We start from the raw sequence: 57671 nt of genomic DNA on the forward strand, positions 1-57671 counted from the left end.
CCAGTTGTCCCGCCAGGGGCACCGCTGGTTGGCTACGTTCGGGTTGGATAACCGCTGAAAGCATCTAAGCGGGAAGCCATCTCTGAGATTAGGTTTCCAACACCCATTTGGGTGTGAAGGCCCCCTAAAGACTATGGGGTAGATAGGCCAGGAGTGGAAGCATCGTAAGGTGTTCTAAAGCTAACTGGTACTAATCGGCCGACACTACAAACAAACACAACACAAAACAAAGTGTTACGAGCATAAGCAAACAACCCACACAATCATTCAGATTTGCAAGCAATCACTATGCAAATTCACTAATAATCCACACACAAAGAATAGTGATAACCCCAAAGGCATAACGAATCAGCCTGGGGTTGCCACACCAACAACAAAACACCCACAAGTTACCGGGCTGCTACTAGCAGCCGGTGGGTGGGTAGTGTATGAACAACAAGTTTTGCGGGGGGCATAGCACAAGGGAAACGCCCAGTTCCATTCCGAACCTGGAAGCTAAGCCTTGTAGCGGCGAAGATACTCCACTCCATAGGGTGCGGGAAAATAGCACCCCCCCGCAAATCAACAACAATGTAGTGCCCCTGAACCAACACAAGTTCAGGGGCACCACTTGTTTAACCAGCAACCATCAAAACCTGGGCGGCCAACAAAAAAGTTCACGCCACCAGCAATGACCGCCACCCCGAAATGTATACGTGGGGGCGAAATGTTTGCTTGGGGCAGGCACCCCACACAGGCTGCCTGACCAACCTGACACCAAAGTGTGCAGCAGTCCCACCGCCGCGGCATCGCCCTAGGATTCAGAAGCCTCCAAACCCACATCCACCGCAGCCTTCTCCACACCGGAGGATTGAAACACCACCTACAACTTCTTTTATGATGAGCTTGGTTTAAGCCCAGCCCGCCAGATCGGCCCTCACCAACGCTGCCAAGGCCTGCAACCAGGGGGCGGAGTTGTCCCCCCAAGGCACGTAGTTGAACTCGCCGCCACCTGCGTCCTCGTAGGCAGCACGATTGAGTTCATCGATTTCCTCCAACGTCTCTAAGCAGTCACTGACAAAACCCGGGCAGATCACATCGACCCGATCTGTCCCTAGTGCTCCAAGCGCCGTGACCGTGTCGATTGTGGCGGGAGTCAGCCACGGGGCCGGGCCAAACTTAGATTGGTACGCCCTCACCACACCGCCATCAGGGATGGCTAGGCGCCGTTGCAATGCTGCAGTCGTTGCCTCACACTCCTGCGGATAAGGGTCTCCGCCCTCCGCCATCGCGACAGGAATGCCATGAAAAGACAGTACTAGGCGGTCTCTTTCGGCGAAGTTGGGCCTGCCCATGGATTCCCAGCGATTCTCCAAAGCAGAGGCCAGAGCATCAATGTACTTTGGATCCGTAGGAAACGAGCGAGCGATTCGCACGGCAAACTGATCGCGACTTCTGAGCATCCACCGTGCGACCTCGTCAGTAATCGACGCCGTCGTTGAGGCCGCGTACTGAGGGTAAAGAGGTACGACCAGAACCTTCCGGAACCCATCATCGTGCAGGCGCTGGAGGCCGCTCTGCACCGAGCCACCCATTTTAGCTTGGCAAGCGGCTCGGCTCACATCTGCTGAGGGGTGCAAAAGCACTACGGTTAGACCTGTGGAGAAAACCTCAGACCCTGCAGGGCACAATCCCGCAGCACCCGATCCCGCGGTGCCCGATCTTGTCGGGCCCGATCCCGGATCCCCTGATAAAACCCCGATTGCCGCACCGCGAAAACGCATGTCCGGGAAGCCGAATGCGATTGTCACGGCCGGTGTCGTTGCAGCACTCTTAATCACGTACGTAGGAGCGGCGTGGCTCCTTTCTGACCGGGTGCCGCGCGGAACCACTGTTGCCGGTGTGGCGGTCGGCGGTATGTCGTCAGTAGCCGCTGAAGAGACTCTGGAATCCTCACTCGCCGATCTCACTTCCAAGCCCATGACCGTTGTCGCAGTGGGTGTAGAAGGTGAACTTGACCCCGCGCGAGCTGGCCTCATATTCGATGCGGATGCCACCGTCGCACATCTCACCGGGTTCACGCTTTCGCCGGCTCGCATGTGGAGCCATGTTGTTGGTGGCCATGATGCCGCTCCTGTCAGTCAGGTTGATCGTGAACTACTGACAACCACCCTTGAAGGGATGGCAGAAAGCTTCGCTATTGCGCCGGTTGATGGTGGAATCAGCTTTGTTGATGCACTGCCCCACCCCACGCCTGCGGAGCCGGGCCTTGAAGTTGATGTCGACGGAGCCGTCACGAAGATTGGCGAGCAGTGGCTCACCGAACCCAGACCATTAGCGTTACCCGTGATTTCCGTTGAACCCGCCATCGATGACGCCGAGGTCGAGCGGGCTTTGACCGAGGACGCCACACCTCTGGTTGAAGCTCCCATTACCGCCGTAGTTGGGGAAACCTCGGCCCAGTTGGCTCCGCCCTCCCTGGCCGCAGCGGCCAGTTTTGTCGCTCAGGGGTCGACCTTGGAGCTGATTCTGGATGGGAAGATGCTTAGTGAGGATCTGCGTGCTCAGATTCCCGAACTTGAACAGGCCCCAGTTAACGCGACTGTGCAGATTTCCGAGGGCGCCCCGCAAATCACCCCCGATGCCCTGGGAACCGAAATCAATGCAGAGACGCTAGAATCCGGGGTCCTAGCCGCATCTAAAAGCGAGACGCGCACTGTAGAAGTTGAGTTAGCGCAGGTAGAGGCGGACATGACCGTGGCGGACGTTGAAGCACTGGGAATCGTTGAGAGGATCTCAGACTTTTCAACAAACCTCACCAACGACGAGGTTCGCACAAACAATCTCCGCACGGGTGCCGCTGCAATCAGCGGAGTAATCGTGATGCCGGGTGAGACCTTCAGTTTGCTCGATACTCTTGGTCCCATCACCCCCGAGAACGGTTACGGCAATGCAGGCGTAATAATTGATGGTGTCGTTGTTGATGGGATGGGTGGCGGGCTTTCCCAGCTGGCTACAACCGTCTACAACGCCTCATTCTTTGCCGGTCTAGAAGACGTTGAACACCAGCCGCACTCTCAGTACATCAACCGTTATCCAGAGGGCAGAGAGGCAACCATCTATGTTCCTTCAATTGACCTCAAGTTCAAGAACGATTCCGATTATGGCGTGCTAATCGAATCCTGGGTGGCAGACGGTCAGTTACACGTCGCATTCTGGAGCACAAAGGTGTGGGAGATCCGCACTGAAACCGGCCCGCGTCAGGATATAGTCCAACCAACAACGATCATCTCAACCAGGCCAGGGTGTGTGCCGTCCGGAGCCGGCAACCCCGGGTTCTTCGTCAACGTGGACCGCCACTTCTACCGGGACGGTGAGTTCGTCAAAACCGATTCGCGAGGCTGGCGCTACCAACCAGTGAATGCGGTGCAGTGTGGCTGAGGCATGCCTGCCGCGTGGGGATATGGACATACTGTTCCCATGAGTGAAACCACCCCCGGCGTCATCTACATGGCCGCTACTCCCATCGGGAACACTGATGACGCGTCTGCCCGACTCCGTCACCAACTGGAGACAGCAGACATTATCGCCGCTGAAGATACCCGCAGGTTGAAGGGCCTCTGTTCACGCCTGGGAATTGCGCCGCAGGGACGCATCATGGCGTTTCATGAGCATATTGAGAGCAAGCGTGCCGCAGAACTCATTGCTGCTGCCCAAGAGGGGCAGACGGTCCTGGTCGTTAGTGACGCAGGCACCCCAACCGTGTCTGACCCCGGCTATCGACTGGCCATCCTTGCTGCTGCCGAGGACGTGCGCCTTGCACCACTGCCTGGTCCCAGTGCGGCTCTTGCCGCACTCAGTGTCTCTGGCCTACCGTCTGACCGTTTCGTCTTTGAGGGTTTCCTCCCCCGCAAAGCGTCGGAACTAAAGTCCCACATCGAAAATCTCACGGTGGAGCCGCGCACCCTGATCCTCTTTGAGTCCCCTCGCAGAACCGCCGCTACCCTTGCTCAACTCAGTGATGTGTTCGGCGGCGACCGCCGAGCCGCGCTGTGCCGCGAACTGACGAAAACTTACGAGCAAGTCACCCGGGGCACCCTGGCGGAGTTGGCGGAGTTTGCGCAGGCCCAGCCCGTGTTGGGGGAAGTCACGCTGGTGATCGAGGGCGCCCCTAAACACGCGCAACAAAGCCTGCCTGATCTTGCCCAGGCAGCGTTGGCGCTCTCAGCGCGGGATGGAATCCGCCTCAAAGAGGCGGCTTCGCAGGTTGCCGAAGGTAGTGGTCAGCGCCCCAACGCCATCTTCAAGGCCGCGTTGGACGCCTCTTAGTTGTCCCCTAGGCGCTATGCACCAGCTTGATCCGGGTGCGGGCCATCTCTTCCAGCGCGGCCTCGCCCTGCTCAGGAGAAACAGGTTCCGTCAGGTCTACGAGGACACGAACACGATCAAGTGAACGCATACGTGCGGCATCCAGGGCGGTTTCCAGCACGCAGTGTGACAGCGCCAGTCCGACGATGTCAACGTCGTCAACGCCCTCGTCCGCGAGGATATCTTCCAGTGTCTCCCCGCTGGGGCATTCGGCTTCAAAGCCCGAGTATGCGGCCTCGTACTCGCCCTTCTTCAGGTGGTAGTCGATACTGACAGGCTCTAGGGACCTGTGCAGTTCGGCTTCCGGAGTGTCAGCAACGCCGTGCGGAGGCCAAGTATCGACAAAGTCCGGTGCGTCTGAGAAGTGTTCACCTGGGTCGATGTGCCAGTCCTGGGTGGTGATGATTACGTCGTAGTCGTCCTCGTGTGCGATGGCGTACTTTGCAATCTTTTTCGCGCACTCGTTCCCACCCTCAACCGCGAGTGCGCCACCTTCACAAAATGTCGGCTGAACGTCGACGATGATCAGTGCGCGGGCCATGGTAGTTCCTCCAGATATCTTCCACAGTTCGTTAGATCCGGCTCAGTCCACAAGCCTAGACTCTTCTCGGTTTTATTGGGAGGGGAAGCGCAACTAGGCTAGGGATATGAGTCATATTCTCTCCGCAGTTGCCTGGCCCTACGCTAACGGTCCCCGACATATCGGTCATGTTGCAGGTTTCGGGGTCCCCTCCGATGTCTTTTCTCGTTACATGCGAATGTCAGGCCATGACGTGCTCATGGTGTCGGGTACGGATGAGCACGGTACGCCTATTTTGGTCGAGGCCGAAAAGCAGGGCAAAACCCCGCGCCAGTTGGCGGATGAGAACAACCTGATTATTGCGCAGGACCTAGTCAAACTTGGCCTGTCATACGACCTGTTTACGAGGACGACGACCGCGAACCACCATGAGGTGACAAGGTCGATGTTCGAGGTCGTGCGCGACAACGGTTACATGATGGAGCAGACGGCGCAGGCCGCCATTTCGCCCTCGACGGGAAGGACCCTGCCGGACCGCTACATTGAGGGCACTTGTCCACTTTGTGGCTACGCGGGAGCGCGCGGGGACCAGTGCGACAACTGTGGAAACCAGTTGGACCCGATCGACCTGATCGATCCGCGTTCTTCAATCAATGGTGAAACCCCCGAGTTTGTTGAGACGACGCACTACTTCCTGAACCTGCCTGAACTGGCAACTGCGCTCAGTGAATGGCTCGATGGCCGTGAGGCCGCAGGCTGGCGTCCCAACGTCATTCGTTTCGCGAAGAACTTCCTTGAGGAGGTTCGCCCTCGGGCAATGACGCGTGACATTGACTGGGGTATCCCGGTTCCCGGTTGGGAAGACCAACCCACGAAGCGTCTCTACGTCTGGTTCGATGCGGTGGTTGGTTACCTTTCGGCCTCGATCGAATGGGCGAAACGCACCGGGGATCCGGAGGCGTGGCGGAAGTGGTGGAACGACCCGGAGGCGCTGACCTACTACTTCATGGGTAAGGACAACATTGTCTTCCACGCCCAGATTTGGCCCGCTGAACTACTGGGCTACAACGGTGAGGGCGCGCTTGGGGGAACCCCCGGGGTGTTCGGCAAGTTGAACCTGCCGACCGAGGTCGTATCCTCGGAGTTCCTCACGATGGAGGGCAAAAAGTTTGCCACTTCACGTGGGATCGTCATCTACGTTCGCGACATGCTGGAGCGGTACCAGCCTGATGCGCTGCGCTACTTCATTAGTGCAGCGGGTCCTGAAACGTCTGACGCCGACTTCACCTGGGAAGAGTTCCTGCGCCGCACCAACAATGAACTGGTTGCGGGGTGGGGCAACCTGGTGAACCGGACCGCCTCGATGATTCACAAGCGGTTCGGGCAGATCCCGGAGCCAGCGGAACTCCAGCAGATTGACGTCGACCTGCTGGGCTCGCTTGAGAGTGGTTTTGACGAGGTCGGAACGCTGATTGAAGGCCACCACCAGAAAGCCGCCATCGCTGCCGTGATGCGCCTGGTTGGTGAAGTCAACCGTTACGTTACTGACACGCAGCCCTTCAAGCTGAAGTCAGAAGAGGAGCTGCCGCGCCTGCGCACGGTTCTGTGGGTTCTGGCGCAGAGTGTTTCTGATTTGAACACGATGCTGGCACCGTTCTTGCCGCACTCTGCCAACGCAGTTGACGCGGTCATGGGTGGCGCGGGCCGCATCGCGCCGATGCCGCGGCTGGTGTGGGTATCTGAAGGGGGCGAGGACGGTCTGCTTGCAGAGGCCCCCGCCACGCCCGAGGACGTTGTGCCGGACTCAAACCTTGAGGTTGCCTCGGGCCGCTACCCGGTGATAACTGGCGACTACGCCGGTTACATGACGTGGGGCCGACATGACGTCGAAGTTGGTACTCCGATCGCCAAGCCGACCCCCGTTTTCACTAAGTTGGATCCCTCCATCGTTGAAGAGGAACTGGAACGGTACGCCTCGCGGTAGAAGCGTTAGTTCTGTTCTGATCCGGGCTGGTTCGCCCTCGCAGAAGCCGCGACGGGACCCCTGTTCTGTGAGGTGAGGTAGGCCAGGATCAGGAAGCCAATACCTGCCGCCGCGAAGAGAATCACGACGATCGCCTGGAATGTGTTGCCGCCAAAAATGGAGGTAAACACAAGGATCAGGCCGACGATGGCAAGGATTGCCCCCCACACCAGGAGGCCCACGTTCATCGTTTGGGGGCCGTCCTCGGAAACAGTTGTTGCACCATAGTGCGCTTGCGGCATTGCACTGTAAGGGGCCTGTGGCGCTGCCATTCCCGGGCCGTACTGGTTTGTTGGCGCAGCATAGGGGCCCGCGTAGTTCGGTGCGCCCCCCGGCATCGTCGATGTCGCGATGCGGCTGCCATCGGGAGCGACAAAGATGCGTTGGACAGGCGGCATCGGCTGGGTCGGACTAGGTTGTATGTTCGGCATTGGCTGGGTTGATCCCGGCTGGGTGCTCGGCATTGTGAACTTCTCCGTTGGTGTGTCTTGCGTGTTGTCAGCCATGATCAGTTTCCCTCTCCGCTCTGAGCTGTTTCGTTTGCGCCGGATTGGGCTTCTTTACCAGAAGACGCAGAAGCCAGGTTGTCAAGAATGACAAAGTGGACACTGGAGCTATCATCCAAAGTCAACCGGAAGGACACCACGTTGCTCGCGTCGGCTCCGTTTCGGCCCAGATCCCACGGGTAGTTGCTGGGGACCGGGTCCACGGTCCACGTGACTAGCGCCTCCTCGACCTCGTAATTCCCCAAGAAGGTGGTGGGTGATGTCGCTTGAATATAGGAAGTGTCGTCCAAGTTGAGCTTCTGGAACATGGGGAGCTGCTGGGAGGTCAAGAGGACAGTCAGGTTCGAATACTCCAAATCCACGTCAAAGTCAGGGTTCTGGCCCTCAGGCAGTGCCGTCAAATCGAGGAGCAGGTTCTCTTCGTAGCCCTCAATGCTGCTTTCGGACGGGTCCACCTCGCGACCATCCATGTAGTTGAAGTCGTCCTCGGTCTCATAGTCATAGTCCTCGGTCCACCCGAAGTCCGAGTCTTCCTCGAGGTATTCCGCCGATGAGCCGGTCGTGTAATCCCAGGTCGTGTTCCACGCACCGAGTGCAGCGCCCCCCATTAGGACGGGGAAGGACAGAACTGCGCCAACGATCGTAAAGGGTAGAAACCATCCGGGCTTCTGGTTCTTTAACGCCGCGTAAATGAGGACGCCGCCCGCAATCAAAATGATGAGGCCGGTTGACACGAGGACGGCTGTACCAGCGGTCCGTGTACCGGTAGAACCGGTCAGAACCAGGATGCCAACCGCGGCGATAAGGAGCATCGCGCCGACGGCGGACAGCGATATTGAGTTGCTCAGAGTTGAAGATTGACTGCGCGCCTTCGGCGCAAGGTTTGATAGTTGTTCGCTCATGGTTCAAGTTTGCCGCACGAACGGTGTCCCCTGTCATGGGGTAAGACCCTGATAATCCCCTCAAAATGCCCGTGGGGGTGGGATGGGCGGCGCGTGTCTGCCACGATGGAGTCGTGTCAAAAACAGAACGACCACCATTGCGTCTTGCGCAGTCCGACAGTGCGGACATGGACGCACCCTGGGTTGGAGGGGTAGCGTCCGGAGTTGCTTCCCGGTACGGGTTCCCAGTAGGGGCTGTCCGCGCCACATTCGGTGCGTTGAGTGCGGTTGCCGGCGCGGGCATCATCGCGTACATGTGGTTGTGGCTCACCACCCCCACAGACGAACAATCTTCGCTGGACACCGAAGGCCAGCCAAGCGCAACAGAGGCCTTCCGCTCCCCGATGAGGGCGGTGGGTGAACGCCGGGACTCTCAGGTGACAGCGGGACGCCTCTTGGTTGTGGGATCCCTTTTCTTACTGTTCGCTGCTTTCGTAGCCGTCATAGGTATTGCCTCCGGGACGTCGGGGCCGACTTTCTTCTGGTCAATCATCACCGTTCTCGGCCTGCTCATGGTGTGGTTGCAAGCACCACGCATTGCGGGTCGAGCAGTGCGACCAATCGGCTTCGTCGTGCTCGGAACGCTCATGGTCGTGGTGGGGACGGTAGCCGTCCTCGCGGCAAACGGGCAACTGGTTAACGTGGGGTCAGGGCTCATTGCTGCTCTGGCTGTCCTAGTGGTTGCGACAATCGCCCTCGCCCCCCTTGGTATGAGGGTGGTCAAGGACTTGACCGTGTCACGAAGCCGCGAGGCACGTGAAGTGGAACGCGCCGATATTGCGGCTCACCTGCATGACTCGGTGCTGCAAACCTTGACTCTGATCCGCGGCGCCGCAGACGATCCAGCCCGAGTCCGGGCCCTTGCACTAACCCAAGAGCGCGAGCTGCGTTCCTGGCTTTACACGGGAAGCGTTGAGGCAGCCGTGTCTGTTGCTGAGGCCCTCAAAGAACAGGCTGCTGACGTTGAAGCAACCTACGGGGTGGCGATTGATGTCGTCACCGTGGGGGACACGGTGCCGGGACCACGGCAACTCGCTGCAATTGCAGCGGCAGGTGAGGCAATGACGAACGCCGTGCGCCACGGAGCTGCCCCCATTACGGTTTTCCAGGAGGCGCGAGGGGGCGACCTCGAAATCTTTGTCAAAGATGCTGGAGATGGCTTCGACATGACAGCCATCCCGGACGATCGTCACGGGCTTCGCAACTCAATCCTCGGTAGGGTCTCTCGGGTCGGCGGCAAGGTTGAGGTGCGGTTCCTGCCCCCGGTGGAAGTCTCACCGTGGAGTGTGCCCGAGGCTGCAACGGCGCCCTCGGACACGGAAGCTAAGAAGAATGTCGGCGGAACGGAGATCCGCATCTTCCTACCGCAAGCGGCAGATGAGCGCTGGGTGAGCGTGGCGCGGGACAATAGTGTTGGAATGGCGCCCGTAGCGGCGCCAGAAACTGAGAAGAGAGAATCGGCATGACGATCCGCGTCCTAGTGATTGATGATCACCCTCTAGTGCGGGCTGGAGTCCGGTCCGAACTCGAGAAGAGTGACGTAATCGAAGTGGTGGGGGATGCCGCGGACGTGGATTCTGCGGTGGAGGCGTGTCACTCGTTGCAGCCGGACGTGGCCCTTCTTGATGTCCATCTTCCCGGAGGGGGTGGGGGAGGGGGCCCGGAGGTTGCGCGAAGGTGCGCAGACCTGACGCAGACGCGGTTCCTTGCCCTGTCGGTCTCGGACGTCCCAGCTGACGTTGTGGCAGTGATTCGGGCGGGTGCTCGCGGATACGTCACCAAGTCGATTTCCACGCCGGAACTGATCGCATCTGTGGAACGTGTCGCGGCGGGAGACGCTGCGTTTAGTCCCCGTCTTGCGGGGTTTGTCCTGGACGCCTTCGGCACTGAGTCAACGGTGTCGAATGCCGAGGACGAACTGGATCTTCTTACTACCCGTGAGGCAGAGGTGATGCGGCTGATTGCCCGTGGCTACACCTACAAGGAGGTCGCGTCCGACCTCTTCCTCTCTGTGAAGACCATCGAAACTCATGTTTCTGCGGTTCTGCGGAAACTGCAGCTATCGAACCGTCACGAACTGACCCGCTGGGCGTTGAAGCGCAACATCGTTTAGGTGAGGTGGGTGCGTTACTTGGTGGCTCTAGGGGTCATTGCATCCAGGATTGCGTCTGCCTGATCCAGGAGGATCCCCAAGTGGGTGGCGTCTGGATCAAAGATCAGCTCGCAGTCGGGCAGGGATTTGGCCAGCTCTCTGGTTCCGTCAATGTCGACGGAGGTATCGTGGCCGCCCTGCCAGATCGTGATGGGAAGGGGAGGGGAGGGTACCTCAAGTTCTCGTGCCACTTCTGTGACTGTGGTTCCCCAGTCGGTAAGTAGAGCGGCGTTGTCGTGAACGACCCCGCGGCTTGAGACCTCTTGGGCGTGCCGATGGGAGCGTGCGAAGACCCGTCGATAGATGCGCTGGTCTGGGCGCTTCTGTCGGTGCTTGTCGGACAGTCGGAAGGACAGTTCCAAAATGGATTCACCAACGCGTGGCACCCGAGTGAGTGCCTTGAGGGCTGGCATCCAGATTCTGCTTGCCCACCGCTCCAAGTCGTTGTTGAGGACCGCGCGTTCAGTCTGAGGGGCGACCAGGCCAATGCGGTAGAGGTGTTTGCGGAGTTCTGGTCCGCACACCAGCGCGTATGGCCCACCCCCCGACCAGCCGACAATGGAGAACTTCACCAGGTTGAGGTGGTCCGTGATTTGGCGGACGTCGCCCGGCCAATCGATCACCTGCCGGTCAAGAAGAAAGTCGGACCGACCGACGCCTGGGCGATCAACCGCGATGATGCGAACAGACCTGGCTAGGGCGGCGTCCTCGAACACCCCGCCCTCGACAGAAGAACCGGGGGTGCCGTGAAAGTAGAGGATCGGGAAGCCGTCCTCGGCCCCAAACTCCTGCCACTCAATATGGCGCCCATCTTGAAGCGTCATCCCGCTGCGGCGCCCCTCGAACGAACCCGTGTCTTCCTGGTGCAGTGGATTGGGGGCATTTGCTCTGTCAGTCAAAAACGTCACCCACCTTACTGGTCCACAGGCAAATCTACCCGCCCCGCGGCGGCAATGTGGGAGACCGTCATAGAATGCACTGGTAGACGCCCCCCCACACGGGTGCCCAGATCTCAACTAGCGGAGGAAACGCTGTGTCTGAAAACACTAGCCAGAATCCAGAAGCAACTGAACCTGACGGGAAGGGATGGGCCAGTCAGGTTGGCCCATGGATTATCCGCTACGGAAAATGGGTGTGGGCCGCACCAGTGTCGATGGCGCTTGCGGCCCTCATGGTCGTTGTTAGGGTGGCCGCCCAGATCGTTGGCTCAGATGCCCTGATGTGGAACGTCGCAAGCGGGGTGGGTGAGCCGTGGTGGACGGTCTTTACCTCCGTGGTGTGGACTTCGACTTGGGTTCACCTTGTTGTAGATGTGGTTCTACTCCTCAGTCTGGGCGCGTGGGTGGAACGCAAGATTACCTCTCAGTGGTACGCACTGGTGGGGCTTGGGTCCGCCTGGGCGGGAACCGCGCTGGCCCTGGGGGGTGCCCAGGTCATTTCCCTCGTTGATCGCCAGTGGGCCGAGGCATTGGCGCCCCAGTACATCTCCGGGATCACCGGACTTCTCGTTGGTACGGCGCTGGCGGTCTCCATCCGTTTGGACACACTGTGGCGCAGGCGAATCCAGATCGTCCTGTTCACCATCCTTGGCGTCACCGTGCTTTTCTCAGGGTCGATCGACTCAATCGCCTCCCTGCTCGCGGGCATCATCGGCTGGGCTATTGGCTTTGTTCTGTGGGGGAAGAGCCGCGACCGGCGTGGCCTGACAGGAACGCGACGTGAAGGGCGCGTACTGATTGCGCTCATCGTGGCCGGCGTGACGATTGGGACGTTGATGGCGCTGCGTTCCCCGGACATGGTGGGCGCTCTGGCAAACCTGCGAGGTGATCTGCTCCTTGACGTCAACGAGGAAGATGTCGCCCAGGTCTGTAACACGGCCGGCATGGAAGCCCAATGCGCTCATATGTCGTACATGCTGCGATCCACGGGCTTCGCCGCAAGGTTGTTGCCCATTTTGCCGCTGCTGGTACAGCTTGTGCTGACCTGGGGTTTGCGCGGCGGGCGGCGGGCTGCGTTCTGGGGCACCATGGTCATTCAGGGTGGATCGGCGCTGCTGGCCATCGCACACCTTGTGGTCGTCCGCGCCTCGGTCAGCGGCTTCGACGCTGTCGCGGAGTCGCTGGGGATGAACGAGGGTGGTGTGCCTTCCGCCCGTCTCATCATCCCGATTGTGGTTCCGTTGACCCTGCTGCTCCTGGTGGCGGCGAACCGCCGGCTCTTCACGGTGAAAGCAGCAGCTGGCACATACACCAAGTTCTGGATCCGATTGGGTGTGGTCACCACCATCGTCCTCGTCATTTATGTTGCCGTGGGCCTTGCGATGCGGCACACATTCACTCCGGAAGCCACGCTGTTTGGGTTGGTTGGGGACTTCTTTGTGAGGCTCCTGCCGGTTCCTGCCCTCTACCTGATATCCCCGCAGTTCCAGAGCGATTCTATGTGGCTGTCGCGCGCTACCGACTGGCTCGCTATTCTGCCTTGGCTGGCGGCGATCGTCCTTCTTTTGGTTTCCTTTGGAAAGCGGGCGCTGCCGAACGCGGCTGAGCGCGAGCGTTACAAGGAGATTGTTCGCGCCACCAACGCCGGGACCATGGCGTGGATGTCGACGTGGGAGGGCAACGACTTCTGGGAGTCGCAAAAGTACGAGGCCGGAGTGGCCTACCGTTCTGATCTGGGCGTTGCCCTGACAGTGACGGACCCGGCGGCGCATCCTGAAGACTTGGAAGAGGTAATGAAGGAGTTCGCGGACTTCTGTTCTTCCCAGGGCATGATTCCAGCTTTCTACTCCGTGCACGGACCGGTCACCGAGGTTACTGACTCGTGGGGTTGGCCCAGACTGCAGGTGGCAGAGGAAACCGTCCTCGAACTACCGGGACTCGCCTTCAAGGGGAAGTCATTCCAGGGGATTCGCACGGCGCTCAACCGCGGGACGAAAGAAGGGATCCGCCCGGTGTGGACGACCTGGCAGGAATGCCCGCCGGACCTGGCCATGCAGATTGAAGCGATGTCTGAGCAGTGGGCCTCCGGAAAAGGACTACCTGAGATGGGCTTCACCCTGGGTGGGGTCGATGAACTGGATGACCCCGATGTGATGCTGCTACTCGCGGTGGACGAGGACGACAAGCTGCACGGGGCGACCTCGTGGATGCCCGTCTATGAGCAAGGGAAAATCATCGGGTGGACGCTTGACTTCATGCGACGACGTGATGATGGTTTCCGTCCAGCCATGGAGTACATGATTGCTCAGGCGGCGCTGTGGGCGCAGCAGGAAAACTACCAGATTCTGTCGCTGTCGGGCGCGCCGCTTGCGAAGGCTCAGCCGGCTAAGAACGCGGATAGTGTGGCGGACGAGGACGTTGAGGCGGGGTCTTCGTCGGCCGCCCTCGACTTCATCCTTGAGATCTTGGGCAAGAACTTGGAGCCGGTGTACGGCTTCCGGTCACTGTTGCAGTTCAAGGCGAAGTTCCGGCCGACATACACCCCGGTGTACCTGAGCATGCCGGATGTGGGGTCGCTCGCGACGGTTGGGTTGGCTATTGGTCACGCCTATTTGCCTGACATGACCGTTGCGGATACGGCGCGGTTGGTGAAGGCCTTGCGCGACAAGTAGGGGAGTCCCAGCCGACCGGACCCAACTACCGCTAGGGTTGCCGCCGACGGCCTCGGCCGCCACTGTCTGCCGCCGCCGCCCTTGGCCTCGCCCACCTCGTCCACCTCCCCCCGCTTCGGCCTCGGCTGTCCCATCCGCGGTCGCCCTTGGCCTCGCCCTCGCCATTCCGCGGAATGTATGCGTTGGGGCGAAATGTGCGTCTGGGGTGCGTACCCCAGAGGTGGTTTGGTTCCCCACATATACATTTGGGCGCGAGTCGCTCCAGGGCGCGTGGTGCTAGGGGAGGCGCTCCAACGAGGGTGCCGACTGAACTTCGCCAGCGACCTTGGATACGACCCCGGCTGTGATCCTGTGACTACAACTTGGCCTCGGCTGAACCTGGTCACGGACCCGGTGAAGCACGCCCACCTCGCAGGAGTATCAGACTGCTTGGTCCCGTCTCGGCGCCTCGGTCCCCCGCAGGTCGAGTTCATTGCGTTGTTGAGTGCTCGTTTCTACCTGCGCAGCTCCGAGGAGCCTGCGGGGGACCGACCAGCTCGGTCTTCCTGCAGGGTGGGCTGAGGCGTGGGGCATTCCGCTGGCGTGGCCCTGGGTTGTGGGGTGGTCATCAGGGCATTCCGCGAAATGTATACGTTCGCGGGCTGCCAGGCTGTTTGGAGTCGGCGGGCTGGTGTTTTCTTGTTGTTGAGGTTGGTGCTGGCGCTACCCCACGTCATAACGGAGCGGGCTACGCCTAACGGAGCGGGTTTGGTATGCATAACGGTGTGATTCTAGGCCAAATGGAGCCAAACTCGCTCCGTTAGGCATAACCCGCTCCGTTAGGCGCACCCGGCTCCGTAATGCTCGGGTACCCCGAGCGGCCGGGCATCCAAGTCCCCGTCGCGGGCATCCAAGCGCCCGGCGGCAGCATCCAAGTCCCCGTCGCTGGCACTCAGGTTTCCATCACTGACGCTGCAGCCCCTGTGGCGAAGTGATGTGTGGGTGTGGGTGCCTGTGCGTAGGTAGAGTGTGGCGACGCGGTGCGAAGATGTCGGAAGCCTGCTCTAAGGTAGAGGGGCCATGGACATCCAGAACTTTCTTTTCGAAGCCCACCCCGCAGTCGAGGACGAGGTGTCGCCGTTTGGTGCCGCTACCGCCTCCCGCCCGGACGGAGTAGCGCCGTTTGGTGCCGTTACCGCCTCCCGCCCGGACGGGGCCTCATCCCTTGACGTGCTCACCGGCCTGAACGAAGCCCAAGCACGTGCCGTTCAACACAGCGGGACGCCGCTCCTGATCATGGCCGGCGCCGGCTCTGGGAAGACCCGCGTCCTCACACACCGCATTGCCTATATTCTGCAAAAGCACCAGGCCCGCCCTGGCGAGATCCTTGCAATCACCTTCACAAACAAGGCCGCCGCCGAAATGCGCGAACGAACAGCGAAGCTAATCGGGCCAGAGGGGCGGCGGGTTTGGGTGTCAACCTTCCACTCCGCATGCGTTCGCATCCTGCGCGAGCATCATGATGCCGTGGGCTTGAAGTCAACGTTCAGCATCTACGACATGCAGGATTCACAACGTCTCCTCTCCATGGTGCTCAAGGACCATGGCGTGGATACCAAACGCTTTACCCCACGCATGGTTTCGGGTCGAATCTCAGACCTGAAGAACGAACTGATCGAGCCCGGACAGTACATTGAGACCGCCCCATCAGACCCCATTTCGCAAATGGTCGCAAAGGCTTACAAGGAGTACAACAAGAGACTTCGCCAAGCCAACGCCCTCGATTTCGACGACCTGATCATGTTGACGGTCGAAATGCTGCAGAAGCATCCGGGGATTGCAGAGGCCTACCATCGCCGATTCCGCCAAATCATGGTTGACGAATACCAGGACACGAACCACGCCCAGTACGTCCTCGTTCGCGAACTTGTTGGTGACGGCAGCGACGGCGTTGAACCTGCACAACTGACTGTTGTTGGGGACTCAGACCAGTCGATCTATGCTTTCCGCGGCGCTTCCATTCGCAACATTGAAGAGTTTGAGCAGGACTATAAGGATGCGACAACCGTCCTACTTGAGCAAAACTACCGCTCCACCCAGAACATACTTGATGCCGCGAATGCCGTAATCTCTCGCAACCGAGGCCGCAGAGCAAAGAACCTGTGGACCGCCGCTGGCAAAGGTCCACTTGTCGCTCTGGAAGCAGGGGACTCGGAACACGATGAGGCTCGACTGATCATTTCTGAGCTGCGTTCCCTCGATGTCAAGAACGTTGACTGGGGCGACATCGCGATCTTCTATCGCACCAACGCCCAGTCACGTGTCATTGAAGAAATGCTGCTGCGCTCAGGGATTCCCTACAAGATTGTTGGGGGCACTCGGTTCTACGAGCGCCTCGAAGTCAAAGATGCCCTGGCCTACCTGCAGGCAGTTGTCAATCCTGACAACACCGTCGCACTGCGGCGCACACTCAACACCCCCAAGCGTGGCATCGGTGACAGTGCGCAAGCCGCCATCGCGGCACACGCTGACAGGTATGGATTGTCCTTTGGCGGCGCGCTTTCGGACACAACCGAGTCCAGCGAACGGCCAGTTGAAGGGCTGGCACCGCGCGCTCGCGCATCAGCCGCTCAGTATTGGGGCCTGCTTGAAGAGATGCGCGCCCTCGATGCCGCGGGTGAGACGCCCGCGGTGATTCTTGAGAAGATCCTGGACTCAACCGGGTACCTCGCAGGGCTTCGCGCCTCAACAGATCCACAGGATGCCTCACGCGTCGAGAACTTGGCTGAGCTGGTTTCAGTTGCGGAAGACTTCGCAAATGAAGGAAGTGTTGACGCCGCAGACCTCGGGGCCTTCCTCGAACGCATTGCACTGGTTGCCGATGCAGACCAGATCCCAGGGGAAGCGGAACGCAGGGGCCAAGTTACCCTCATGACCGTTCACACCGCCAAGGGCCTCGAGTTCCCCTACGTGTTTGTAACCGGACTTGAAGATGGAACCTTCCCACACAAGCGGTCGATGGATGACGAAAGTGAGCTGGCAGAGGAACGCCGACTTGCATACGTGGCTCTGACGAGGGCGCAAAAGCAGCTCTACCTGACGCGAGCCGCAACCCGTAGCGCTTGGGGCGCTGTTGAGCACATGCCTCCGTCGCGGTTCCTTGACGACCTTCCAGCAGAAGCAGTTGAGATTCGCAGCGAATCCACGCAGGAAAAGTTGTGGAAGAGCGCCCATGAGCGGGCGCGCCAACGCTCATTCGAGGCCAGCGAGTGGGGTGGTTACGGCGACGATGATGGCGGACCAATCATTGGGTCCGGGACTTCGGGGTCGTGGGGTTCAGGAAGTCGTGGTGGCTCCGGGGGCCGCGGTGGTTCCGGGAGTCGCGGTGGTGCAGGAAGCCGCGGGAGTTTCAGTGGAGGGGCCTCCGGGAGTCGCGGGAGTTTCAGCGGCGCAGGTTCGACGGGACGCGGCTCGAAAGGGTCGAGGCCAGGTGGATTCGGCGTGGAAACATCTGCGAGGTCCTCTTCCAGTGGCGGCTCCGGAAAGGCGTCCTCGGCTGAAGAAGACGCGCCGACACTGTCGCTGACTGTCGGGGATCGCGTCATGCACGCAACCCTCGGTGAAGGCGTTGTTGTTGGCACCGAAGGCTCCGGTCGCTCTGCGGTTGCCAAGATTGCCTTCGACAGTGCCACCAAGCGTCTCCTCCTGCGTATGGCTCCCCTCACAAAGCTCTAGGCTCTGGGACTTTTGTCGTGAAGAGTTCTGCAAAGACAGTCCCGAAACGCTATCTTTGAGGGGGCTAGAGGTGGCGCCACGATAGTTACGGGAGCGCCAACCCAACCGACGCGGTATGTCAACAGCCAAGAAGGGAACAACGGAGTGGACCTTTACGAATACCAGGCCAAAGATATTTTTGACGCCCACGGTGTGCCTGTCCTGACGGGCATTGTGTGCACCACCGCCAAGGAGGCGAGGGAAGCTGCCGAGACAATCGGGGAGTTCCCCGTGGTCGTCAAAGCACAGGTGAAGATTGGCGGCCGCGGTAAAGCCGGTGGGGTGAAGCTCGCCTGGAGCGCCGACGAGGCCGAAGAGTGGGCGTCGCAAATCCTCGGCATGGACATCCGCGGGCACACCGTCTACTCCGTCCTCGTCGTGGCTGGGGCCGACATCGCAGAAGAATACTACTTCTCAATCCTTCTGGACCGTGCTGAGCGGTGCGACATCGCCATGTGCTCCAAAGAAGGTGGCATGGACATCGAAACGTTGGCGAAAGAACGCCCCGAAGCGTTGGCCCGCGTCAAACTGAGTCCGACGGTTGGCATCAACGAGGTGGTTGCCCTCGACATCCTTGCCAAGGCTGGCTTCTCAGAAGATGAAGCAATCCCCCTTGCCCCCGTCCTCGTCAGCCTCTGGAAGGTCTACAAGGGTGAGGACGCGACCCTGGTTGAGGTCAACCCCCTGGTCAAGACAGTCGATGGCCGCATCATTGCCTTGGATGGCAAAATCTCCCTTGACGACAACGCATCCTTCCGTCATGCCGCCCACGCGGCACTTGCGGATCGCCGCTCCGACGACGCACTTGAAGTGCAGGCTCAAGAGGCAGGTCTGAACTATGTGCGCCTCGACGGAGAAGTTGGCATCATCGGCAACGGTGCGGGCCTCGTGATGTCCACCCTTGACGTTGTCGCCATGGCTGGCGAAGACTACGGCGTGAAACCCGCGAATTTCCTAGACATCGGTGGTGGGGCTTCCGCTGAGGTGATGGCTAAGGGCCTGGGCGTCATTCTGGGTGATGAGCAAGTCCAGTCCGTCTTCGTCAACGTCTTTGGCGGGATCACAGCGTGTGATGAGGTGGCGCGGGGCATTGTCGGCGCCCTCGAGATCCTGGGAGACAGCGCTACAAAGCCGATCGTTGTTCGTCTGGATGGCAACTCGGTTGTTGAAGGGCGGGAAATCCTAGCCCAAGCAGGTCTTCCACTGGTCACCATGGTTGACACCATGGACCTGGCAGCTGCAGAAGCTGCCCGCCTAGCGGGTCTCGCATTGGGGCGAGATGACGCGGAGGTTTCCGTAGAGTTCACAGCAAGCAGGGGGATGTAACCGGAGATGGCCATTTTTCTAACCGAAACTGACCGAGTCATCGTTCAGGGAATGACAGGCTCGGAAGGCATGAAGCACACACAGCGCATGCTTGATTCTGGAACCAAGGTCGTTGCCGGAGTAAACCCCCGCAAAGCCGGGGTATCCGTACAGTTTGACGTCGTTGGATACGGGCCCATGGAAGACATGGGCCTCGTCGAATCCGGGAGCGTCGACGTCCCCGTTTTTGGCACGGTTGCGGAAGCCAAAGAAGCCACGGGAGCCACGGTATCCGTAGTATTTGTGCCCCCCGCATTTGCCAAGGGCGCCGTGATTGAAGCGATCGACGCCAATCTGGACCTAGTTGTCGTCATCACGGAAGGCATCCCCGTCGCAGACTCGGTAGCCTTCGTCACCCACGCGCTGGAAAAGGGTGTGCGTCTGATTGGCCCAAACTGTCCAGGCATCATCAGCCCCGGTAAGTCGAACGTGGGAATCACTCCCGCTGACATCACGGGGCCGGGTGGCATCGGGCTGGTTTCCAAGTCGGGAACCCTCACTTACCAGATGATGTACGAACTCTCAGACATTGGCTTCACAACCTGTATTGGTATCGGCGGGGACCCCGTGGTGGGCACCACCCACATCGATGCTCTGAAGGCTTTCCAAGAGGATCCAGACACCGAAGTGATCGTCCTCATCGGTGAGATCGGTGGTGATGCTGAAGAACGGGCTGCCGACTACATCGCGGCAAACGTCACCAAACCTGTCGTTGGATACGTTGCCGGATTCACAGCACCCGAAGGTAAGACCATGGGGCACGCGGGCGCAATCGTTTCAGGCTCCTCAGGCACCGCCGAAGCCAAGAAAGAAGCGCTGGAAGCCGTCGGCGTGGCGGTGGGTCGAACCCCCAGCCAGACCGCCGATCTGGCACGCGCCGCATACCGGGAGATCCACCAGTAACAAGACATGCCGCGAGCAACGGTGCTCAAGCCCCCAAGCTGCAACGAAGATAGAGGGAATGAGTACTGACAGCGACACGCAGACACCCGTGGAAGCGGGCGCAGCGCAACCCACGTGGAAGAGCGAGCGCCCCACCTTCACGGTCACGCTGCCTTCAGGTTGGGCCCGCAGCGCCCTCGCAGGCATTGAGGCAGCCCTACTGGGGTGGCTGATCCCCGCGTTGGCAGTCGCCGTTGGCTTCTTGGCTGACTCTTCCAACGCCTGGCTCAGTGACACATCGATTGGGGAAGCAGGCCGTAGCGGCACCGAACTCTGGGCGATGACCCTTGGATCACCCGCGGTTTTCTATGGGGTGACGGTTAGCATCCTTCCGCTCCTGTGGACGCTGATACAGGTAGTGGTGTTCAGAGCCCTCCTCCTGTCGGGCCGCAACTTCGGGTCCGCAGCGCTGTGGACTTCGATCCCCTTCTACCTACTGACAGTGCTGATAATCCTCACCGCTTCCGGCGCCCAAGTCATCCTTTGGCGCTCACTGGTTGGCGCGGGACTCATCTCCTTGATCGCCGTGGGGTGGGCGGTTGCGCGGCAAACAGAAACCTTCCCACGCTGGGCGAAGAAGCTCCGTTGGGTGTGGTCGGGGATCCTCATCGGCCTTTCATGGCTGGGGGCGGTAGCCGCAGTTGGTCTGACAGTCCTTGTGATTGCATTGGCCGTATCCTGGCCGAAAGTTGTCGTTGCGACAGAGCTATTTGGGTTCAGCAGCGCCGGCAACTTCGGTCTTGGAGTCATGCAAGCCATGTACCTTCCCATGTTTATGGCTTGCGCCATTGCCTGGGTATCGGGCGCAGGATTCTCCGTGGTTGGGGGGTCGGTATCTTCTGCTCACGTTGTCGCCCCCAACGAGGCCGTCTTCCTCCCCATAGTCGCGACCGTCCCCACCACTGCGCCGGGGGCGTGGGTGCCCGTCCTGCTCGCCCTCGGCGGAGTAGGGCTTGGCGTAGTGTTTTCCGTTGTGACATCGCGGTTGTCCCTTGTTGACGCGTCCCGGCGTGGCGCTGTCGCCCTCGCATCCTTCGCTGCGGCGATGTACGTGTGGATGAGCGCATCGCGCGGTTCACTTGGGGAGAACCTCCTGGCCACCCTCGGCCCCACGCCTCACGCGTGGCTGGTGACGACAGGCCTGGTGGGATGCGTTGCGTTCGCTGTGGGGATTGCACTGCACCCGGAGACGCGCCAGCGTGTCAAGGAAGGGTTCGGCTCGTTCCGCGAAGCCCGCTCTGCGGACGAGGGCGAAGGTACTGATCGTGCCGACGCAGATGCCATCCAGGCGACAGTCGACGATACTGATGTTAGTGACAACGAAGCTGATGTGGATGAGGTCGGAAAGGGGAGCAATGGGAGATTCTGACCCGCCTGTAGTCCCCGACCCACCACCGGCGCAGGGCCTGGATCCTGACATCTGGCCCGATAGCAAGCACTCCGGGGCCGAGCCGAAGGCCGCGGGGCCCTCTAGAGAGGCCTCCATGATCTTCGGGATTGTCACCGCTGTCGCGGCAGTGCTCGGGGTGCTCGCCGTCGTCGTTCTTGCCCTATTGGAACGCCCTCATGTCGCTGCTGTCCTGCTTGGATCCGGCATGGTGATGATGGGGTTTCTTCGTGGAGCCTGGCCGGGACGCCCGTGGTTTTCTGCCCGCAACAGGTGGTTCGACGCGTTAGTGTTCGCCCTGGTGGGCGTGGCAATCCTCTGGCTCTCGCCGTGGACGGCGCAGATCCCGCCTGCTTAGAGTGCTGCGCCCTCGTCCTCCCAGTCGCCAACTTTGGTGAGCCACTTCCGTTTGGAGGCGTCAGACGCTCGGGAGGCTGTGATGCTGTCCCGCGCTAGGTCCGCGATCTGCCCCGCGCTGAACCCGTGCACATCGCGCACTGTGACGTACTGGTCGACAAGGCGTGACCGGAACAGTAGGGGGTCGTCCGCGCTCAGCGCGACCGTGGCTCCCGCATCAACGAAAGACCGCAGGGGAAGACTCGCGGGGTCAGAGAAGACGCCCAGCGAAACGTTCGAGGCCGGACAAATCTCAAACGCAATCCCGTCATCAACCAGCCGGTGCAGAAGTTCGGGGTCCTCACTTGCCCGCACGCCATGTCCTAGACGTTGGGGTGCCAGGTGGTTGACGACCTCGCGCACAGACTGGGGCCCCAGCAGTTCACCGCCGTGAGGTACCAGACTTAACCCTGCACGCTTGGCGATCTGGAAGGCGTTAGCGAACTCGGCGGTTGATCCCATGCGTTCATCATTGGAGAGGCCGAACCCGATCACCTCCCCGGGTTGATCCCCGGCGTACTGGGCAGCGAGCCGGGCCAGCACCCGCGCATCCAAAGGGTGCCGTGTCCGAGAGGCGGCGACAATCACGCCAACCTCAACTCCCGTTGCCTTCGTAGCCGCTTTGGCCTCGTCAAGGATGATTTCGAGGGCGGGCGTCAACCCCCCGATAAACGGGGCGTACGAGGTCGGATCAACCTGGATCTCCAAGCGCACAGACCCTTCGGCAGCATCGTCCTCGGCTGCCTCACGAACCACCCTGCGCATGACGTCCTCGGACCGAACCAGAGACCTGGCGGAGTCGTAGGAACGTTGGAAGCGGAACCACCCGCGGGCATCGGCGGGAACCGTGAGTGGGTCTTCTTCAAGCAGGTGCGCGGGAAGTCGTAACCCCTGCTTGTCTGCCAACTCCAGCATGGTGGCGGGCCGCATGGACCCCGTGAAGTGGAGGTGAAGGTGCGCCTTCGGAAGGCTGGTGAGCCGCGGCCTAGAAGTCTGTGGCCCTACGACCACTTGGCAAACCAGTCAACGATTGCCCGGGTGTAAGTGTCCTGCTCAGGTTCGTTGAGTAGTTCGTGGTAGGCGCCCTCGAACGTGACAAGTTCGACCAGATCACCGGCCCTTTCAGCGAACTCAACCGAACCCTCAAAGGAAGCCAAGCCATCATCTCCGCCGTGAAGGATCAGGGTGGGGCGGGCCAGAAGGTTCGCGTGGCGAATCACCTGGCGACCCTGCACCGCCATGGAAGCACCCGTGATGAGGGGGACTTTGCCGTGGTAGACGCTGGGATCTGCCTCGTAGTCCGCAACAACCTGGGGGTCGCGGGAGAGCAGCTCCGTGTCCAACGCGACCGAGTCGAGGAAGGGGAGCAGTGAACCCACCCTCGCCCCCAGTGTCGCAACCGTTTCATTGATGTGTGGCAGGGGGCGCAGCGCGGGCCCCGTCACCGCAACAGCACCCACACGCGCCGGTGAAAGTAGCGTGGAAGCCAGGGTGATGAGGCCACCCATGGAGTGCCCAAAAAGAAGAAGATCAGAGGTGCGGGACCGTTCGAGGACGTCCCGGCGCGCATCAAGGTGCTCACCGATGAGGGCGCCAACATCTACGCGTGAGCGTCTGCCGGGGGAGGTGCCGTGGCCCGTGAAGTCGAATGTCCAAGCGTCAAAGCCCGCTTTGTTGAGCGCATGGATGAACCGGTCATATCGTCCTCGGTGCTCGCCGAAACCGTGGGCTAGCAGGACGGTTCCGCGGGGGACGTCCTCGGGTGAGCGAGAAGAGAAAAGTTCCGGATGCCTATGCGCGTGACTCATGCGTCAAGTTTGGCACAAGAGGTGCCAGCAGGAAGTCGTGATCTTGCTGGCACCTTGCCGGTTAGGCGAACAGGGCTTGGAGGCGCGAAATGCCCTCAACGAGATCCTCGTCGAAAACCGCGTAGGAGAGGCGAATGTAGCCCGGCGTCCCGAAGGCTTCCCCGGGAACAACGGCGACTAGGGCCTCATCAAGGATCAGGTCCGCAAGTTCCGAGGACGTGTTGGCGACCCTCCCGTTGATTTCTTTGCCGAGGGCGCCCTCGACCGAAGAGTAAACGTAGAAGGCTCCCTGCGGCATCGGGGTGTCGAATGCTTCAATTTCCTGGAGCATTGAAACGATCAACTTGCGGCGGCGGTCGAAGGCCTCCCGCATTTCCCCAACCGCTTCCTGTGGGCCGGTCAGCGCTTCCAACGCGGCCTTTTGGGCGATGTTGTTGACGTTTGAGGTGAGGTGGGACTGCAGGGCGCCCGCAGCTTTGATGACGTCGGCTGGGCCAACCATCCAGCCCACGCGCCACCCCGTCATTGCGTACGACTTGGCGACACCGTTCAACACGATGAGCTGGTCGGCGATTTCGGGGACGGCGCGGTACATGGGAACGACCTCGACCCCATCGTATGCAAGGGCTTCGTAGATGTCGTCGGAGAGGACCCAGATGCCATTCTCAAGTGCCCACTCGCCAATTGCCTTGACCTCTTCGGGTGAATACACGGCGCCGGTCGGGTTGGATGGCGAACAGAAGACGAGGGCGATCGTCTTGTCGGTTCGAGCGGCCTCGAGGGCTTCGACAGTGACCTTGTAGTCGGAAGTGATGTCTGCGACGACGGGAACTGGTACGCCACCGGCCAGCTTGATGGTCTCCGGGTAGGTCGTCCAGTAGGGGGCGGGAAGAAGGACCTCATCTCCCACATCGATGATTGCTGCGCAAGCCTGGTAGACGGCCTGCTTGCCCCCGTTGGTGATGAGGACGTCGTTTGCTGAGGGAACCGCGTCACCGAAAACGCCGACCTTCTGAGCTACGGCTTCCCGCAGAGCCAGGAGTCCGTCGCCGGGGGTGTAGCGGTATGAGGTGGGATCTTTCGTTGCGACAAGTGCAGCATCGACAATGTTGGCGGGGGTATCGAAGTTGGGCTCGCCGGGCGCAAAGTTGATAACCGGCTCGCCGGCGGCCTTGAGGGCTTTACCTTTGGCGTCGATGGCGAGGGTTGCGGAAGGGGTGATGGCTGCAAGTCGCGTAGAAACGCGGTGAATCGGCTTTTTGCTCATGGGACTAGCGTGCCAGAATATGAGCGCCTTGGTGATGGACGTGACAGATTTCGGACCATGACTTCAGGAACGGCTCCACTGCAGCGGAAAAACTGGTGTGATTTCGCTCCGTTATTGGGGCCGCGTTGGACAGGGGGCGGAGGCATCATTACAATCAGACAGGCCGCTTCTGGTGATCCCAGTCGCGTGCGTAGGGCAGTGGCGCAATTGGTAGCGCACCGGTCTCCAAAACCGGCGGTTGCGAGTTCGAGTCTCGCCTGCCCTGCTCCCTGTAGGGAATTCCATTGCTATTCTTGGAGTCCACAGTTGGACGAACACTGGAGATACACGTGAGCCAGACGGCAAGTCTTCCGGGTGATGGTGAAAACCTGCCGGAACTGAAGTCCGATGGCGCCCTCGCGCCTAAAGACCGCACGAAGAGCGGTGCTACGCGGAAGCGTGATGATCGGCCTGCTGACAAGAAGCCCAACATCTTCCAACGCATTGCGCTCTTTGTTCGGCAGACAATTGCTGAGATGAAGAAGGTAACGTACCCCACTAAAGAGGAGCTTTGGACCTACTTCCTAGTCGTCATCGTCTTTGTGGCGCTGATGATGCTCTTCACGGGAGTTGTGGACCTAGGCTCATCGGAGCTTTCTAAGCTAGTATTTGGTTAGTAGACGAAGAACCCGCCAGCAGATTTCTGCAGGCGGGTTTTTTGAAACCATCTTGACGCGTGCGCGTGCTGTGCTTGGCTGAGGCCGATCTAGCTTGGTTGGCGCACCGACCGAACTGAAGGGACTGACTGTGGCTGAGAATATTTTTTCCGGGTTGGACATGGATGACGACGTGGATGCGGTCGTGCAGATCGACGGGGAACTAGAGGGCGTCCTCGACGACAGTGTTCCCGAGGGCGGGGCCGGGCTTGATGAGGCGGCTGAGGTCGCTGCGGAAGCACGTGAAGAGGCTGCAGATATTGACATCGCGGCAGCAGAGTCCGGCAGTGAGGGCATTCATGCTGCGCGTCCCGCGGATGACGAGGGCGCGGTTGCTGATGAAGCCGCTGCTGACAGTGAAGAGGTTGCGGGTAGCGAGGATCTCGACCCCATGGAGGCCCTCCGCGAAGAGTTCGAAGATCAGGGTGGCGACTGGTTTGTCGTGCACACCTTCTCCGGTCATGAGCGCAAGGTGAAGGAAAACCTTGAGCGCCGTGTTGAGAACGAGGACTTGCAGCACCTCCTCACACGTGTTGAGGTGCCGATGGAAGAGGTTACAGAGATCCGCAACACCGTTCGTAAGAAGGTGCTGCGCTGCGCTATTCCCGGGTACGTCCTCGTTCAAATGCAGGGCACCGGCTATGACGATGAGATGGATGAGCAGTTGTGGCGCGTGGTGAAAGAAACGCCGGCTGTGACCGGGTTCGTGGGGGATCAGTACAACCCCATGCCCCTCCCGCTCGATGATGTTTTGAAGATGCTGGCTCCGGGACTTCTGGTTGGTAAGGAAGCGAAACTGGCTGGCGTAGCCAAGAAGGCGCCTGCAGTGGTGGACTGGGAGGTTGGCGAGGTCGTTCGTGTTACCGACGGGCCGTTTGCGGAACTCACCGCTGAAATCTCCGAGATCATGATTGAGGGGCAGCGTCTCAAGGTCCTGGTGACTATCTTCGAGCGGGAAACCCCGCTGGAGCTTCGTTTTGACCAGGTGCAAAAGCTCGACAAGTAGCTGGTCGTTGAGCCGGAGGGGCGTAGGCCCCATTCCGGACTGTTAGTGAAGTCGCACACGGGCTGGCAAAACCGACCCCGTGAGACTAGTAGAATCGCAGCTTGCGTACGTCATTGTCAGCGTGCGCAGATGCCCCATCTGGGGCAGCTTCCCAGGTTTGAGTGGCGCAACCTGACTTAGGTTCGCCGTCAATCCAGGTGAAGTGTTGCAATAAGTAGTGAAGGACCCACAAAAACTATGGCACCGAAGAAAAAGGTAACTGGGCTCATCAAGCTCCAGATTCCCGCCGGTCAGGCCAACCCCGCACCGCCCGTTGGGCCGGCGCTAGGCCAGCATGGCGTGAACATCATGGAGTTCTGCAAGGCCTACAACGCAGCAACCGAATCACAGCGCGGCAACATTGTCCCCGTTGAGATCACGGTTTACGAGGATCGTTCGTTCACATTCGTGACGAAGACCCCTCCGGCTGCAGAGATGATCAAGAAGGCTGCAGGCGTTCCCAAGGGTTCCGCAACCCCTCACACCGCGAAGGTTGGCAAGCTAACCTCCGCTCAGGTGCGTGAGATTGCAGAGACCAAGAAGGAAGACCTGAACGCTAACGACGTTGAAGCAGCGATGAAGATTATCGCTGGTACTGCCCGCTCCATGGGCATCACCGTCGAAGCCTGATTCCACGCGCGGACTAAACGCCGCACGTCAACAGAACTTTAGGTGGTAGGGCTGCGCAGCCCGTTCACCACGACTGCAAGGAGAAAAGCAGAATGGCAAAGCGCTCAAAGAAGTACCGGGCAGCTGCTGAGAAGATTCTTCCCGGCATCCTGTACAGCCCGTTTGAGGCGATGAAGCTCGCTAAAGAGACTTCCACGACCTCGTTCCCGTCAACCGTCGAAGGCGTCGTCCGTTTGGGCGTCGACCCCCGTAAAGCGGACCAGATGGTCCGCGGCACTGTTAGCCTGCCGAACGGCACCGGCAAGACCGCTAGGGTCCTGGTTTTTGCTGTTGGCGAGCGGGCAACACAGGCTGAAGAAGCAGGTGCTGACGAGGTCGGTGGCGACGAACTAATCGAGAGGGTAGCCAAGGGCTACACCGATTTCGACGTTGCCGTTGCAACCCCGGACATGATGGGCAAGGTTGGCCGTTTGGGTCGCGTCCTCGGCCCACGTGGTCTGATGCCGAACCCCAAGACCGGCACCGTAACCATGGATGTTGCGAAGGCAGTCAAGGACATCAAGGGTGGTCGTATCGAGTTCCGTGTGGATAAGCACGCGAACGTCCACTTCGTCCTCGGCAACACTGACTTCACAGCGAAGGCACTGACGGAGAACTACGCGGCGGTCTTGGAGGAAATCCTCCGACTGAAGCCGACCACTGCGAAGGGTCGCTACCTGCTGAAGATCACAGCAGCAACGACAATGGGTCCGGGTATCCCTGTGGATCCCACCAAGACCCGCGCCCTGGTTGATGAGGTTGAGGCCGAACACCAGGCATAAGTAGTCACGCATCAAGAACCCCCGCAACTACCGGTTTTCCGAGGTTGCGGGGGTTCTTTGCGTGCTCGGCTACCGCCCCTGTTGGGTGTCGTTGTTCCGGTACACGGCGTAGAGGATGGCGGAGATCGCGCCGAACGCAACGCCCGCGATCGGCCAGAGGATCCACGACGTACCCCACGCGTCCCCGATGAAACTCCAGGTCAGGTAGATCGTCACCATGATCGGCCAGTACCCGGCCATGAAGGCTCGCACCCAGGTCGGGTAGGCCGCCATCTCCCAGTCGCTGGTATCTTCACGGGCTTCAGCCATGCCATCTTCCGAGAGTCGGTTTGCCACGGAGTTTGCCCAGTTCGCAGGCAGAAACAAAAGCAGACCAATCGCAACCATGACCAGGGTGATCGCCATGCCCACTGCCAAGTACTGGTCCGCCTCCGGCTGGGGCATGTCCTGCGTGAAGACGCCCATGGAGATAAGCGGAATGCCAGCCAGTATCCACAGAACGATCGCGATAATGAGGGCCATGGTGCGCGAGTTTGAGTGCTCCCGGCGAACCGCCGCGCCAAACACCTCAACTTCCGGCGTGATGTGCCCCTGTCCCTGGGTGATGAGGTTGAAAGGTTCGAGCTTCTGATTGCGCCACACAAGAAGACCCACCCCGATGGCAACGAGGGGGAGCAAAATGACGATCCCGATCGTGGAGGCCAGGGCTTTGGATACCGGCAGGTTCGGATCGGAAGTTGCGATGCTGAGCGACACCAGAGGAGCGGGTGCGAGGACGAAAATCGCGACAGCCCAGCCCAGCAGCCAGCGTGTCTTCTCACTCACCGCCGCGAAGTTGCGTGCCTGCGCCATCGATACTGCGGGTCGGCTCCGGTCAAACTGGGCGGCGATCTCGATGGGTGCGCCGCTCGGGTCGCCCAGAACCGCAGCGACTTCCTCCATGTTGCCGAACTCAGCGAGTGCTTGGCCAACGGCCTCGTTCCTACTTTGGCCAGCTGCGATTGCGCCGTTGTAGATGTCCTCCATCATGGCGCGCAGCTCCGACTTGGCTTCGACCGTCCTCGGCGTCAGGGGATAGGAGGCAAACATTGTGTCCAAGTAATTGTCGATGATGTCCATTAGGAGATTCCTTCCACAAAGCGGTCAACGACCTCTTTGGTTTGCTGCCATTCGGCAGACTTTGCTGCGAGCATTTCCCGCCCGGACGAGGTGATCTGGTAGTAGGTCCGTGGCTTGCCTGACTCAGATTGGGAGGCAAAGGCCTCCACATGCCCGGCACCTTCGAGGCGTTTGAGGGCGGAGTAGAGGGTGGTCTGCTTCATGGCGTACCCGCCGCCGGCGACCTCGGAGATCGTTTTGCCCATTGCGTAGGCGTACGAGGGCGCGTCAACCAGTTGCGACAAGATCAAGATGTCGATGTAGCCGCGCATGGCCTCGGTGCTGATCATGGGTCCCCCTTTTCTGTGTTGAGTAGTGTCGGCTTGTGTGTGGAGCAGTGCTCGTGTCGGTGAGACGCCCCGGTTCGTGGCGGTGTGCCTTCGCTTGCGGTCGAGGACGAGTCCGCCTGGTCGCGGCTCCCTGTGTGTCCCCTGGTCGCGTCGAGGGCTCGTCTGCTTCAGTACGTCAAACATACTACGAGCAACGTAGTACGTGTCAAGTGGCGATTCTGGCGCGTCGTTGCCTTGCGGGTTGCGCACGTTCGAGTGGCGTGCCGTGCTGGCGGCCCGCCCTCGGCCAGGCCCGCCGTCAGCCAGGGCTCCCATCGGCTTGGCCCGCCGTCAGCTCGGCAGCCGTCAGCCAGGCCCGCCGTCAGCTCGGCAGCCGTCAGCCAGGGCCTTTCTTCTAGGCGCCCTCGGCCCGGACCATCCTCCCGCACCACGCCATCCTCTCGCCCCACGCCCATCTCTAAGGTTGCCGGTATCCCCTAAGGTTGCCCGGAATTCGTAAGGAATGGCGGCAACCTTGGCGGACGGCGGCAACCTTAGCGGACGGCGGCAACTTCAGGCTGGGGGTATTCGCAGCTGCCCGTCCGCGTGCACCGCTCGGAGGTACCATCACGTCCCGACTCTTCTTCCTCCGCGGGCTGCCAGGCTGTTTGGAGTCGGTGGGTTGTTGTTGGCTTGTTGTTGAGGTTGGTACCGGCGCTATCCCGTGTCATAGGGGTGCGGGTTGTGCCTTACGGAGCGGGTTTGGCTTGCATAACGGTGTGATTCAAGGGCAAATGCGGCCAAACTCGCTCCGTAAGGCATAACTCGCTCCGTAAGGCATAACTCGCTCCGTAAGGCATAACCCGCTCCGTAATGCTTGGGTGCCCTGCGCGGTCGGGCACGAGTGCCCGTCGCCAACGCCCAGGTCCCCAGCGCCAGCACCCAAACGCCCTGCGCCAGCACCCAAACGCCCGGCGGCAGCACCCAAGTTCCCGTCACTGACGCCACAGCCCCCGCGGCAAAACAGTCATAGGCCCCAATCTCTCAACCCAGACTCACAGACAGTCTGACCCACGCGGCTCGGTCCCCTGCAGGCCCCTTGGTCCCCCGCAGGGCGTTTCCACCCTCGTTTTCGGCTACCTCTCCTACCTGCAGGGGACCAAGGAGCCTGCCGGGGACCAACGGGACGTACGGAGGGCAGGGTAGGGCGAGCAGAGGTCGGGTTGTTGGGGGAGATGGGCCGGTCGTGAAAAGCCGGGCCGCGTTGGGCCGGTTGGCAATGATGTGGGGCGGGGTCCTAACTCGGCGTGCCGCGCAGGTGGTCCAGACCGACCGGCAGCCACTCGTTCCAGAACATGTAGTCGTGACCGCCGGGCCCCTCGCGATAGGTCAGGTCGAGACCGATCCCTTCTGCGCTATCTCGGAAACGCCTGTTCTGCTTCAGCAGACGGTCCTCGGTTCCGCATACCGCGAAAAACCGGACGTCAAGGGGCAGTGCAATGACTGGAGCCGCGGGGCTGTGGGTTGTCACGCCGGGAGTTGGCGCGTCGGGGGTTGTCCCGCCGGGGGTCGGGAGGCTGTGGGGTGGCCCCGCGGCCATCCGAGCAACCAGATCATCGCTCCGCCGAGGACGCTCGAGGTCCCCAAACCCGATCTCGTAGAGATCGAGGTGGCGCGACCTGAAGGCCCGTTCCGCAACATCGAGTGTTCCAGACAGCGAGATCACTCCGCCGAAGGTGCGCGGGTAGTCGAAGGCCGCGCGCACCGCACCATATCCTCCCATCGACAACCCGCCGATGAACGTCTCAGACCGGGCGGCCGAGACCCGCAACACGGAACGCAGGAGCGAGGGCAGTTCACTTCCAACCCAGCGCCCCCACTCAAGACCCACAGCCTGGTCAAGCCAGAACGACCTCGCCCCATCCGGGAGTGCAACCACCAGGTTGTGCAGGTCAGCCAGGGATTGAAGGTCCGTCCTCATCGACCACACCGCATGGTTCCCCGTCAGTCCGTGTAACAGGATGAGGAGTCCCGGAACTGGCGAATCCTGGCGGGTCATGGCCTCCGGGGTGAATACTGTAAGGGACGTCGCCATGCCCAAGGCTTGGGAGCGGACATCGCTCCATGTCTGCATAGTCATACACCCACGGTAGCCTGTGGCAGTAACGGAAAGGTGGTGCGAAATGGCGGAAACACTGATCAGTACTACACGCACGCCGACCAGAGTGGAGCTGCTCGACCTGTACGGCTCGGTCGGGTGGACGAAGTACACGGCGGATCCTGACTCGTTGGTTGAGGGCGTTGCCAATTCGCTTCGTGTGGCAACCGCGTGGGACCAGAGCGGTGTCCTTGTAGGACTCGCCCGCGTCGTCGGAGACGGGCACACGATTGCGTACTTGCAGGACGTCCTCGTTCGGCCCGAATGGCAGCGCACCGGGGTTGGGCGCTGGCTCATGGATGAAGTGTTTGCCCCCTACATGCACGTGCGGCAGCAGGTGTTGATGACAGATGATGAGCCAAGGCAGAGGGCGTTCTACGAGGCTCTCGGGTTCGCTGAAATCCGCGACCTCGAGAACGAGACGCGTGTCTTTATGAGGTCGGGTGCGCAGGCGTGACGGAAATCCAATCTGAAGTGGGAAGCGGAGTGGGGCGCGTGGATCTGGGAAGCGCGCAGGGTTTGGAAGCGGCGTCGGGCGCTGGCTCTCAGCCGACCCACGCGCAGATGGTCGCTAGCGCCCTGGACGCAACAGTGGGGTCCCCGACACGGGACAGGGCTGCATCAATTGGCACCGTCACCGACCTCGACGAAATCTTCCGCGACTTCAACGACCCACGGCGGAAGTGGCGGCGCCTCCTCGCGGAGTTCGTCGGCACATTCTTCCTGGTACTAGTCGCCGCGGGCGCGCCCATGATGAACGTCGCAGTCGAAGGCTCCGTCTCAAGGCTGGCCGCCGTTGTCGCCCCCGGGATGATGGTGATGGCCGTCATCATGGCGATGGGAAAAGTGTCCGGCGCTCACCTTAACCCCGCCGTGTCCATAGCCTTCGCGCTACGCGGCGACTTCCCCTGGGTGCGGGTCGCGCCCTACATCTGCACGCAACTCCTAGGCGCAACCGCCGCCGCATACTTCCTGCAGTTTGCGCTGGGGGTTTCCGCCCAGAACGGTGGCACCTACCCGGCGGGAGGCTACGGCGCGGGCGCCGCCTTCCTCATGGAGTTCATCCTTACCTTCGGTCTTGTCACAGTGATCCTAGGGACCGCCTCCGGTGCGCAGAACATCGGCATCATCGGTTCTCTCGGCGTTGGCGCTTACATCGCCCTCGCCGGCATGTGGGGGTCACCAATCTCCGGCGCTTCCATGAACCCGGCCCGAACCTTCGGACCCAACATGGCCAGCCTCACCTTCACCGACTTCTGGATTTACGTGGTGGGACCGCTTGCGGGTATGGTGCTGGCCGTCCTCGTCGGCTATGGATTACGAGGGCGTGGCGGGGGATGGGATGGTTCGACCGCCGCGCAAGGGACGCTCGCCCAAGGGAGGCCGAGGCGCGTTTCGATACCCGAGGGGACTGGTCACGCGGCGTCCTCGTCCTCGCCCGAGGCCTAGACGCAAGCGGGTCCTAGCGACGCATCCTGAGGATGTTGTGCGCAGACTCACGCGGGAGAATCTGCCCGGGCGTAGGGCAAAGCGCCCTCGTCCTGCTACGCTACTGGAAGCCGAAGACCGTAGGTGTGTTTCTGCTGACTTCAGAAATGAAGGCATCAGGAACCTGAAAATACCCACGTAGGTGTGAAACGACCAGCAGGATCCCGGAGTAATCTGAGGAGCAACTGCACGGACCCGGAGCGCATCTGCGTTCCGGGATTTTTGCATTTACGGAGGCACAAGCCGTTTGGTGAAAGATTGAATGTCAGGAGGTGGAAGATGGCGAAGATGGATAAAGATGCTGTAGTAGTCGAGTTGACGGACAAGTTCCGCGACTCCGGGGCAGTCCTTCTGACTGAATACCGTGGGTTGAGTGTTGGTCAGATGAAGGATCTGCGTCGTGCGCTCGGCGACGGTGTCGAATACCGCGTTGTCAAGAACACCCTTGCAACTCTGGCTGCCAAGAAGGTTGGATTCGATTTCCTCGAAGAAGACCTCAATGGCCCGACCGCTATTGCTTTCGTGACCGGGGAACCGGTTGAGGCTGCAAAGGCACTGCGCGATTTTGCGAAGCAAAATGAGGCGCTGGTCGTCAAGTCAGGTGCGATGGATGGTGCATTGCTCTCGCAAGAGGCAGTGAACAAGTTGGCTGATCTTGAGTCCCGTGAGGTGCTGTTGGCTAAGGCCGCCGGCGCCATGAAGGCCAAGATTTCCCAGGCCGCATACGCATTCCAGGCGCTCCCCGTCAAGGTGGTCCGTTTGGCCGATGCTCTGCGGGAAAAGCAGGAAGAAGCCGCGTAAGGAACTGCTGTTCCCGGATCGTTCCCGTCTGGTGACGAGGGCGGTCGTGGCCTGAAAAAACCAAGTTTCGTTTTGTGGGAGGAAAAATCATGGCGAAGATGACAAATGAAGAACTGATTGCAGTTTTCAAGGAAATGACGCTGCTCGAGCTCTCTGAGTTCGTGAAGCTGTTCGAAGATGAGTTCGACGTTACCGCTGCTGCTCCGGCTGCTGTTGCAGTTGCTGCTGCTCCGGGCGCCGAGGCCGCTGCCGAGGAAGAGAAGACCGAATTTGACGTCGTTCTCGAATCCTTCGGTTCCGAGAAGATCCAGGTCATCAAGGCCGTTCGCGCCCTGACCGGCCTGGGCCTGAAGGAAGCCAAGGAGAAGGTTGACGGCGTTCCGTCAGTCCTGCTCGAAGGCGCCAAGAAGGAAGATGCCGACAAGGCCAAGGCTGACATTGAAGCCGTTGGTGGCACCGTAACCCTGAAGTAGTTTCGGCCGCGCCGCACCGGCGCAGTGCAAACTCTTCGAAGCCCCGTTCGACCCGCCCAGTGCGGATCGGACGGGGCTTTTCTGTGCGCGGTGAACCTGGTATGGCGATATAGGCGATTGTGCGCGTCTGGCATGGCTTGCTTGGTCCCCCGGAGGTGCCTCGGTCCCCTACAGGTAATGAAAGAGGCCCACCGGGGTGCGAAATTTCCCCTCTGGGGGACCGAGGCACCTCCGGGGGACCAAGGTACAGGCTTGCCAGGTATTAGATGATTTTGGAATCGCAAGGGAGTAGGTAGGGAGGCTTGGAAGGTGGGTGGCTTCAGCGCCGCCCAGCATCAACAGCCCCGGATAGTATGGTCCCGAAGGCACTGGCGCTTGAGAGCGCCGGGCATGACGAGGAGGTCACTGTGGGCCAGGTACTTGCAATCGATGTGGGGGGAACGTTCATCAAGTACGCCCTCGTCGACGAGGGCGGGATGCTCACCAGAAAAGGTAAGGTCCCCACGCCACTGGAAGGCCTAGATGACTTCATCGATACAGTTGAGTCGATATATCAGGTCTTCCACGGCCAGGTGGAAGGGATTGCGCTGAGTGTTCCTGGAGTTGTGGATCGTGACGCGGGGTTCATGCGTTCGGGTGGCGCCCTTGAATACAACTACGGGGTGCCGCTTGCCGCGTTGCTCCAAGAGAGGATTCCCGGCGTCAACGTCTCGATAGAGAATGACGCAAAGGCGGCGGTGTGGGCAGAGATGACAAGTGGGGCGCTCGAGGACTGCGACAGTGGGGCCGTCGTGATTTGTGGGACCGCAGTTGGGGGAGGGGCATTCGTCAACCGGGAGATCCTCCGCGGGCGCAACCTTTTTTGCGGGCGAGTACAGCTACATATCCGTTGGTAAGGCGCACGAAACTGAGAAGACTAGGTGGTTTGGGTGGGCGACAGGGGTGCCTGGACTCATCGCGGACTACCAGCGCAGGTCGGGTGCGACCGACATCGACGAGGAAGAGCTGTTTGCCCGGGCCGGTCAGGGGGACGAGGACGCCCTGGTAGCACTGCGCCGTTACTGCTCCGAATTGGCCGTCCAGATCCTCAACATTCAGTGCGTCCTCGACCCGGAAAGGTTCGTGGTTGGAGGCGGGATCAGCGCGCAGCCGCTGTTCCTGGAGATCCTCAACGAAGAGATCCGCGCCGCCAAGAAGTTCTCCGACGAGGTGTTCCCCTTGCCGCACGTTGTAGCGTGTCGGTATTTCAACGATGCCAACCTGCTTGGGGCTGTCTACAACTTCAGGGGGCAGTTCGGGTCAGCCTGATCGCCGCCTAGAGGCGGGGTCCGAAAATTGAGGAGCCAATCCGCACCGTTGTTGCGCCCTCTTCGATCGCGATTTCGAAGTCGTGGGACATGCCCATGGAGAGATCAGGGAGTTCCAGTCCCGACGTTGTCCTGAGTGCGTCGCGCAGTTCCCGCAGGCGGGAGAAGGTTTGGCGCACCACGCCCTCGTCATAAGTCAGCGGTGCCATGGTCATGAAACCACCGACGGTCAGGCCCGGCAGGTCCGCAACTTGTTCGAGGACGGCCCCGACTTCATTCGGGGCGAGGCCGTACTTTGCTTCCTCCCCGGACGTGTTGACCTGGAGCAGGACCTTCAGTGGGGCGGCGGCTGCGTCCTCGCCTGCCGCTGCGTCCTCGTTCTGAAGTCTGACCACGGCATTGCTGAGGAAGGTGGCGACGCGCAGTGAGTCGACTGACTGGACCTCTTGTGCGACTCGCGCGGCCTGTGTCGCCTTATTGGTCTGGACATGACCGATGAGGACCCAGTTGATGTCGAGGTCGCTCATAGCCGCCGCTTTGGCGCGAAGCTCCTGAATCCGGTTCTCGCCAAGGTCGCGGAAACCGAGGGCATAGATGGCGCGGAGTTGGCTCTCCGGGTGGTACTTGGTGACGGGAAGCAGGCGGATATCCGCGGCACTGCGGCCGGAGTGGAGGGCGGCAGCGTTGATCTGCTCTTGGACGGCGGCAACGTTGGCGCTTAGCTGGTTGGCGGTGGCCTCGGCGTGGTCGGCTCCGGTTACGGGGTGGGAGTCTGAGGCCGAGTCTACGTGCGGATCCACGGGTGTCCCTCCGGTGTCGGGGAAAGATTGCGCGTCCAGTCTAGACTCTCCCGCTAACTGCACTGAAGTGGCGGGAATTTGCAGGGATTTCGGGGGTTTTTGAGCCACAAGAGTGTAGCTAGTGGCGATGACGCATCCGGGGTCGGCATCGTTGGGTCTGGCTACGTTGGTTTCCTTGCGCGAGCGCGCTTCCGCGGCGACAGTGCCGTCCTGGCCTGACGGGAAGGTCCTTATCCACAGAACCGAGGAACTGCTGATATCCCCAGCCGGGGAAGTTTCACCTGCGCAGACATCTCGAGTCGCGCACGATGCAATTATGGACGTATCAAGCAAGCATCTTCTTCGCTCGACGAAGACCCGCCGCATCCGCAAGAGCAACAGTCTGGTGATGGTGGTGAGGGGGACATACATCGCCACCTCGTACCTCGAAGGCGAGAAGCCCTGGGACGTGCGGCGAAGGGTCGCACAAGCGCGGCTGCTCGCAACGACGAGGCACGGAGTACTGTTCACGGGGGAGTCTGCACTAGTCACCCTCGGGATAGAGCCATGGTGGAACAATCCAGACGTCACAGTACGAACTGACGCCAGGAGTGGGAAGCCCGCGTTGTTCCCCGCTGTCCGCGTGGGTGAGATCATCGTTCCTAGCGTTGCTTGGCATTGTCGTCGCAGCGGGCCAATGGTTGAGGGGCTTGAGGCCGAAGATTTCTGGGGCATGCCCCTTGCACCGATACCGCTACTGGCTTACGACCTGTGCCAGCAAGCTCATCCGCTGCAGGCATTCCACAACGTCTCCGCCTTCCTGCGGTTCATTGCGGGCTTTGATCGCTGGGACTTGGTGGGGTCGCGAATCCGCGAGGCGCGTTGGCGGGAGCACCTCATTCAAGAGGTTTGCAGTTTGGGAATGGAAAGAGGACACCGCAGGACCCAGGCAGTTCTCGAGAGTGCGAGTGGTGGGATCGAATCACCTGCGGAGTCAACTGTGCTGTGGGTGCTCGCGTGCCTAGTGCGAGGGCGACGGGAAGTCGTTTGCCAGCACGAAGTGCAGGTGCGAGGGCGGAGGTTTTTTGTTGATATCGCTCTGCCGGAGGAGATGATCGCGATCGAAGTCTCTGGGATGGGCAAGTTCGGGGGAACTGCAGCAACGGCGGATGAGGTCGCATTGCGATTCTCTAGACGCCAGCAGCTGCTCACCGATAGTGGGTGGCGCTTCATAAATGTCTACTACGAGCAGTGTCGTGACCTCTCAGCCCTGGTTGTATACTTGCGCGAGCGACTGTGTGCTTTGGATGTCACGGTGTCTCGACCCGGTGGAAAGCTCTGGGCGGCGCAGTCGCCGGAGCTTTTCCACAGGGACCGGAAGTTCTGAAAAAGACGGGGCTTTGAGAACCGGTGGGGACCGATGGGCAGCCGCCGCGGGCAGGGCGGTCGGGCCGCCGGCAGGCATTTCCGCTAACTGCACTGAAGTGGCAAGAATTTGCGGGGATTTCGGGGGCTTTTGAGCCACAAGAGTGTAGTTAGTGGCGGATGCGCCCGGCCAAGGGCCGGAGGTGCGGGGTCGGGCGCGGCCAAGGGCCGGAGGTGCGGGGCGGAGCCCGGGCGGCAGCGGATGCGCCCGGCCGGCAGCGTGCCCAACCTCACGCCGCGCGCCATTGCTATACACCACCGGCCCACATAAACTCAACATTTGCACCCATGTGTCCGAGGTGACCTGTATCCACACGCCGAATCAGCGCCAAGCGTGCAGGAGCGAGTCAGTTAGGGGCCGGGAGCAACGCGCGCAACGCATGCAGGCCCTGTAGGTAACCCTACAGTGTCAGAAACTTGCCGGGAAGGACCCCCTTTGGCTGCCAGTTCAAACGCGGCGAACGCCGTATACGAACCCACACACCGTATTTCATTCGCGAAACTTCGCGAGCCGCTCCAGGCCCCCAACCTCCTCGAACTGCAGATCCGCAGCTTCGACTGGCTGTGTGGGACACGCAACTGGAGCAAGTATTCCCAGACTGCCCTTCAGCAGGCCGTCGCACGTGGCGAAGAAGTTCACGGCGAATCCGGCCTCGACGAAGTGTTTGAGGAAACCTCCGGGATTGAGGACCCCCGCAAGGAAATGCTCCTTGAGTTCCGCGAGCCCACCCTGGAACCCCCCAGCAACTCCCCTGAGGAGTGCCGCGAACGCGACCTCACCTACTCGTCAAAGATGTACGTGAAGGCCGACTTCACCTACGCGGAGACCGGTGAGATCAAGTCCCAAACCGTCTTCATGGGTGACTTCCCCATGATGACCGAGGACGGCACCTTCATCATCAACGGCACCGAACGTGTCGTTGTTTCCCAGCTGGTTCGTTCCCCGGGTGTCTACTTCGACAAGCAGTCGGACCCCAACTCGGACCGCGACACATTCTCTGCGCGCATCATCCCTTCACGTGGCGCATGGCTTGAGTTTGAAATCGACCGCCGCGACGCAGTCTCGGTGCGTATCGACCGCAAGCGTAAGCTCCCCGTCACCCTGTTCCTCAAGGCGATCGGCCTCACCACCCCTGAGATTGAGGTGCTGTATGAGGATTACCCGCTGCTCCTTGAGACCCTCGCTAAGGACTCGATCGAGACCCGCGAAGAGGCCCTGGAAGAGATCTACAAGAAGGTTCGCCCAGGTGAGCCCGCTTCGGTCGAGGCCGGAGACGCCCTCCTCTACAACTTCTACCGTGATCCCAAGCGTTACGACATGGGCAAGGTGGGACGCTACAAGGTCAACAAGAAGCTGGGCCTTGACGTCCCAACCAGGGCTAAGACCCTGACCGAGGACGACATTGTTGCCACGGTCCGCTACATGCTTGCCCTGCAGAAGGGTGAGAAGGTTCTTCCTGGTATTCGCCATGGTGAGCCCGCTGAGATCCGCGTTGAGACCGACGACATCGACCACTTCGGTAACCGTCGTGTTCGTTCCGTCGGTGAGCTGATTCAGGCACAGATCCGCACGGGCCTGTCCCGCATGGAGCGCACGGTTCGTGAGCGCATGTCGACCCAGGATCCGAAGGCGATCACCCCGACCTCACTGATCAACATCCGTCCGCTGACGGCTGCAATCAAGGAGTTCTTCGGCACCTCGCAGCTCTCGCAGTTCATGTATCAGAACAACCCGCTTGCGGGCCTGACCCACAAGCGCCGCCTTTCCGCCCTCGGCCCCGGTGGTCTGTCGCGTGACCGCGCGGGCATGGAAGTTCGTGACGTTCACCCCTCTCACTACGGCCGCATGTGCCCGATTGAGACCCCTGAAGGTCCAAACATTGGTCTGATTGGTTCGCTTGCTGCATTCGCGCGCATCAACCCGTTTGGTTTCATTGAGACCCCGTACCGCAAGGTTGTTGACGGGCGTGTCACGGATGAGATCCAGTGGCTGACCGCTGACGATGAGATTGGGCAGTACATTGCTCAGGCATCATCGCCGACGAACCCGGATGGCACCTTCCGCGACGAACTCGTGCAGTGCCGTATTGCCGGCGAGGATCCCATGTTCGTCGAGCACGATGACATCACCTACATGGACGTTTCGGCGCGCCAGATGGTGTCCGTTGCGACCTCGTTGATTCCGTTCCTGGAGCACGACGACGCCAACCGTGCCCTCATGGGTGCGAACATGCAACGTCAGGCCGTGCCGCTGCTGGTGACGGAAGCTCCGCTGGTGGGAACCGGTATGGAACGTCGCACCGCGCATGACTCCATGGAGATTGAAGTTGCCGACAAGGCCGGTGTTGTCAGTTCTGTTTCGGCCGACGAGGTCGTAGTTGCGAACGATGACGCCACCCAGTCGCGTTACTCGCTGACCAAGTTCAAGCGTTCCAACCCCGGTAACTGCATCAACCAGCGCGTCCTCGTCAACGAGGGCGACGTGGTGGAACCCGGTGACGTCATCGCCGACGGTCCCTCCACGGATGGTGGCGAACTGGCGCTCGGCAAGAACCTCCTGGTTGCCTACATGTCATGGGAAGGCCTCAACTACGAGGACGCGATCATCCTGTCGCGCCGCGTTGTTGAAGACGACGTCCTCACCTCAATCCACATTGAGGAGTACGAGGTCGATGCCCGCGAAACCAAACTTGGTGTCGAAGAGGTAACCCGGGATATCCCCAACATCTCTGAGGAAGCCATGTCCGACCTCGACGAACGCGGCATCATCCGCGTTGGTGCTGAGGTTCGCGCGGGCGACATCCTGGTTGGCAAGGTCACGCCGAAGGGTGAAACCGAACTGACCAGCGAAGAGCGCCTGCTGCGCGCCATCTTCGGTGAGAAGGCGCGCGAGGTGCGTGACACCTCCCTGCGTGTTCCCCACGGTGAAGAGGGCATCGTCATTGATGTTCGCGAACTGAATGAGGACGACGGCGACCTAGGCCCGGGTGTCAAGCAGTCGGTACGCGTCCTCGTCGCACAGCGTCGCAAGATCACCATTGGTGACAAGATGGCCGGACGCCACGGTAACAAGGGCGTCGTCTCGAAGATTCTCCCGGTTGAAGACATGCCGTTCCTCGCGGATGGCACCCCGGTTGACATCATCTTGAACCCGATGGGTGTCCCCGGTCGTATGAACGTCGGCCAGGTTCTTGAGTTCCACACCGGCTGGATCGCGAAGCAGGGGTGGGATGCCACCAAGGCTCGCGAGGCCGGTGAAGAGTGGACAAAGACCCTCCACGCTGATGCGCTGAAGGCAGCTCCGAACTCCAAGGTTGCAACCCCCGCGTTCGACGGTCTGGATGCTGACCAACTGCTCGGTCTGCTGTCAGTTACCAACCCGAACCGTGACGGCGAACAGCTGGTCAACGCCCTGGGCAAAGCCCAACTGTTTGACGGACGCTCCGGCGAGCCTTTCCCGTATGAAATTGCGGTTGGCTACAAGTACATGCTGAAACTGCACCACCTTGTTGACGACAAGATTCACGCTCGTTCAACAGGCCCCTACTCGATGATTACGCAGCAGCCCCTGGGTGGTAAAGCCCAGTTCGGTGGTCAGCGTTTCGGTGAGATGGAAGTGTGGGCTCTTGAGGCTTACGGCGCTGCCTACGCGCTGCAGGAACTCCTGACAATCAAGTCGGACGACACTGCGGGTCGCGTCAAGGTTTACGAAGCGATCGTCAAGGGTGAAGACATTCCGGAGCCGGGTATTCCCGAATCGTTCCGCGTCCTCATCCAAGAAATGCGTTCGCTGTGCCTGGCCGTTGAGGCCCTGGATGCCGAAGGTAACGTCCTCGACATTCAGGTCACCGAAGAGGACATGCGTGCAGGTGAGGAACTGGGGATCACCCTGGACACCCGCCCGCTCTCCGCTGCCGGTTCCATCGACATCATCTGAAACGTGACCCACGGAAATAAGGAGTAAGTCTTGCTGGATGCAAAGACCTTTGACAGTTTGAGGATTTCCCTGGCCACGTCAGAAGACATTGCCAGGTGGTCTTTCGGCGAAGTGAAGAAGCCGGAAACCATTAACTACCGCACCCTGAAGCCAGAGCGTGACGGCCTGTTCTGCGAGCAGATCTTCGGCCCAACCCGTGACTGGGAGTGCGCTTGCGGTAAGTACAAGCGTGTCCGTTACAAGGGCATCACCTGTGAGCGTTGTGGCGTTGAAGTCACCCGTTCCAAGGTTCGTCGTGAGCGCATGGGCCACATCAGCCTTGCCGCTCCCGTCACCCACATCTGGTACCTGAAGGGCGTGCCTTCACGCCTGGGTTACCTGCTGGATTTGGCGCCGAAGGACTTGGAAAAGGTCAACTACTTCGCCGCCTACATGATCACTGAGGTCGACGAGGACGGCCGCCGCGAAGACACGGACATGCTCCGTGACGAGATGGCTGTGAAGAAGAAGCGCCTCGAAACCCGTCGCGATTCTGAGGTCAATGAGATCGCTGCGCGGCTGGAAGAGCGTCTCGCGGAACTTGAGTCCGAGGACGCCCGCGCCGACGCCATCAAGAAGGAACGTCGCCTCTTCGAGCGTGAAATGTCGCAGACCCGCAGGCGTTTCGACGACCAGATCAGTCGTATGGAGGACGTGTGGACGCGGTTCCGCGACCTCAAGGTTGGGGATCTGATCGACGACCAGCGCCTCTACCACGCCATGGTTACCAACTACGGCACCTACTTCAAGGGTGACATGGGCGCGGCAGCGATCCAGAAGCGCCTGCAGGACTTTGACCTTGCAGCAGAGGTTGAGATCCTCAAGGAGACGGTCCGCAGTGGCTCCACCCAGCGTAAGACACGCGCGCTCAAGCGCCTCAAGGTCGTCAACGCGTTCCTGTCAACTGGTACCTCACCTGCGACGATGGTCTTGGACAAGGTCCCGGTTATCCCCCCGGATATCCGCCCCATGGTGCAGTTGGATGGCGGCCGTTTTGCGACCTCCGACCTCAACGACCTCTACCGTCGCGTCATCAACCGCAACAATAGGTTGAAGCGCCTGCTCGACCTCGGCGCCCCCGAAATCATTGTCAACAATGAGAAGCGCATGCTTCAGGAGTCCGTGGACGCCCTGTTCGACAATGGTCGACGAGGCCGTCCCGTGGCTGGCGCTGGCAACCGTCCCCTCAAGTCGATTTCAGACATGCTCAAGGGCAAGCAGGGACGTTTCCGTCAGAACCTGCTTGGTAAGCGCGTCGACTACTCGGGTCGTTCCGTTATCGTTGTTGGTCCGCAGTTGAAGATGCACCAGTGTGGTCTGCCGAAGCAGATGGCCTTGGAACTGTTCAAGCCCTTCGTCATGAAGCGCCTGGTTGACAAGAACTTCGCCCAGAACGTCAAGGCAGCGAAGCGCAAGGTTGAGCGTCAGCGTCCCGAGGTATGGGACGTCCTCGACGAGGTCATTCGCGAGCACCCCGTGTTGCTGAACCGTGCACCAACCCTGCACCGCCTGGGTATTCAGGCGTTCGAGCCGCAGCTTATTGAGGGTAAAGCCATCCAGCTGCACCCGCTGGCTTGTGCTGCTTTCAACGCGGACTTCGACGGTGACCAAATGGCGGTTCACCTGCCACTTGGTGCTGAAGCGCAGGCTGAGGCACGCATCCTCATGCTGTCGACGAACAACATCCTCAAGCCCTCTGATGGCCGCCCGGTTGCAATGCCGGCGCAGGACATGGTTTACGGCCTTTTCTACCTGACTTCCGACCCGGACGAGGTCGTAGTTGGCGAAGATGGCAAGGAAATCATTCCGCTGTACGGCACCATCGCCGAAGCGATCATGGCATTCGATGCGGGTGTCATCCGCCTCAACCAGAAGATCCGCCTGCGTCTTGAGGGTGTCGTGCCACCGCTTGGCTACGAAACACCCGAAGAGTGGGTGGAAGGTGGCGACCTCGAACTGGAAACCAGCCTGGGGCGCGCCCTTTTCAACGAGACGCTTCCGGTTGACTACCCTTACGTGAACTACGTGGTGAAGAAGTCGCAGCTCTCGGAGATTGTCAACGAGTTGGCTGAACGTTACCCGAACGTCCTCGTCGCCGAATGTCTGGACGCTCTGAAGGCGGCCGGCTTCTACTGGGCGACGTGGTCGGGTGTGACGTTCTCATTCACCGACATCCAGCCGTCACCGAACAAGGTGGAGATCCTCGCGAAGTATGAGGAGAAGGCAGCGAAGATTCAGAGTGAGTACGATCGCGGTCTGATCGGCGCTGAGGATCGCTACCGCGAACTGGTTGACGTGTGGACCGAATGCACCCAGGTGGTTGCAAACGACATGCGGCAAAACTTCACCGCGCAGAACACGGTGTACCGAATGGTTGAGTCGGGGGCCCGTGGTAACTGGTCGCAGATTCAGCAGATCGCGGGTATGCGTGGCCTAGTGTCCGACCCGAAGCAGAAGCTGATTGAAAGCCCAATTCGCGCGAACTACCGTGAGGGCCTCACCGTCCTCGAGTACTTCATCGCGACCCACGGCGCCCGTAAGGGAACCGCGGATACGGCGCTTCGTACGGCGGAATCGGGTTACCTGACGCGTCGTCTGGTCGACGTTTCGCAGGACGTCATCGTTCGCGAAGAGGACTGTGGCACCCGTGGTGGCGTCGAGGTCGAGATTGCTTCGCGCAACGAAGAGACCGGTGAGATGCACCGCTTCGAAACTCTGGAGACAACCGCGTACTCGAGGACGCTGGCCACTGATGTGATGGACGGGGATGGCAATGTTATTGCTGAGAAGGGCTCCGATGTTACCGGCGAGTCCCTCGACGCGATGATTGCTGCGGGCATTGAGAAGATCAAGGTCCGTTCCGTCCTCACCTGTGAGTCACTGGTTGGTACCTGTGCTGCATGCTACGGTCGCTCACTTGCGACCGGTAAGCGTGCGGATATCGGCGAGGCCGTGGGCATTATCGCGGCACAGTCGATCGGTGAGCCCGGTACCCAGTTGACGATGCGTACCTTCCACACAGGTGGTGCGGCATCCGGTGGGCAGGACATCACCCAGGGTCTGCCGCGTGTTCAGGAGCTGTTTGAGGCACGCACGCCGAAGGGTGTGGCACGCATGGCCGAGGCCGATGGCACCATCGAAATCAACGAGGACAACCCGAACTACCGCGTCATCATCATCAAGCGTGACGATGACAAGGAGGACGTCACCATTGAGGTGTCGCGTCGTTCGAAGCTGTTGGTCGAGGACGGTGACCACGTCACCACCGGAACGCAGCTGTCGGTTGGACGTCTGGATCCTAAGGAAGTTCTGCGCTTGCGTGGGGCTGCGAAGGCTCAGCGCCTGCTGGTTGATGAGGTTCAGGACATCTACCGCTCCCAGGGTGTGGATATCCACGCCAAGCACATTGAGGTTATCGTGCGTCAGATGACGCGTCGGGTAACCGTGCTGGAGCCGGGGGATACCTCCTTCATGCCCGGTGAGCTGGTCGATTCGATGACGTACCGCGATGAGAACCGTCGCATCGCAGCCCAGGGTGGCAAGTTCGCCCAGGGTCGTCCGATGCTGATGGGGATCACGAAGGCGTCGCTTGCAACGGATTCATGGCTGTCGGCCGCCTCCTTCCAGGAGACGACCAAGGTTCTGACTGAAGCGGCGATGAACAACAAGACGGACACACTACTGGGTCTGAAGGAGAACGTCATCCTCGGTAAGTTGATTCCGGCTGGTACGGGTCTGGCTCGCTATGGCGATCTTGAGGTTGAGCCCTCTGCCGAGGCGATGGCTGAGATGAACTACAGCCCGCTCGACTTCGCCCTCGAGGACGGGCGCACGGGTCTGGAGGACTTTGTGCACTCGCTGGAGAACATCGACTTTGGGTTCGGATTCTCAAGCAACTAGGTTCTAGTTAGCACCAGAAAGCCCCGGCTTCAGTGGAGACACTGGGGTCGGGGCTTTGGCGCACCCGCGTGCGGGTCGGCGGGTGGTGGGCGCAAGCGCCGCCGCGGGTGCCTTGCCGCCGTCCCCACCACACCCAGCATGACACACACGGACCCCGCCGCCGCCCCTCGCCCGCGTGGGTGCCTTGCCTAGCTCAGCTAGCTGCCTTAACCGCCGCCGCCTGAGAGCACTCCCGTGCGCCGCGCCAGTGCCACACCCCGCCAACGGAGCGACATATGCCTAACGGAGCGCGTTTGGCTCGATTTGGGCAAGAATAACGCTGTAATGTCGGCCAAGCGCGCTCCGTTAGACGCAACGCGCTCCGTTAGACGCGACCCGCTCCGCTCGGCGCGGACTGTACCCCAAGGCTCCGTCTGGCGAACCCTCTCCGACTGTCGAAACCTCACGACCTACGATCCCTTGCGAACAATTCGGCAGTTGGAGGTAGCCAAAGCTCTCCCTGCGCCGAACGGGTCTTCACCCCGTGGACAGAGAGCCGCTCAGCTAGATAAGAGATCAGTCCTTTGATGTCTTTGGCCTGCCGGTAGGTCACGTTTATGATGCTCCACCCCAGATCATCGAGATCCTGTTGCCTTCTCATGGCTGCGGCTGCGATCTCATGCGCGCTTGCGGAGCTCCCCCCGAACTTGCCGAAGCCGCTGACCTCAATTGCAATCTGTGGCTCCGGGAGAGCAATATCGACGAAGCGATTCCGTCCATTCGCTGTGAATGCGCGCTGGCTTTGGATTATGTATCCCGGCTCCAACACGCAGTGGAGCGCCCAGAGCACAATCGACTCGGCTGGGGAGTCAACTCCTGGTTCACTCACATTGATGAGCTTAAGCGCGCGCTGAAATCCGCGGATGACCCCTGCCGAGTTTGCGCGCAGCGCGTGGAGCTCCTGGTTAAGAGAATTCTTGGCAACCTGTGCGCGGGTTCGCGAGGCCTCCAACTGCCACCTACTAAAGCGGGCGTGAAAACGTAGAAGAACACTAACGTCATGGAATGCCTGAAGGGGATGAGCGGACCGCGCGAGGTCTAGAACCACGAGTGAAACTGGACTGTTTGGCAGACCGCTGGGTGTGAGAATCGGTCGGTCGAGGGAGTTTGAAAAGGTGCTAGTCTGCTGAATCCGGACTCCTGGGACGGTTGTGACGCCCAGCGGGATTGCGCTCATTTCGGTCTGTATGCCGGACCGGGCTCGACGACGCACGCTGATGTTTGGATTGCTCCACCAGGGCTCAAGTCCAAGTGCAACTATCGCTGATTCTCCAGTGAACGAATAGGTTCCCGGCTTCGAGGCTCGAGCATTGAAGGCCAGCAGTCTCGCTTCAGCCACCCGGGCTCTCACTTTCCACGGCTCCGGATCTCTAGTGAGCGCTTCTTTCTTGATGTAGACGCCCCTTCCCACGCGCACAAGCTGTTCCTCCACAATGCGCCGGGGCTTAACTCGGCCATCGCCGACATTGAGAGTCAGATCGCTTGAAGAGAGAAGCATTCATCAAGGATGGCAAAGCCGTAGAGGCCAATGGGGGCGAAGTTCCACTCTTTGTGGAAAGTGCCGTGTTCGCTGTTCTGTGGAAGGAGTGGGTTGAGCGCGGTGCTGGCACATGAAGCTGGGGAGCTGGGATGGTGCGGTGCGGCTTGCGGATAACGGTGCGCACAACGGTGCGCCTTTGGCCTAACGGTGCGTGTTTGGCGCGGCTTAGCGATAAATAACAGCGTAATCTCGACCAAACTCGCACCGTTAGGCCAAAGACGCACCGATAGGGCGGATGGGGCCGAGCCTAGGCGCAGCGCCGGGCTCCGGCTGGGGTACGCGAGGCGGGGCTAGGCAGGGCGGGCGCGCCGCTCCTGGGGGCCCAGGCTACGGGCGGAACGCCACCTCCTGCGGCAGCACCGGCGCCGGCAACTCCGTGCGGCCTCGCGGTTCCTCGCCCACCGCCGTGCGCCCCCGCAGGTAGCTATCCGCAGCCGCGGCAGCTGAGCGGCCCTCGGCAATCGCCCACACAATCAGCGACTGCCCACGCCCCGCATCCCCGGCGACAAACACGCCGGGCACCGAAGTTGCCCACTCGCCATCACGCACAATCCTCCCGCGCCCATCGACCTCGAGCCCCAACTGCTCCACCGGCCCCTGCTTCTCAACCCCCGTGAAACCCATCGCGAGCAGCACTAACTGGGCCGGGATAAGCCGCTCAGTATCCTCGACAACCGTCAGCGCCCCGTCGACAAACGCCACCTCGTTGAGGCGAAGGTGCGTCACCTGGCCATCTCCGTCCTCGTCCACAAACTCCGCGGTCGAAGTGGAGTAGACCCTCTCGCCACCCTCCTGGTGCGCGGACGCCACCCGGAAGATCATCGGGAAAGTCGGCCACGGGTCGCGAGCAGTGCGCTCATCAGCGGGTCGCGGCATAATTTCCAGCGACGTCACCGACTTCGCCCCCTGCCGCAGCGCGGTCCCCAGGCAATCCGCCCCGGTGTCGCCGCCGCCAATCACGATGACGTCCTTCCCCTCAGCCGACACCCAACCCTCAGTGACGCCGTCGAGGACGTACTTGGTGGAACGCGTCAGGTAATCAACCGCCTGGTAGATCCCGCCTAGTTCCCGCCCGGGAATCGGCAGGTCACGCGGCACTGTCGCACCCGTGGCGAGGACGAGGGCGTCAAAACGTTCCTGCAAATCCTCGCCCGTCACGTCCACACCTATCGTTGTGTCGGTGTAGAAGCGGGTCCCCTCCGCCCTCATCTGCTCGATGCGCCGATCCAGCACAGCCTTCTCCATCTTGAACTCCGGGATCCCGTAACGCATCAGGCCACCGATCGCATCCGCACGCTCGAACACCGCGACCGTATGGCCTGCCCGAGTGAGCTGCTGGGCCGCCGCCAACCCCGCCGGACCCGACCCGACCACTGCCACGGAGTACCCCGTCAACTGGTTGGGGATCTGCGGTACCACCCAGCCCTCATCAAACGCGTGGTCAGCAATGGTTTGCTCAACATTCTTGATGGTGACCGCGGGTTGGTTGATGGCGAGGACGCACCCGGCTTCACACGGCGCCGGACACAGCCGCCCCGTGAACTCGGGGAAGTTGTTGGTGGCGTGCAGCCGCTCGCTTGCCGCGTGCCAATTGCCCTTCCAAGCCAGGTCGTTCCACTCGGGAATCAGGTTCCCCAGCGGGCACGCCATGTGGCAGAACGGCACGCCACAGTCCATGCAGCGCCCAGCCTGCTTCTCAACGACGGCCAGTTCCTGGTCTTCGTAGACCTCCTTGTAGTCGCGCAGACGGATCGGGATGGGCCGCGGGGTACGCAACTCACGTTCGCGGGTATTGAGAAAGCCCTTTGGGTCAGCCATTTGAGACCTCCAGTATTTGCTGCCACACCTTCGCACCTTCTGTGTCGGTGCCGTCCGCCTTCGCCTGCTCCAAGATCGCTTGGACAGAGGCGTATTGTTTCGGCTCAATCCGCGTGAACCGCGCCAGCGACGAGGGCAGGTAGGCGAGGATCTTCCGCGCCACCTCCGACCCCGTCAGCGCCTCGTGGCGCTGCAGGAGTTCCACGACCCGCACGCCCTCGGCGTCGGTGAGGCCACGCATTTCGACCTCGTCCACAATCTGCGGATTGAGGAGCGAACGGTCAAAGTCCAGCAGGTACGCAACCCCGCCTGACATCCCCGCCGCCACGTTTCGCCCGGTCGAACCGAGGATCATCGCTTCCCCGCCGGTCATGTATTCGAGGGCGTGGTCGCCGCAACCCTCCGCGACAATCGTCGCCCCGGAACACCGCACGCCGAACCGTTCGCCGACACGCCCTCGGATGTGTAGTTCGCCCGAGGTCGCCCCGTACGCCACCACATTCCCCGCCACCGTGTTGTCCTTGGGATCGAAGGCGGCCGACGGAAGCGGGTACACCGCTACCGTCCCGCCACACAGCGACTTTCCGACGTAGTCGTTGGCGTCCCCGCGAACCGAAATGCTGATGCCCTGGGGAAGGAACGCGCCCAGCGACTGGCCCGCCGATCCCGTCAGGTTGATGGAGATGGTGCCCGCGGGAAGCCCGTGGTCGCCATAGCGCAGCGCGACCTCGTGCCCCAGCATGGTGCCCGTTGAGCGGTCCGTGTTGCGGATTTCCGCGTCGATCTGCACTTTCTCCGCTTTTTCGAGGGCAGGCGACGACAGCAGAATCAGACGGCGGTCGAGGACGTTTTCCAGGCCGTGCTCCTGCCCCTTGACGCCGTGCAGCGACGAACCGGGCCGAGGCTCAATGCGTTGGAAGACGGGGCCGAGGTCGATCCCGTGGGCCTTCCAATGCTCAATCGCCTCCGATGCGTCAAGCAGGTCAGCACGCCCCACGGCCTCCTCCAGGGAACGGAACCCAAGGGAGGCGAGCATCTCGCGGACCTGCTCCGCGATGTAGGTGAAGAAGTTGATGACATACTCCGGCTTGCCGCTGTAGCGGGCGCGCAACTCCGGGTTCTGGGTGGCGACCCCGACCGGGCAGGTGTCTTTCTGGCACACACGCATCATGATGCAGCCGGAAACCACAAGCGGAGCGGTTGCGAACCCGAACTCCTCGGCGCCCAGCAGGGCGGCAATGATGACGTCGCGTCCGGTCTTGAGTTGCCCGTCAGCTTGGACGACAATCCGGTCGCGCAGGTCGTTGAGGACCAGGGTCTGCTGCGCTTCCGCGAGTCCGATTTCCCACGGGGCACCGGCGTGCTTCAGGGATGTGAGGGGCGCGGCCCCGGTTCCGCCGTCGGCCCCGGAAATCAGTACCACGTCAGCACGTGCCTTGGCGACGCCAGCGGCGACTGTGCCCACCCCGACCTCGGACACCAACTTCACGTGGACACGCGCGGAGGGGTTGGAGTTCTTCAAGTCGAAGATCAGCTGCTTGAGGTCCTCGATCGAATATATGTCGTGGTGGGGTGGGGGAGAGATCAGCCCGACGCCCGGGGTGGAGTGGCGTTCCTTCGCAACCCAGGGGTAGACCTTCGCCGACGGCAACTGCCCGCCCTCGCCCGGCTTCGCACCCTGCGCCATCTTGATTTGGATGTCGCGGGCGTGGCTCAGGTAGTCCGCGGTGACGCCAAAACGCCCCGACGCCACCTGCTTGATCGCAGAGTTCAGCAGCGGGTCGCGCAGGCGCTGCGGCGACTCCCCGCCCTCGCCCGTATTGGAACGCGCCCCCAGCGTGTTCATGGCGATGGCCATGGTTTCGTGGGCTTCCTGAGAGATGGACCCAAACGACATGGCGCCGGTCGCGAAGCGTTTGACGATTTCGGAGACGGGTTCAACTTCCTCCAGCGGGACCGGCTCGACCTCGTCATAGCGGAGCCGCATGATCCCCCGCAGGGTCATGAGGCGCCGCGACTGGTCGTCCACGCCGTCCGTGTATGCGCGGAAGACTTCGCGGGACTCGGTGCGGGTCGCGACCTGGAGGCGGGCGATCGTCGGCGGGTCGAAAAGGTGGGCCTCGCCCTCGCGCCGCCACTTGTATTCGCCGCCGACGCCAAGTGTGCGGTGAGCAGGGGAAATGCCCGAGGGCGGGTACGCGACCATGTGGCGCGAGGCGACCTCGTCCGCGATCACGTCGATACCGATGCCGCCCAAGGGTGACGATGTCCCCGTAAAGTACTGGTCAACCAGGGTTTGGCTGAGGCCGATCGCCTGGAAAACCTGCGCCCCACAGTAGGACGACACGGTGGAAATCCCCATCTTCGACATGACTTTGAGGACGCCCTTGCCCAGGGCTTTGACGACGTTCTTGACGGCGACCTCAGGCGTTGTGTCACCCAGCAAACCCTCCGCGGCCAGCGTCTCTACAGACTCGGTCGCCATGTAAGGGTTGACCGCGACGGCGCCGTAACCGATGAGGAGGGCGATGTGGTGGACCTCGCGGGCATCCCCAGACTCGACGATGAGGCCGACCTGGGTGCGGGTCTTTTGGCGGAGCAGGTGGTGGTGCAGGGCCGAAGTTGCCAGAAGCGAAGGAATCGGGGCCATTTCCGCGTTGGTTTCGCGGTCCGACAAGATCAGGAACGACACGCCCTCGGCAATCGCGCGGTCCGCTTCAGCGAAGAGGTTTTCGAGGGCGGCCTCCAGTTCCGCTCCACCCCCGGACGCGCGGTAGAGGCAACGCAGCGTCCTCGACGTGAACCCCTTCCCGGCCCGGGCGGAGCCGATGTGCTCGATCTGCGCCAACTGGTCCGAATCAATGACTGGGAAGTCAATCGCCAACTTGCGCGCGTGGCTGCGGGTGTCCTCCAGCAGGTTCGGCTGGGGACCCGACGTGGTGGCAAGTGAGGTCACCAGTTCCTCGCGAATCGCGTCGAGGGGAGGGTTCGTGACCTGGGCAAACAACTCCGTGAAGTAGTCAAAAAGCAGGCGGGGGCGGTCTGAGAGCACCGCGATCGGGGTGTCGGAGCCCATCGAACCGATGGGTTCCACACCATCACGCGCCATCGGGGTGAGGATGACGTCGAGGTCCTCTTGCGTGTAGCCAAACTCTTGCTGACGACGCAGAACAGAGGAGCGAGTGTGACCGATGTGCTCGCGCTCCGGGAGTGCGTCGATGGTGACCAGCTCTTCGTCCAGCCACTCTTGCCAGGGGTGCATGGTTGCCAGGTCGCGCTTCACTTCGGTATCGGGCACGATCCGCCCGCCGTCGAGGTCGACCAGGAACATCGTGCCCGGCTCCAACCGCCCCTTCGCGCGGGTGTGGCTGTCGGGGATGTCCAGGACGCCGGTTTCCGATGCGAAGATGACGAGGTCGTCGTCGGTGATCTGCCAGCGACCCGGCCGCAAGCCATTGCGGTCCATGACGGCGCCGATGGTAGAGCCGTCCGTGAAAGTGACGGCCGCGGGGCCGTCCCAGGGCTCCATGAGACAGGAGGAATACTGGTAGAAGGAGCGCAGCTTGGGGTCAAGCAGCGTGTTCTTCTCCCACGCCTCAGGGATCAGCATCGCCATCGTGTGGGGTAGGGATCGCCCAGAGAGTGAGAGTAACTCCAGAACCTCGTCGAGTGAGGCCGAGTCGGAATCGCCCTCGGACGTAATCGGCAGTAACGGACCAAAGTCGCCAATCACATCGCTGCGCAGTTCACTTTCGCGGGCGCGCATCCAGTTGCGGTTGCCGCGGACCGTGTTGATTTCTCCGTTGTGGGCGATGCGGCGGAACGGCTGGGCGAGGCGCCACGACGGGAAGGTGTTGGTGGAGAAGCGGGAGTGGACCAGGGCAAGACGCGAGGTCAGCGCAGGGTTGCGCAGGTCCTCAAAGAACTCCGGCAGCTGATCGGTTGTCAGCATCCCCTTATATACGAAGGTCTTGGTGTCGAGGCTGGCGATGTAGGTATTCGCTTCACGTTCGGCGCGGCGGCGCAGGCGGTAGGCGGCAATGTCGAGGTCGCGGCCGCTCCGGACGCCGTCGCGGTCGGTGACCAGCAGTTGGCGGAAGACGGGCATGGAGCCGCGCGCCGTGGGCCCAATCGGGGCTTCATTGACGGGAACGTCGCGCCAGGCAACAACGCGCAGGCCTTCCTCGCGGACGATTCGTTCGATGGTGGCAACGGATTTGGACAGCTCCACACGGCCTTCGTAGGCGCCGGGAAGGAAGACGAGGCCGGCCGCGTAACTGCCGAGGCGCGGCAGGTCGGGGCGGATCGTGGCCCTGAAGAACTCGTCTGGCATCTGCAGGAGGATCCCCGAGCCGTCCCCGGTATTCTCTTCCGCGCCGACTGCACCGCGGTGATCGAGGCGCTTTAGGGCCTTTAGTCCCTGCTCCACTATGTGATGGGTGGGGGGACCAGTCAGGGTCGCCACGAAAGCGACACCGCACGCGTCGTGCTCGAATGCGGGGTCGTAAAGGCCGATTGCCCCCGGTTTCTGTGGGCTCACGCTTTCCATTTGTCCTCCTGCCAACATTCCGCGTCATTCCTGGCCTGCTACCAGGAAAGTAAAGAAAGGATCATAAATACGTAAATACTCTGCAAATAGAACTTTTCGGATGTAATCGATTATTACGCACAAACACGATAAATCTGCAAACTCGCCATTATTTGGCGTACTCAGCGCTGCGAATATCTGCTTAGTTAGAGTGTCCTTGGTGATGGATTTACCAATCATTTACTAAGAGTGTGTTCCGGCATTTTTGGCACTGTTACAACGGAAAGGACCACCATGTTTAGCACACCGCAGGAGCTTCTTGAGTTCGTAGCGGCAGAAGGCATTGAGTACGTCGACTGTCGCTTCTGCGATCTGTTCGGAGTTCAGCAGCATTTCAATATCCCTTCTGACGTAGTCGCTGATGCGTTGGAAGATGGGCTCATGTTTGACGGATCCTCGATCCGCGGGTTCAAGGCCATCCACGAATCCGACATGAAGCTGGTCGCCGACGTCTCCACCGCCTATGTTGACCCCTTCCGCGATGCCAAGACGCTGATCGTCGTGTTCTCTATCGTCGATCCCATAACGGATGAGGCCTACTCGCGCGATCCGCGTCAGGTCGCCGCCAAGGCTGAGGCCTACCTGCGGGAAATGGGACTTGCCGACACCTGCTACATCGGAGCCGAGGCCGAGTTCTTCATCTTCGATGAAATCCGCTTCAACACGGAGCCGGACGAGACCTTCTACTCCATCAAGTCTTCCGAGGGTGCCTGGCAGATCGGCAAGGAAGAAGAAGGCGGCAACCTGGGCAACAAGCTCCCCATCAAGGGTGGGTACTTCCCGGTGGCCCCGGCCGACCAGTTCGACGAACTCCGCAACAAAATGTCAAACAACTTGCGCGGGGCGGGCCTGAAGATAGAGCGTGCTCACCACGAGGTCGCATCCGCCGGGCAGCAGGAAATCAACTACCGCTTTGCGAGCCTCACCACAGCCGCCGATAACCTGCTGAAGTTCAAATACATCATCAAGAACACGGCGCTGGCTGACCACAAGACTGCGACCTTCATGCCCAAGCCGATCTTTGGCGACAACGGCTCCGGGATGCACACCAACATTTCCCTGTGGAAAGACGGCAAGAACCTCTTCTTCGACGAGAAGGGCTACGGCGGCTTGTCTGAGCAGGCGCGCTGGTTCATTGGGGGACTCCTCAAGCACGCACCCGCCCTCGTCACCTTCACGAACCCTACCGTGAACTCTTACCGTCGTCTGGTCCCCGGGTTTGAAGCGCCCGTCACCCTGGTCTACTCGGCGCGAAACCGCTCTGCGGCAGTGCGTATCCCGCTCACCGGGGACTCGCCCAGCGCCAAGCGGATCGAGTTCCGTGTTCCGGATGCGGCAGCGAACCCGTACCTGGCGTTCTCCGCGTGCCTGATGGCGGGAATCGACGGGATCCTCAACAAGATTGAGCCGCCAGCTCCCGTCGAAAAGGACCTCTTCGATTTGGACGAGGACGAACTGGAAGGTCTCAACTTCGTCCCGGCTTCGCTGGCACGCGCCCTCGACGCCCTTCGCGCCGACCACGACTTCCTGACAGCTGGAGGCGTCTTCCCGAAGGATCTGCTGGAAACGTGGATCGACTTCAAATATGAGAACGAGGTGCAGCAAATGCGCGCGTTCCCCCACCCACTTGAATTCCAGCTCTACTACGGCGTCTAGAAAGAAGGCGTGCCTTGGCTTTACGGCTTGCGGCGCTCACCTACAGTCCCACTTGACGTAGGCGCCGTGCAGGAAGGAAACAACCATGCTTGATACAGGAGCAACCGCGTGGATGCTGACCTCAGCGTCCCTAGTCTTACTCATGACCCCGGCGCTCGCGCTGTTTTACGGGGGGATGAGCCGCAACAAATCAGTACTCAACATGATGATGATGGTCTTTGGCGCCCTCGCCGTAGTTGCCGTCATCTACCCGCTGTGGGGATGGTCGATGACCTACGGCGGACAGCCAATCGCGGGGATCTTCGCGAACCCGTTCGAACAATTCGGCCTGATGGGAACCTTCGACGGCGCGGCCGTTGATGACTTTGGAGTTCCCGCCTGGGTCGGGGTGGCGTTCCAGTCGACCTTCGCAATCATCACGGTGGCGCTGATCGCTGGATCCCTGGCGGAACGCGTCAAATTCGGGACATGGATGGTCTTCGCGACCCTGTGGGTCACGCTCGCGTACTTCCCGATGGCGCACATGGTGTGGGGCGGGGGACTGCTATCCGGAGATGGTCCCATCGCGGCCCTGACAGGCACCGCACCCATCGACTTCGCGGGTGGCACAGTCGTGCACATCAATGCGGGAATGGCGGCGCTGGTGATTGCCCTCGTCATCGGGACGCGGCGCAGGTTTGGTAAAGAACAGGTGCGCCCGCACAGCCTCCCGCTGATCATGCTGGGGTCCGGACTGCTGTTTTTCGGGTGGTTTGGTTTCAACGCGGGTTCCGCGTTCACCGCGGACGGCCTCGCCGGAATGGCGTGGGTCAACACGACGACCGCGACCGGGGCGGCGATGCTGGGGTGGATGCTGTACGAGCAGATCACAGAGAAACACGCCACCTCCCTCGGCGCCGCATCAGGTGTCGTGGCCGGTTTGGTGGCGGTCACTCCCGCGGCGGGGGCGCTGAACCCGGTTGGTGCGATCGTCCTCGGGCTTGTTGCGGGGTTCGCGTGTGCGGCGGCGGTGAGTTTGAAGTACCGCTTCGGGTTTGATGACTCGCTTGACGTGGTTGGGGTCCACCTAGTGGGCGGCCTCGTCGGAACGGTGGCGATCGGCTTCCTGGCGACCGAGGGCGGACTGCTTTTCGGTGGCGGGTTCGCACTGCTGATCACGCAGGTGCTGATCGCGTTGGTGGCGCTGATTTTCTCCGGGGTGGTCACGTTCGCGGTGGCGAAACTGCTGCAGAAGACGATCGGGTGGCGCGTGTCGGATAAAGACGAGCTACTTGGGATCGACCTGACGCAACACGCGGAAACCGCGTATGAGCCGCAGGTTCTCGCGGGGAACTACTAGAAAGGGCGGGGCGATGAAACTGATAACAGCAGTGATCCAGCCGAATCAGGCGGGTCCGGTGCGAGAGGCGATTGAAGCCCTGGGGCTCGGGGGTGCGACGGTGACCGCGGTTTCGGGCGTGGGGCGGCAGAAGGGGCTAAGTGAGCACTATCGCGGCGCCGACTACACGCCGCACATGGTGCCGAAGACCAAGGTTGAAGTGGTTGTCAATGACGAGGTCGTAGAGGGTGCGCTGGAGGCGATTGTGGCGGCGGCTCGGACTGGGGCCATTGGGGATGGGAAGGTTTGGGTGAGCCCGATCGAGGAGGTCGTTCGGGTGCGGACGGGGGAGCGAGGGGCGGAGGCCGTGTAGCGGGCCCCGGCCCCGCTGGGCCCGGCCCGCTGGCCCGGCCTCGGCCGTCCCGGCCTCGCCTGGCTCTGCCGAACTGGGCCCCGGCCCACACCCGGCGTGCCCGACCCCGGCCTCGCCTGGCTCTGCCGAACTGGGCCCCGGCCCACACCCGGCGTGCCCGACCCCGGCCTCGCCCGGCAGGCCCGACCTGGCGTTCACCATCAGTGTCAACGAAAGCCCCGCGGAATCTCAGGACTCGCGGGGCTTTCCCATACCTGCAGCCGCCCTTCCAAGTCATCCGGGTTTACGCCTCCCGGCGGCCTGGCTTTTCCGCAGCCCTGACTCTACCGGCGGCCTGGCTTTTCCTGCGGTCACCACTTTCGTCCGTCTGGCACTCGGACGACCGCGGGGTCCGGCC

The 57671-nt window shown here is 61.1% G+C and carries 43 protein-coding genes, 1 tRNA gene and 2 rRNA genes; 31 read left to right on the forward strand and 15 right to left on the reverse strand.

The genetic code is table 11. The features are described from left to right. Nucleotides 1-215, forward strand: a 23S ribosomal RNA gene (locus IDL90_RS05725); the annotation flags it as partial. A 228-nt stretch (nt 216-443) separates the two neighbouring features. Next, nucleotides 444-560 (forward strand): 5S ribosomal RNA (rrf, locus tag IDL90_RS05730). Nucleotides 561-890: 330 nt separating this feature from the next. Here rrf and hemH read toward each other — a convergent pair. Next, complete coding sequence (gene hemH, locus IDL90_RS05735) at nt 891-1574, reverse strand: ferrochelatase (RefSeq protein ID WP_187994707.1); 684 nt, start codon at nt 1572-1574, stop codon at nt 891-893. Nucleotides 1575-1638: 64 nt separating this feature from the next. Here hemH and IDL90_RS05740 point away from each other — a divergent pair, with 64 nt between their 5' ends. Together IDL90_RS05740 and rsmI are read left to right on the forward strand one after the other, a co-directional pair. Next, nucleotides 1639-3420, forward strand: coding sequence for a VanW family protein (locus IDL90_RS05740; RefSeq protein WP_187994708.1), 1782 nt, complete (start codon nt 1639-1641; stop codon nt 3418-3420). 39 nt (nt 3421-3459) lie between these two features. Beyond that, the gene (gene rsmI / locus IDL90_RS05745; protein ID WP_187994709.1) at nt 3460-4308 is read left to right on the forward strand and encodes a 16S rRNA (cytidine(1402)-2'-O)-methyltransferase; all 849 of its coding nucleotides are present in this window, start codon (nt 3460-3462) and stop codon (nt 4306-4308) included. Nucleotides 4309-4315: 7 nt separating this feature from the next. On the opposite strand, the gene IDL90_RS05750 is transcribed toward rsmI, so the two are convergent. Beyond that, nucleotides 4316-4888 (reverse strand): isochorismatase family protein, encoded by a 573-nt coding sequence (locus IDL90_RS05750; RefSeq protein ID WP_187994710.1) that lies wholly within the window; start codon nt 4886-4888, stop codon nt 4316-4318. A 106-nt stretch (nt 4889-4994) separates the two neighbouring features. On the opposite strand from IDL90_RS05750, the gene metG reads away from it, so the two are divergent. Beyond that, nucleotides 4995-6851, forward strand: a complete 1857-nt coding sequence (gene metG, locus IDL90_RS05755) for a methionine--tRNA ligase (protein WP_187994711.1) — start codon at nt 4995-4997, stop codon at nt 6849-6851. Between the two features lie 5 nt (nt 6852-6856). Here the strand turns inward: metG and IDL90_RS05760 are convergent, their stop codons facing one another. Together IDL90_RS05760 and IDL90_RS05765 are read right to left on the reverse strand one after the other, a co-directional pair. Continuing rightward, nucleotides 6857-7396 carry a hypothetical protein gene (locus IDL90_RS05760; protein ID WP_187994712.1) on the reverse strand — a complete coding sequence of 180 codons (540 nt, stop codon included), beginning with the start codon at nt 7394-7396 and terminating at the stop codon, nt 6857-6859. A gap of 2 nt (nt 7397-7398) precedes the next feature. Next, nucleotides 7399-8298, reverse strand: coding sequence for a hypothetical protein (locus tag IDL90_RS05765; protein ID WP_187994713.1), 900 nt, complete (start codon nt 8296-8298; stop codon nt 7399-7401). A 113-nt stretch (nt 8299-8411) separates the two neighbouring features. On the opposite strand from IDL90_RS05765, the gene IDL90_RS05770 reads away from it, so the two are divergent. Both IDL90_RS05770 and IDL90_RS05775 read left to right on the forward strand, forming a co-directional pair. Next, nucleotides 8412-9803: a PspC domain-containing protein gene (locus tag IDL90_RS05770; RefSeq protein WP_187994714.1), complete on the forward strand. Its 1392-nt coding sequence runs from the start codon at nt 8412-8414 to the stop codon at nt 9801-9803. Next, entirely contained in the window at nt 9800-10450 is a 651-nt protein-coding gene (locus tag IDL90_RS05775) for a response regulator transcription factor (RefSeq protein ID WP_187994715.1), read from the forward strand. Before IDL90_RS05770 ends, IDL90_RS05775 begins: the two co-directional genes overlap by 4 nt. 14 nt (nt 10451-10464) lie before the next feature. Here IDL90_RS05775 and IDL90_RS05780 read toward each other — a convergent pair whose 3' ends face one another. Then, nucleotides 10465-11388, reverse strand: a complete 924-nt coding sequence (locus IDL90_RS05780) for an alpha/beta fold hydrolase (RefSeq protein ID WP_187994716.1) — start codon at nt 11386-11388, stop codon at nt 10465-10467. 134 nt (nt 11389-11522) lie between these two features. Between IDL90_RS05780 and IDL90_RS05785 the strand changes: the two genes are divergently transcribed. The 6 genes from IDL90_RS05785 (at nt 11523) to IDL90_RS05810 (ending at nt 21904) form a co-directional block, all read left to right on the forward strand. After that, on the forward strand, nt 11523-14099 hold the full coding sequence (locus IDL90_RS05785; protein ID WP_187994717.1) for a bifunctional lysylphosphatidylglycerol flippase/synthetase MprF: 2577 nt from the start codon (nt 11523-11525) through the stop codon (nt 14097-14099). Between the two features lie 1059 nt (nt 14100-15158). Then, a complete protein-coding gene (locus IDL90_RS05790; RefSeq protein ID WP_187994718.1) occupies nt 15159-17813 on the forward strand; it encodes an ATP-dependent helicase in 2655 nt (884 codons plus the stop codon). A 144-nt stretch (nt 17814-17957) separates the two neighbouring features. Continuing rightward, nucleotides 17958-19178 (forward strand): ADP-forming succinate--CoA ligase subunit beta, encoded by a 1221-nt coding sequence (gene sucC / locus IDL90_RS05795; protein WP_187994719.1) that lies wholly within the window; start codon nt 17958-17960, stop codon nt 19176-19178. 6 nt (nt 19179-19184) lie between these two features. Then, nucleotides 19185-20120 carry a succinate--CoA ligase subunit alpha gene (gene sucD, locus IDL90_RS05800; RefSeq protein ID WP_187994720.1) on the forward strand — a complete coding sequence of 312 codons (936 nt, stop codon included), beginning with the start codon at nt 19185-19187 and terminating at the stop codon, nt 20118-20120. A 58-nt stretch (nt 20121-20178) separates the two neighbouring features. After that, on the forward strand, nt 20179-21528 hold the full coding sequence (locus IDL90_RS05805) for a DUF6350 family protein (protein ID WP_187994721.1): 1350 nt from the start codon (nt 20179-20181) through the stop codon (nt 21526-21528). Next, nucleotides 21515-21904 (forward strand): DUF3017 domain-containing protein, encoded by a 390-nt coding sequence (locus tag IDL90_RS05810; protein ID WP_187994722.1) that lies wholly within the window; start codon nt 21515-21517, stop codon nt 21902-21904. Before IDL90_RS05805 ends, IDL90_RS05810 begins: the two co-directional genes overlap by 14 nt. On the opposite strand, the gene IDL90_RS05815 is transcribed toward IDL90_RS05810, so the two are convergent. From IDL90_RS05815 to IDL90_RS05825, 3 genes are all read right to left on the reverse strand, one after another. Next, nucleotides 21901-22965 (reverse strand): adenosine deaminase, encoded by a 1065-nt coding sequence (locus tag IDL90_RS05815; protein ID WP_220458818.1) that lies wholly within the window; start codon nt 22963-22965, stop codon nt 21901-21903. The two genes, IDL90_RS05810 and IDL90_RS05815, sit on opposite strands and share 4 nt — an antisense overlap. Further along, nucleotides 22944-23750 carry an alpha/beta hydrolase gene (locus IDL90_RS05820; RefSeq protein ID WP_187994723.1) on the reverse strand — a complete coding sequence of 269 codons (807 nt, stop codon included), beginning with the start codon at nt 23748-23750 and terminating at the stop codon, nt 22944-22946. The genes IDL90_RS05815 and IDL90_RS05820 overlap by 22 nt, the downstream gene beginning before the upstream one ends. 61 nt (nt 23751-23811) lie before the next feature. Then, nucleotides 23812-25017, reverse strand: coding sequence for a pyridoxal phosphate-dependent aminotransferase (locus IDL90_RS05825; RefSeq protein ID WP_187994725.1), 1206 nt, complete (start codon nt 25015-25017; stop codon nt 23812-23814). 192 nt (nt 25018-25209) lie between these two features. On the opposite strand from IDL90_RS05825, the gene IDL90_RS05830 reads away from it, so the two are divergent. From IDL90_RS05830 to rplA, 5 genes are all read left to right on the forward strand, one after another. Further along, a tRNA-Trp gene (locus IDL90_RS05830) sits at nt 25210-25282 on the forward strand. Nucleotides 25283-25346: 64 nt separating this feature from the next. Beyond that, nucleotides 25347-25673, forward strand: a complete 327-nt coding sequence (secE, locus tag IDL90_RS05835; protein ID WP_398401788.1) for a preprotein translocase subunit SecE — start codon at nt 25347-25349, stop codon at nt 25671-25673. A 130-nt stretch (nt 25674-25803) separates the two neighbouring features. Continuing rightward, a complete protein-coding gene (nusG, locus tag IDL90_RS05840; protein WP_316930295.1) occupies nt 25804-26718 on the forward strand; it encodes a transcription termination/antitermination protein NusG in 915 nt (304 codons plus the stop codon). A gap of 237 nt (nt 26719-26955) precedes the next feature. Further along, the gene (gene rplK / locus IDL90_RS05845) at nt 26956-27387 is read left to right on the forward strand and encodes a 50S ribosomal protein L11 (RefSeq protein WP_182141318.1); all 432 of its coding nucleotides are present in this window, start codon (nt 26956-26958) and stop codon (nt 27385-27387) included. Nucleotides 27388-27479: 92 nt separating this feature from the next. Beyond that, nucleotides 27480-28208 carry a 50S ribosomal protein L1 gene (gene rplA / locus IDL90_RS05850; protein ID WP_182141317.1) on the forward strand — a complete coding sequence of 243 codons (729 nt, stop codon included), beginning with the start codon at nt 27480-27482 and terminating at the stop codon, nt 28206-28208. A gap of 69 nt (nt 28209-28277) precedes the next feature. Here rplA and IDL90_RS11475 read toward each other — a convergent pair whose 3' ends face one another. The 3 genes from IDL90_RS11475 to IDL90_RS05865 form a co-directional block, all read right to left on the reverse strand. Then, entirely contained in the window at nt 28278-29327 is a 1050-nt protein-coding gene (locus tag IDL90_RS11475) for a permease prefix domain 1-containing protein (RefSeq protein ID WP_187994727.1), read from the reverse strand. Continuing rightward, on the reverse strand, nt 29327-29656 hold the full coding sequence (locus IDL90_RS05860) for a PadR family transcriptional regulator (protein ID WP_187994728.1): 330 nt from the start codon (nt 29654-29656) through the stop codon (nt 29327-29329). The genes IDL90_RS11475 and IDL90_RS05860 overlap by 1 nt, the downstream gene beginning before the upstream one ends. A 1276-nt stretch (nt 29657-30932) precedes the next feature. Continuing rightward, nucleotides 30933-31775: an alpha/beta hydrolase family protein gene (locus IDL90_RS05865; RefSeq protein ID WP_187994729.1), complete on the reverse strand. Its 843-nt coding sequence runs from the start codon at nt 31773-31775 to the stop codon at nt 30933-30935. A gap of 43 nt (nt 31776-31818) precedes the next feature. Here IDL90_RS05865 and IDL90_RS05870 point away from each other — a divergent pair, with 43 nt between their 5' ends. From IDL90_RS05870 to IDL90_RS05895, 6 genes are all read left to right on the forward strand, one after another. Further along, nucleotides 31819-32250: an N-acetyltransferase gene (locus tag IDL90_RS05870; protein WP_187994730.1), complete on the forward strand. Its 432-nt coding sequence runs from the start codon at nt 31819-31821 to the stop codon at nt 32248-32250. Further along, the gene (locus IDL90_RS05875) at nt 32247-33242 is read left to right on the forward strand and encodes an aquaporin (RefSeq protein ID WP_223175228.1); all 996 of its coding nucleotides are present in this window, start codon (nt 32247-32249) and stop codon (nt 33240-33242) included. Before IDL90_RS05870 ends, IDL90_RS05875 begins: the two co-directional genes overlap by 4 nt. Before the next feature lie 318 nt (nt 33243-33560). Continuing rightward, a complete protein-coding gene (rplJ, locus tag IDL90_RS05880; RefSeq protein ID WP_182141312.1) occupies nt 33561-34082 on the forward strand; it encodes a 50S ribosomal protein L10 in 522 nt (173 codons plus the stop codon). Nucleotides 34083-34171: 89 nt separating this feature from the next. Next, complete coding sequence (rplL, locus tag IDL90_RS05885) at nt 34172-34555, forward strand: 50S ribosomal protein L7/L12 (protein WP_220458739.1); 384 nt, start codon at nt 34172-34174, stop codon at nt 34553-34555. Nucleotides 34556-34908: 353 nt separating this feature from the next. Further along, a complete protein-coding gene (locus tag IDL90_RS05890; RefSeq protein ID WP_187994731.1) occupies nt 34909-35451 on the forward strand; it encodes an ROK family protein in 543 nt (180 codons plus the stop codon). A 46-nt stretch (nt 35452-35497) separates the two neighbouring features. After that, nucleotides 35498-35863, forward strand: a complete 366-nt coding sequence (locus IDL90_RS05895; protein ID WP_187994732.1) for an ROK family protein — start codon at nt 35498-35500, stop codon at nt 35861-35863. Between the two features lie 7 nt (nt 35864-35870). Here IDL90_RS05895 and IDL90_RS05900 read toward each other — a convergent pair whose 3' ends face one another. Then, complete coding sequence (locus IDL90_RS05900; protein WP_316930296.1) at nt 35871-36662, reverse strand: YggS family pyridoxal phosphate-dependent enzyme; 792 nt, start codon at nt 36660-36662, stop codon at nt 35871-35873. A gap of 316 nt (nt 36663-36978) precedes the next feature. Here IDL90_RS05900 and IDL90_RS05905 point away from each other — a divergent pair, with 316 nt between their 5' ends. The 3 genes from IDL90_RS05905 (at nt 36979) to IDL90_RS05915 (ending at nt 45942) form a co-directional block, all read left to right on the forward strand. Next, nucleotides 36979-38028, forward strand: coding sequence for a hypothetical protein (locus tag IDL90_RS05905; RefSeq protein WP_187994985.1), 1050 nt, complete (start codon nt 36979-36981; stop codon nt 38026-38028). Between the two features lie 474 nt (nt 38029-38502). Beyond that, nucleotides 38503-42003 (forward strand): DNA-directed RNA polymerase subunit beta, encoded by a 3501-nt coding sequence (rpoB, locus tag IDL90_RS05910; RefSeq protein ID WP_187994733.1) that lies wholly within the window; start codon nt 38503-38505, stop codon nt 42001-42003. Between the two features lie 30 nt (nt 42004-42033). Then, nucleotides 42034-45942, forward strand: a complete 3909-nt coding sequence (locus IDL90_RS05915; RefSeq protein WP_187994735.1) for a DNA-directed RNA polymerase subunit beta' — start codon at nt 42034-42036, stop codon at nt 45940-45942. 442 nt (nt 45943-46384) lie between these two features. Here IDL90_RS05915 and IDL90_RS05920 read toward each other — a convergent pair whose 3' ends face one another. Further along, nucleotides 46385-47398: a hypothetical protein gene (locus IDL90_RS05920; protein WP_187994737.1), complete on the reverse strand. Its 1014-nt coding sequence runs from the start codon at nt 47396-47398 to the stop codon at nt 46385-46387. 65 nt (nt 47399-47463) lie between these two features. Here IDL90_RS05920 and IDL90_RS11480 point away from each other — a divergent pair, with 65 nt between their 5' ends. Continuing rightward, nucleotides 47464-47595, forward strand: a complete 132-nt coding sequence (locus IDL90_RS11480) for a hypothetical protein (protein WP_262509085.1) — start codon at nt 47464-47466, stop codon at nt 47593-47595. A 253-nt stretch (nt 47596-47848) separates the two neighbouring features. Here the strand turns inward: IDL90_RS11480 and IDL90_RS05925 are convergent, their stop codons facing one another. Together IDL90_RS05925 and gltB are read right to left on the reverse strand one after the other, a co-directional pair. Then, a complete protein-coding gene (locus tag IDL90_RS05925; protein ID WP_187994739.1) occupies nt 47849-49339 on the reverse strand; it encodes a glutamate synthase subunit beta in 1491 nt (496 codons plus the stop codon). Next, on the reverse strand, nt 49332-53879 hold the full coding sequence (gene gltB, locus IDL90_RS05930) for a glutamate synthase large subunit (RefSeq protein ID WP_316930298.1): 4548 nt from the start codon (nt 53877-53879) through the stop codon (nt 49332-49334). Before gltB ends, IDL90_RS05925 begins: the two co-directional genes overlap by 8 nt. A gap of 282 nt (nt 53880-54161) precedes the next feature. On the opposite strand from gltB, the gene glnA reads away from it, so the two are divergent. From glnA to IDL90_RS05945, 3 genes are all read left to right on the forward strand, one after another. Then, nucleotides 54162-55583 carry a type I glutamate--ammonia ligase gene (gene glnA / locus IDL90_RS05935; protein ID WP_187994743.1) on the forward strand — a complete coding sequence of 474 codons (1422 nt, stop codon included), beginning with the start codon at nt 54162-54164 and terminating at the stop codon, nt 55581-55583. Between the two features lie 85 nt (nt 55584-55668). Beyond that, nucleotides 55669-56922 (forward strand): ammonium transporter, encoded by a 1254-nt coding sequence (locus tag IDL90_RS05940; RefSeq protein WP_187994745.1) that lies wholly within the window; start codon nt 55669-55671, stop codon nt 56920-56922. A 13-nt stretch (nt 56923-56935) separates the two neighbouring features. Continuing rightward, nucleotides 56936-57274 carry a P-II family nitrogen regulator gene (locus IDL90_RS05945; RefSeq protein ID WP_187994747.1) on the forward strand — a complete coding sequence of 113 codons (339 nt, stop codon included), beginning with the start codon at nt 56936-56938 and terminating at the stop codon, nt 57272-57274. Nucleotides 57275-57671 lie beyond the last annotated feature (397 nt).

Source organism: Schaalia sp. JY-X159, assembly GCF_014525425.1.
In the GTDB taxonomy this organism is placed as follows: domain Bacteria; phylum Actinomycetota; class Actinomycetes; order Actinomycetales; family Actinomycetaceae; genus Scrofimicrobium.

Coding starts and splice junctions, on each gene's coding strand:
- hemH (WP_187994707.1), bottom strand. CDS start 1,574: ATGGGTGGCTCGGTGCAGAGCGGCCTCCAGCGCCTGCACGATGATGGG.
- rsmI (WP_187994709.1), top strand. CDS start 3,460: ATGAGTGAAACCACCCCCGGCGTCATCTACATGGCCGCTACTCCCATC.
- IDL90_RS05750 (WP_187994710.1), bottom strand. CDS start 4,888: ATGGCCCGCGCACTGATCATCGTCGACGTTCAGCCGACATTTTGTGAA.
- metG (WP_187994711.1), top strand. CDS start 4,995: ATGAGTCATATTCTCTCCGCAGTTGCCTGGCCCTACGCTAACGGTCCC.
- IDL90_RS05760 (WP_187994712.1), bottom strand. CDS start 7,396: ATGGCTGACAACACGCAAGACACACCAACGGAGAAGTTCACAATGCCG.
- IDL90_RS05765 (WP_187994713.1), bottom strand. CDS start 8,298: ATGAGCGAACAACTATCAAACCTTGCGCCGAAGGCGCGCAGTCAATCT.
- IDL90_RS05775 (WP_187994715.1), top strand. CDS start 9,800: ATGACGATCCGCGTCCTAGTGATTGATGATCACCCTCTAGTGCGGGCT.
- IDL90_RS05790 (WP_187994718.1), top strand. CDS start 15,159: ATGGACATCCAGAACTTTCTTTTCGAAGCCCACCCCGCAGTCGAGGAC.
- sucD (WP_187994720.1), top strand. CDS start 19,185: ATGGCCATTTTTCTAACCGAAACTGACCGAGTCATCGTTCAGGGAATG.
- IDL90_RS05805 (WP_187994721.1), top strand. CDS start 20,179: ATGAGTACTGACAGCGACACGCAGACACCCGTGGAAGCGGGCGCAGCG.
- IDL90_RS05810 (WP_187994722.1), top strand. CDS start 21,515: ATGGGAGATTCTGACCCGCCTGTAGTCCCCGACCCACCACCGGCGCAG.
- IDL90_RS05820 (WP_187994723.1), bottom strand. CDS start 23,750: ATGAGTCACGCGCATAGGCATCCGGAACTTTTCTCTTCTCGCTCACCC.
- IDL90_RS05825 (WP_187994725.1), bottom strand. CDS start 25,017: ATGAGCAAAAAGCCGATTCACCGCGTTTCTACGCGACTTGCAGCCATC.
- rplK (WP_182141318.1), top strand. CDS start 26,956: ATGGCACCGAAGAAAAAGGTAACTGGGCTCATCAAGCTCCAGATTCCC.
- rplA (WP_182141317.1), top strand. CDS start 27,480: ATGGCAAAGCGCTCAAAGAAGTACCGGGCAGCTGCTGAGAAGATTCTT.
- IDL90_RS11475 (WP_187994727.1), bottom strand. CDS start 29,327: ATGGACATCATCGACAATTACTTGGACACAATGTTTGCCTCCTATCCC.
- IDL90_RS05860 (WP_187994728.1), bottom strand. CDS start 29,656: ATGATCAGCACCGAGGCCATGCGCGGCTACATCGACATCTTGATCTTG.
- IDL90_RS05865 (WP_187994729.1), bottom strand. CDS start 31,775: ATGACTATGCAGACATGGAGCGATGTCCGCTCCCAAGCCTTGGGCATG.
- IDL90_RS05870 (WP_187994730.1), top strand. CDS start 31,819: ATGGCGGAAACACTGATCAGTACTACACGCACGCCGACCAGAGTGGAG.
- rplJ (WP_182141312.1), top strand. CDS start 33,561: ATGGCGAAGATGGATAAAGATGCTGTAGTAGTCGAGTTGACGGACAAG.
- rplL (WP_220458739.1), top strand. CDS start 34,172: ATGGCGAAGATGACAAATGAAGAACTGATTGCAGTTTTCAAGGAAATG.
- IDL90_RS05890 (WP_187994731.1), top strand. CDS start 34,909: ATGGTCCCGAAGGCACTGGCGCTTGAGAGCGCCGGGCATGACGAGGAG.
- IDL90_RS05905 (WP_187994985.1), top strand. CDS start 36,979: ATGGACGTATCAAGCAAGCATCTTCTTCGCTCGACGAAGACCCGCCGC.
- IDL90_RS05925 (WP_187994739.1), bottom strand. CDS start 49,339: ATGGCTGACCCAAAGGGCTTTCTCAATACCCGCGAACGTGAGTTGCGT.
- glnA (WP_187994743.1), top strand. CDS start 54,162: ATGTTTAGCACACCGCAGGAGCTTCTTGAGTTCGTAGCGGCAGAAGGC.
- IDL90_RS05940 (WP_187994745.1), top strand. CDS start 55,669: ATGCTTGATACAGGAGCAACCGCGTGGATGCTGACCTCAGCGTCCCTA.
- IDL90_RS05945 (WP_187994747.1), top strand. CDS start 56,936: ATGAAACTGATAACAGCAGTGATCCAGCCGAATCAGGCGGGTCCGGTG.